The 57,671-nt window shown below is 53.8% G+C and carries 48 protein-coding genes and 1 pseudogene (1 of these 49 only partly in view); 43 read left to right on the forward strand and 6 right to left on the reverse strand.

The window, feature by feature from the left end; all coding sequences use genetic code 11:
- The 8 genes in view from AC0LWF_RS15960 to AC0LWF_RS15995 are tightly spaced (at most 33 nt apart) and all read left to right on the forward strand, a layout consistent with a single transcriptional unit that may run on beyond the window.
- Positions 1-383: the 3' portion of a transporter substrate-binding domain-containing protein gene (locus tag AC0LWF_RS15960; protein ID WP_474652522.1), read on the forward strand. It extends 496 nt beyond the left edge of the window; only the last 383 of its 879 coding nucleotides appear in the window; the start codon falls outside the window, past its left edge; the stop codon is at positions 381-383.
- 19 nt (positions 384-402) lie between these two features.
- Positions 403-1,191: an amino acid ABC transporter permease gene (locus AC0LWF_RS15965; RefSeq protein ID WP_474652523.1), complete on the forward strand. Its 789-nt coding sequence runs from the start codon at positions 403-405 to the stop codon at positions 1,189-1,191.
- Entirely contained in the window at positions 1,188-1,898 is a 711-nt protein-coding gene (locus tag AC0LWF_RS15970; protein WP_474652524.1) for an amino acid ABC transporter permease, read from the forward strand. Before AC0LWF_RS15965 ends, AC0LWF_RS15970 begins: the two co-directional genes overlap by 4 nt.
- Complete coding sequence (locus AC0LWF_RS15975; RefSeq protein ID WP_474652525.1) at positions 1,895-2,647, forward strand: amino acid ABC transporter ATP-binding protein; 753 nt, start codon at positions 1,895-1,897, stop codon at positions 2,645-2,647. The genes AC0LWF_RS15970 and AC0LWF_RS15975 overlap by 4 nt, the downstream gene beginning before the upstream one ends.
- Before the next feature lie 20 nt (positions 2,648-2,667).
- Positions 2,668-3,684: an LLM class flavin-dependent oxidoreductase gene (locus AC0LWF_RS15980; protein WP_474652526.1), complete on the forward strand. Its 1,017-nt coding sequence runs from the start codon at positions 2,668-2,670 to the stop codon at positions 3,682-3,684.
- Between the two features lie 16 nt (positions 3,685-3,700).
- Positions 3,701-4,852 (forward strand): amidohydrolase, encoded by a 1,152-nt coding sequence (locus AC0LWF_RS15985; protein WP_474652527.1) that lies wholly within the window; start codon positions 3,701-3,703, stop codon positions 4,850-4,852.
- Positions 4,853-4,875: 23 nt separating this feature from the next.
- Positions 4,876-5,355, forward strand: a complete 480-nt coding sequence (locus tag AC0LWF_RS15990; RefSeq protein ID WP_474652528.1) for a DinB family protein — start codon at positions 4,876-4,878, stop codon at positions 5,353-5,355.
- Positions 5,356-5,388: 33 nt separating this feature from the next.
- Positions 5,389-6,741, forward strand: coding sequence for an LLM class flavin-dependent oxidoreductase (locus tag AC0LWF_RS15995; RefSeq protein WP_474652529.1), 1,353 nt, complete (start codon positions 5,389-5,391; stop codon positions 6,739-6,741).
- Between the two features lie 85 nt (positions 6,742-6,826).
- Here AC0LWF_RS15995 and AC0LWF_RS16000 read toward each other — a convergent pair whose 3' ends face one another.
- The gene (locus AC0LWF_RS16000; protein ID WP_474652638.1) at positions 6,827-8,131 is read right to left on the reverse strand and encodes an aminotransferase class I/II-fold pyridoxal phosphate-dependent enzyme; all 1,305 of its coding nucleotides are present in this window, start codon (positions 8,129-8,131) and stop codon (positions 6,827-6,829) included.
- Positions 8,132-8,362: 231 nt separating this feature from the next.
- Between AC0LWF_RS16000 and AC0LWF_RS16005 the strand changes: the two genes are divergently transcribed.
- The gene (locus AC0LWF_RS16005) at positions 8,363-9,148 is read left to right on the forward strand and encodes a helix-turn-helix domain-containing protein (RefSeq protein WP_474652530.1); all 786 of its coding nucleotides are present in this window, start codon (positions 8,363-8,365) and stop codon (positions 9,146-9,148) included.
- A 63-nt stretch (positions 9,149-9,211) separates the two neighbouring features.
- Here AC0LWF_RS16005 and asd read toward each other — a convergent pair whose 3' ends face one another.
- Positions 9,212-9,997: an archaetidylserine decarboxylase gene (gene asd / locus AC0LWF_RS16010; protein ID WP_474652531.1), complete on the reverse strand. Its 786-nt coding sequence runs from the start codon at positions 9,995-9,997 to the stop codon at positions 9,212-9,214.
- Positions 9,998-10,150: 153 nt separating this feature from the next.
- Here asd and AC0LWF_RS16015 point away from each other — a divergent pair, with 153 nt between their 5' ends.
- The 15 genes from AC0LWF_RS16015 (at position 10,151) to AC0LWF_RS16085 (ending at position 33,833) form a co-directional block, all read left to right on the forward strand.
- Positions 10,151-10,444: a hypothetical protein gene (locus AC0LWF_RS16015; RefSeq protein ID WP_474652532.1), complete on the forward strand. Its 294-nt coding sequence runs from the start codon at positions 10,151-10,153 to the stop codon at positions 10,442-10,444.
- A 112-nt stretch (positions 10,445-10,556) separates the two neighbouring features.
- Positions 10,557-11,735 carry a glycosyltransferase family 4 protein gene (locus tag AC0LWF_RS16020; protein ID WP_474652533.1) on the forward strand — a complete coding sequence of 393 codons (1,179 nt, stop codon included), beginning with the start codon at positions 10,557-10,559 and terminating at the stop codon, positions 11,733-11,735.
- Between the two features lie 262 nt (positions 11,736-11,997).
- Positions 11,998-13,242, forward strand: coding sequence for an S-layer homology domain-containing protein (locus AC0LWF_RS16025; RefSeq protein WP_474652534.1), 1,245 nt, complete (start codon positions 11,998-12,000; stop codon positions 13,240-13,242).
- Positions 13,243-13,630: 388 nt separating this feature from the next.
- Positions 13,631-20,050: a glycoside hydrolase family 78 protein gene (locus tag AC0LWF_RS16030; RefSeq protein WP_474652535.1), complete on the forward strand. Its 6,420-nt coding sequence runs from the start codon at positions 13,631-13,633 to the stop codon at positions 20,048-20,050.
- 144 nt (positions 20,051-20,194) lie between these two features.
- On the forward strand, positions 20,195-25,939 hold the full coding sequence (locus AC0LWF_RS16035; protein WP_474652536.1) for a WIAG-tail domain: 5,745 nt from the start codon (positions 20,195-20,197) through the stop codon (positions 25,937-25,939).
- Positions 25,940-26,178: 239 nt separating this feature from the next.
- Positions 26,179-27,279, forward strand: coding sequence for a glycosyltransferase family 2 protein (locus AC0LWF_RS16040; protein WP_474652537.1), 1,101 nt, complete (start codon positions 26,179-26,181; stop codon positions 27,277-27,279).
- Positions 27,280-27,287: 8 nt separating this feature from the next.
- Positions 27,288-28,349 carry a hypothetical protein gene (locus tag AC0LWF_RS16045; RefSeq protein ID WP_474652538.1) on the forward strand — a complete coding sequence of 354 codons (1,062 nt, stop codon included), beginning with the start codon at positions 27,288-27,290 and terminating at the stop codon, positions 28,347-28,349.
- Complete coding sequence (locus tag AC0LWF_RS16050; protein ID WP_474652539.1) at positions 28,349-29,098, forward strand: glycosyltransferase family 2 protein; 750 nt, start codon at positions 28,349-28,351, stop codon at positions 29,096-29,098. The genes AC0LWF_RS16045 and AC0LWF_RS16050 overlap by 1 nt, the downstream gene beginning before the upstream one ends.
- 24 nt (positions 29,099-29,122) lie before the next feature.
- Positions 29,123-29,845, forward strand: coding sequence for a sugar phosphate nucleotidyltransferase (locus AC0LWF_RS16055; protein WP_474652540.1), 723 nt, complete (start codon positions 29,123-29,125; stop codon positions 29,843-29,845).
- Positions 29,842-31,020: a GT-D fold domain-containing protein gene (locus AC0LWF_RS16060; RefSeq protein WP_474652541.1), complete on the forward strand. Its 1,179-nt coding sequence runs from the start codon at positions 29,842-29,844 to the stop codon at positions 31,018-31,020. Before AC0LWF_RS16055 ends, AC0LWF_RS16060 begins: the two co-directional genes overlap by 4 nt.
- Positions 31,021-31,050: 30 nt before the next feature.
- A complete protein-coding gene (locus tag AC0LWF_RS16065; protein WP_474652542.1) occupies positions 31,051-32,412 on the forward strand; it encodes a glycosyltransferase family 2 protein in 1,362 nt (453 codons plus the stop codon).
- 112 nt (positions 32,413-32,524) lie between these two features.
- On the forward strand, positions 32,525-32,812 hold the full coding sequence (locus tag AC0LWF_RS16070; RefSeq protein ID WP_090575913.1) for a nucleoside-diphosphate sugar epimerase: 288 nt from the start codon (positions 32,525-32,527) through the stop codon (positions 32,810-32,812).
- 21 nt (positions 32,813-32,833) lie between these two features.
- Positions 32,834-33,181 (forward strand): alpha-helical endospore appendage domain-containing protein, encoded by a 348-nt coding sequence (locus AC0LWF_RS16075; protein WP_474652543.1) that lies wholly within the window; start codon positions 32,834-32,836, stop codon positions 33,179-33,181.
- On the forward strand, positions 33,178-33,525 hold the full coding sequence (locus AC0LWF_RS16080; protein WP_474652544.1) for a hypothetical protein: 348 nt from the start codon (positions 33,178-33,180) through the stop codon (positions 33,523-33,525). The genes AC0LWF_RS16075 and AC0LWF_RS16080 overlap by 4 nt, the downstream gene beginning before the upstream one ends.
- 2 nt (positions 33,526-33,527) lie before the next feature.
- The gene (locus tag AC0LWF_RS16085; protein WP_474652545.1) at positions 33,528-33,833 is read left to right on the forward strand and encodes a hypothetical protein; all 306 of its coding nucleotides are present in this window, start codon (positions 33,528-33,530) and stop codon (positions 33,831-33,833) included.
- A gap of 153 nt (positions 33,834-33,986) precedes the next feature.
- Here AC0LWF_RS16085 and AC0LWF_RS16090 read toward each other — a convergent pair.
- Positions 33,987-34,130 (reverse strand): annotated as a pseudogene (locus AC0LWF_RS16090) (EAL domain-containing protein); the annotation flags it as partial.
- 110 nt (positions 34,131-34,240) lie between these two features.
- A complete protein-coding gene (locus tag AC0LWF_RS16095; RefSeq protein WP_090576719.1) occupies positions 34,241-34,447 on the reverse strand; it encodes a cold-shock protein in 207 nt (68 codons plus the stop codon).
- A 239-nt stretch (positions 34,448-34,686) separates the two neighbouring features.
- On the opposite strand from AC0LWF_RS16095, the gene AC0LWF_RS16100 reads away from it, so the two are divergent.
- The 19 genes from AC0LWF_RS16100 (at position 34,687) to AC0LWF_RS16190 (ending at position 55,303) form a co-directional block, all read left to right on the forward strand.
- Entirely contained in the window at positions 34,687-35,778 is a 1,092-nt protein-coding gene (locus tag AC0LWF_RS16100; protein ID WP_474652546.1) for a CgeB family protein, read from the forward strand.
- 41 nt (positions 35,779-35,819) lie between these two features.
- A complete protein-coding gene (locus tag AC0LWF_RS16105; RefSeq protein ID WP_474652639.1) occupies positions 35,820-36,971 on the forward strand; it encodes a CgeB family protein in 1,152 nt (383 codons plus the stop codon).
- A 238-nt stretch (positions 36,972-37,209) separates the two neighbouring features.
- Positions 37,210-38,736, forward strand: coding sequence for a glycosyltransferase family 4 protein (locus AC0LWF_RS16110; RefSeq protein ID WP_474652547.1), 1,527 nt, complete (start codon positions 37,210-37,212; stop codon positions 38,734-38,736).
- 43 nt (positions 38,737-38,779) lie between these two features.
- Entirely contained in the window at positions 38,780-39,877 is a 1,098-nt protein-coding gene (gene wecB / locus AC0LWF_RS16115) for a non-hydrolyzing UDP-N-acetylglucosamine 2-epimerase (protein ID WP_474652640.1), read from the forward strand.
- Positions 39,867-40,850 carry a polysaccharide biosynthesis protein gene (locus tag AC0LWF_RS16120; RefSeq protein ID WP_474652548.1) on the forward strand — a complete coding sequence of 328 codons (984 nt, stop codon included), beginning with the start codon at positions 39,867-39,869 and terminating at the stop codon, positions 40,848-40,850. Before wecB ends, AC0LWF_RS16120 begins: the two co-directional genes overlap by 11 nt.
- The gene (locus tag AC0LWF_RS16125) at positions 40,847-41,707 is read left to right on the forward strand and encodes a dTDP-4-dehydrorhamnose reductase family protein (protein WP_474652549.1); all 861 of its coding nucleotides are present in this window, start codon (positions 40,847-40,849) and stop codon (positions 41,705-41,707) included. The genes AC0LWF_RS16120 and AC0LWF_RS16125 overlap by 4 nt, the downstream gene beginning before the upstream one ends.
- Before the next feature lie 17 nt (positions 41,708-41,724).
- Positions 41,725-42,744 carry an NAD-dependent epimerase/dehydratase family protein gene (locus AC0LWF_RS16130; RefSeq protein WP_474652641.1) on the forward strand — a complete coding sequence of 340 codons (1,020 nt, stop codon included), beginning with the start codon at positions 41,725-41,727 and terminating at the stop codon, positions 42,742-42,744.
- 39 nt (positions 42,745-42,783) lie between these two features.
- Positions 42,784-43,581, forward strand: coding sequence for a glycosyltransferase (locus AC0LWF_RS16135; protein WP_474652550.1), 798 nt, complete (start codon positions 42,784-42,786; stop codon positions 43,579-43,581).
- A 210-nt stretch (positions 43,582-43,791) separates the two neighbouring features.
- A complete protein-coding gene (locus AC0LWF_RS16140) occupies positions 43,792-44,385 on the forward strand; it encodes a methyl-accepting chemotaxis protein (RefSeq protein ID WP_474652551.1) in 594 nt (197 codons plus the stop codon).
- Positions 44,366-44,581 carry a hypothetical protein gene (locus AC0LWF_RS16145; RefSeq protein ID WP_474652552.1) on the forward strand — a complete coding sequence of 72 codons (216 nt, stop codon included), beginning with the start codon at positions 44,366-44,368 and terminating at the stop codon, positions 44,579-44,581. Before AC0LWF_RS16140 ends, AC0LWF_RS16145 begins: the two co-directional genes overlap by 20 nt.
- Before the next feature lie 204 nt (positions 44,582-44,785).
- Positions 44,786-46,651, forward strand: coding sequence for a 3D-(3,5/4)-trihydroxycyclohexane-1,2-dione acylhydrolase (decyclizing) (gene iolD / locus AC0LWF_RS16150; protein WP_474652553.1), 1,866 nt, complete (start codon positions 44,786-44,788; stop codon positions 46,649-46,651).
- 17 nt (positions 46,652-46,668) lie between these two features.
- Positions 46,669-47,574 carry a myo-inosose-2 dehydratase gene (gene iolE, locus AC0LWF_RS16155; protein ID WP_474652554.1) on the forward strand — a complete coding sequence of 302 codons (906 nt, stop codon included), beginning with the start codon at positions 46,669-46,671 and terminating at the stop codon, positions 47,572-47,574.
- Positions 47,575-47,577: 3 nt separating this feature from the next.
- A complete protein-coding gene (gene iolC / locus AC0LWF_RS16160; protein ID WP_474652555.1) occupies positions 47,578-48,591 on the forward strand; it encodes a 5-dehydro-2-deoxygluconokinase in 1,014 nt (337 codons plus the stop codon).
- A gap of 23 nt (positions 48,592-48,614) precedes the next feature.
- Positions 48,615-50,078 carry a CoA-acylating methylmalonate-semialdehyde dehydrogenase gene (locus AC0LWF_RS16165; RefSeq protein ID WP_474652556.1) on the forward strand — a complete coding sequence of 488 codons (1,464 nt, stop codon included), beginning with the start codon at positions 48,615-48,617 and terminating at the stop codon, positions 50,076-50,078.
- Positions 50,079-50,106: 28 nt separating this feature from the next.
- Positions 50,107-51,150 (forward strand): inositol 2-dehydrogenase, encoded by a 1,044-nt coding sequence (gene iolG, locus AC0LWF_RS16170; RefSeq protein WP_474652557.1) that lies wholly within the window; start codon positions 50,107-50,109, stop codon positions 51,148-51,150.
- Between the two features lie 24 nt (positions 51,151-51,174).
- Entirely contained in the window at positions 51,175-51,993 is an 819-nt protein-coding gene (iolB, locus tag AC0LWF_RS16175; RefSeq protein ID WP_474652558.1) for a 5-deoxy-glucuronate isomerase, read from the forward strand.
- A gap of 38 nt (positions 51,994-52,031) precedes the next feature.
- Positions 52,032-53,042 carry a LacI family DNA-binding transcriptional regulator gene (locus tag AC0LWF_RS16180; RefSeq protein WP_474652642.1) on the forward strand — a complete coding sequence of 337 codons (1,011 nt, stop codon included), beginning with the start codon at positions 52,032-52,034 and terminating at the stop codon, positions 53,040-53,042.
- Positions 53,043-53,091: 49 nt separating this feature from the next.
- On the forward strand, positions 53,092-53,811 hold the full coding sequence (locus AC0LWF_RS16185; protein WP_474652559.1) for a glycerophosphodiester phosphodiesterase: 720 nt from the start codon (positions 53,092-53,094) through the stop codon (positions 53,809-53,811).
- 37 nt (positions 53,812-53,848) lie between these two features.
- Positions 53,849-55,303 (forward strand): leucyl aminopeptidase family protein, encoded by a 1,455-nt coding sequence (locus AC0LWF_RS16190; RefSeq protein ID WP_474652560.1) that lies wholly within the window; start codon positions 53,849-53,851, stop codon positions 55,301-55,303.
- Positions 55,304-55,381: 78 nt separating this feature from the next.
- Here AC0LWF_RS16190 and AC0LWF_RS16195 read toward each other — a convergent pair whose 3' ends face one another.
- Together AC0LWF_RS16195 and AC0LWF_RS16200 are read right to left on the reverse strand one after the other, a co-directional pair.
- Positions 55,382-56,584: an outer membrane protein assembly factor BamB family protein gene (locus AC0LWF_RS16195; RefSeq protein WP_474652561.1), complete on the reverse strand. Its 1,203-nt coding sequence runs from the start codon at positions 56,582-56,584 to the stop codon at positions 55,382-55,384.
- 134 nt (positions 56,585-56,718) lie between these two features.
- Entirely contained in the window at positions 56,719-57,486 is a 768-nt protein-coding gene (locus AC0LWF_RS16200) for a stalk domain-containing protein (protein WP_474652562.1), read from the reverse strand.
- Positions 57,487-57,671: the final 185 nt, after the last annotated feature.

Below are 57,671 nucleotides of genomic sequence, written 5' to 3' on the forward strand. Positions count from 1 at the left end.
ATCTGAAGGGCAAGAAACTATTGACTACCGCTACTAGCGCGGAAGCGACGCTGGCAGAGAATTACAATAAAGAGCACGACAATGCGATTAATATTGTCTATACCAATGGTGCTGCGAACGATACGGTCAGCCAGCTGACGAGCGGCCGTGTGCAAGCGACGCTTGGCGCTGACTTCACGCTATCCCTCATTGATCCGAAGAGCGAGCTGAAGGCTGTCGGCGATGCGCTGGAAGAAGCGGATGTGCTGTTCGTCTTCCGCAAGGACGATCCGAAGGAGCAGAAGCTTGCTGACGCTGTCGATGGCGCACTGAACGAAATCAAGTCTGACGGCACGCTTAGCAAGCTGAGTACAACATGGCTGGGAGCCGACTATACGCAATAATTGAAAGGGCGGGAGAAGTATGGGCGCAACGTTTGATATCAGCTATGTGTTCCAGTTTATCCCGAAGCTGCTGCACACGCTTGGCACAACGCTCTTCATCGTATTCGGGGCGATGCTGCTAGGACTACTATTCGGATTTATCGCTGCATTGCCAAGGCTTTATAAGGTGCCGGTATTACAGCGGATATCACAGGTGTACGCGTCCTTCTTCCGAGGGACGCCAATCCTCATTCAGCTCTTCCTGTTCTATTACGGACTGCCTGAAGTGTTAAAGCTGATCGGTCTTGATCTTAGTAAAGCGCCGGTGCTCTTCTTCGTCATACTGACCTACGGGCTGCACATCGGCTCTTACGTCTCGGAGACGATTCGTTCGGCGGTCACTTCGGTGGACCGGGGGCAGGTTGAAGCTGCTTATGCAATCGGCATGACAGGTTATCAAGCCTTTACCCGTATCGTTATGCCGCAAGCGCTCGCGATTGCGGTGCCGGTGCTATCGAATGTGCTGATTGGGCTGCTTAAGGATACGTCGCTCGCATTTACGCTCGGCGTCATGGAGTTGACAGGGAAGTCGCAGACGCTCGCTTCTGTGACGAGGCATTTTATCGAGAGCTATATCGCACTCGCATTTGTTTATCTCATCATCAGCATTATTCTGGAGCGGCTGCTGCTTGTGGCAGAGCGCAGGCTGCTGCGGCATGAGAAACGGGAAGAAGCGGCTGATTATAGCGCGTTTCACCGTAAAATTCGGCTGCCGCTGCGCTTTCGGCTGCGCAGCATTCGTTTGAGAGAGGAGGCGCAGAAGCCATGAAGCTGGATCCTGCATTTATATGGACGGCGCTCGTTCAGCTGCTGTCCGCCATTCCTACGACATTGCTCATTACAGCCGTATCCGTGCTTTGCGGCTTTATCATCGGAACGGCAGTTGCGTTAATTCGCATCTATAAAGTGCCTGTGCTCTATCCGATCGCGGTCTCCTATGTAACATTCATTCGCGGCACACCGATGCTGACGCATCTGCTCATTATTTATTTCGGCCTTCCGATGATCGTTGATGGACTGTGTGAGCAGTTTGGGATTGGCTTTCGGTCTGCTTCGATTCCGATGATTGATTTTGTCTTCCTCTCCTTCTCGATTACCGCAGGCGCATATATGTCGGAAGTGGTTCGTTCCGGCCTGCTCGTGGTCAATCGCGGACAGATCGAGGCTGCTTATTCCATCGGGATGACGACACCGCAAGCACTGCGGCGCATTGTTTTCCCGCAAGCGCTGGCTGCTAGCGTGCCGAACCTCGCTAACTCCGTCATTGGCATGCTGCATGCGTCTACGCTTGCTTTTACCGTATCGGTCGTGGATATCAATGCCAAGGCGCAGATCGTCGCATCGACGAACTGGAAATTTTTCGAGGCTTACTTGGCCGCAGCGATATTGTTCTGGGGCATGACCGTACTGATCGAGCGGTTCGCCGCTATTCTTGAGAAACGCATCAATCTGTACAACCGAGGTGGGGTCGCATGATTAAGCTGACAGGTATAGCCAAGTCGTTTGGCAAGCAGCAGGTGCTGAAAGGCATCGACCTGCAAGTGAATAAGGGCGAGGTTGTCGTCATTCTCGGTCCAAGCGGCTCGGGCAAAACGACCTTGCTGCGATGCATCAATTATCTGGAGCGGCCCAATGATGGGCACATCGCCATTGGCGACTTTGCAGTCGATTGCAAGCATGCTCATAAGCGTGAAATATACGAATTGCGTCAGAAAAGCGCGATGGTATTCCAGCATTATAACTTGTTCCGTCATAAGACTGCGCTTGAGAACGTGATGGAAGGTCTTGTCATCCTCCAGAAGGTTCCGAAGGAAGAAGCGCGCCGCCGCAGCATCGAGGTGCTGGAGAAGGTGGGACTCGGGAACAAGCTGGATGCGTATCCGAGCCAGCTGTCCGGCGGGCAGCAGCAGCGTGTAGGCATCGCCCGTGCGCTGGCTTTGAATCCGGAAGTCATTCTGTTCGACGAACCGACGTCCGCGCTCGATCCCGAGCTAGTCGGCGAGGTGCTGGCGGTTATCCGCAAAATCGCGTCAGAAGGCATTACGATGATTGTTGTTACGCATGAGATGAGCTTTGCAAGAGATGTCGCCAGCCATGTTGTGTTTATGGATGAAGGCATCATTGTGGAAGAAGGCACGCCGAAAGAGATTTTCCGCTTGCCTAAAGAAGAGAGAACGAAACAATTTTTGAAACGGATTATGCCAGAGCCGGCTTATTCCATCTAAATGAGCAGGAGGAATTTACAATGGCAATTAAATTAAGCATTTTAGACCAAACGATCGTTTATCCGGGCGAGACCGCGACAGCCGCCTTTCAGCATACAATTGCGCTGGCACAGCGCGCCGAAGAGATTGGTTATCACCGCTTCTGGGTTTCGGAGCATCATGATTCGGGATTTGTCGGTGGATCATCACCAGAGGTATTGATCTCCCATTTGTTAGCCAAGACGTCGAGTATTCGCGTCGGTTCGGGCGGCGTCATGCTGCAGCATTACAGTCCTTATAAAGTAGCGGAGAACTTCAATGTACTCTCAGCGCTGGCACCGGGTCGTGTTGATCTTGGCATCGGCCGCGCGCCAGGCGGACTTCCGCGTTCGACACAGGCGCTGCAGCGTGGCGTGAAGGATGCACCATCGTTAACGGAGAAGATCGAGGAGCTTGACGCGTTCATTCATGGCACGTTAGCGGAAGACCATCCGCTCTACGGATTGACTGCTTCGCCGAAGCCGGAGCTGCCTGCTGATCTGTACGTGCTCGGCACGAGTGTCGGCAGCGCTGAAATTGCCGCGAGCTTAGGGTTACCCTATGTATTCTCGCAATTTATTAATAGCGACGAGAAGGTTGCGCTTGAGGCGTTCGCGACATACCGGCAGCAATTCGATTATTCCGGAGGACGGGAGCCGCTGCCGATCTTTGCACTAGCTGCCATTGTGGCGGAGACAGACGAGGAAGCTATTGCGCTTGCTGGCGACCACTCGCAGGTGAAAATTCATTTGGAGAGCGGAAGAACGCTCACTGTCGGTACCGTGGAGCAAGCAGAAGAATATGGACGCCAGTCGAATGAGAAGTACCGCATTGAAATCACGAAGCCCGAAGTGACGAAGGGAAGCAAAGAAACGGTGCGGAATCGGTTGCTTGAATTGCAGCAAAAGTTTGGCGTCGACGAATTCATTGTGACGGCGGCAGTGCCTGATATCCAGAAGCGCATCCGGTCGTTCGAACTATTGAAGGAAGCTTTCGCAGAAGTGTCCGTTGCTGGCTGATTGGGAGGGAAATGGCATGAGTCTTGTGGTTGAAAACACGGCTTTAGCAGAGAGGCTTACTGCGGTGCGACGTCACCTGCATGCGAATCCTGAGCTGTCTCATGAGGAATTCGAGACGACAGCAGCTATTCGCGGCTGGCTGGAGGAAGCGGGAATCTCAGTTGCCGAAGGTTATGCACTGCGGACCGGGCTGATCGCTGAGATTGGCGGGCGGCATCCCGGACCGGTGGTTGCCATTCGTGCAGATATTGATGCACTCCCGATCGAGGAGGAAACGGGCTTGCCGTTCGCCTCGCGCTATCCCGGCAGGATGCATGCTTGCGGGCATGATTTCCATACCGCTGCAGCCATCGGCGCTGCGCTGCTCTTGAAGGAACGCGAGGATGAGCTGCGCGGGACGGTTCGCCTCTTGTATCAGCCCGCCGAGGAGAAGGCGAAAGGCGCGCAGCAGCTTATTGCCGCAGGTGCGCTGGAAGGCGTCAGCGCCATATTCGGCATGCATAACAAGCCGGATCTGCCGGTCGGCACCGTTGGCATTAAAGACGGTGCGATGATGGCGGCAGCCGATGGCTTCGTGATCGAAGTCGAAGGGCGCGGCTCTCATGCCGCCGTTCCGGAGGCAGGGCTCGATCCGATCGTTACGGCTGCGCATATCATTACGGCGTTGCAAACGGTCGTGAGCCGCAACGTCGGTCCGCTCGAGAGCGCCGTCATCAGCGTGACGAAGCTGAACAGCGGAACAGCGTGGAATGTCATTCCGCAGCTGGCTGTGCTTGAAGGTACGGTACGCTCATTCGGTGCAGAGGTGCGCGAACGCGTGCTGGCGCGATTCAATGAAGTGGTTGCTGGAATTGCCGCAGCGCTTGGAGCGAAGGCGCAGGTGCGCTGGATTGAAGGCCCGCCGCCAGTCGTGAATGACGCGGCGCTTGCGGAGCTTGGCGTAAGGGCTGCGCGGGAGGCAGGGCTTGATCCGATTGTGCCGGTGCCATCGCCGGCAGGGGAAGACTTTGCCTTTTATCAGCAAGAGGTGCCTGGATTGTTCGTCTTCATGGGCGTTAGTGGCAGCCAGGAGTGGCACCATCCGAAGTTTGATGTGAATGAAGAAGCTTTGCTGCCAAGCGCTCGGTTTCTTGCGAGCTTGGCGGAGCTGGCTTTGAATGAGATATAGCATGGCAATAGGAGGAAATGACAATGACACAAAACCAAATTGATACGCTTCTTCTTGATTATGCTTCGCTGCGTGACCAACTGGAGCAGGCAATTGCAGGCTTGAATGAAGATCAACTGAATTGGCAGGCGGCGCCTGGGGTATGGAGTGCGACGGAGGTGCTCTCGCATTTGGCGGACCATCATATCGTGGTAGGCTTCCGCATTCGCGAGATTTTGGCAGGATCTACTGCTCAGCTTCCAGCGTTCAACCAGGATGAGTGGGTCTCCTCGTCGAGGGCAAATGAAGGTACGTCACAGGATATTTTGGCATTCTACGGGGCGTATGTGGCTTATAACCTGCTGCTGCTGAAGCGGCTTAGTCCTTCCGAATGGGAGCGGACAGGCGTTAATTTCAAAGGCGAAACGGTATCGGTTCGTAATGTGATCTGGGGATTCATTAAACACGTGCATCTTCATATTGGTCAAATCGAGCGGATCGCATCCGCCTATGTTGTTGTTTAATTCCATTCAAAGATAGGTAGAGGAGGAATAAGAATGAGTAACCATTCGAAACAACTTAAGCTTGGCGCACTGCTTCACGGTGTAGGCGGCAATCCTGCAATGTGGCGGCACCCGGATACTCAAGGGGATGCGAGCGTTAACTTTGAACTCTATAAGAGCTGGGTGCAGAAGGCTGAAGCAGGCAAGCTGGACTTGATCTTTATTGCCGATGGCTTGTATATCAATGAGAAATCCATTCCTCACTTCTTGAACCGGTTCGAGCCGATCTCGCTCCTAAGCGCGCTGGCTTCGATCAGCAAAAATATTGGTCTTGTCGGGACTTTGTCGACGTCATACAGTGAGCCATTCACCGTTGCGCGCCAATTCGGTTCGCTTGACGTGCTGAGCGGCGGGCGTGCGGGCTGGAATGTCGTCACTTCCCCGCTCGAAGGCTCGGCGCTGAATTACAGCAAGAAGGAGCATCCGGAGCATGATTTGCGCTATCGCATCGCGACTGAATATTTGGAAGTGACGCGCGGCTTGTGGGATTCGTGGGAGGATGACGCATTCGTACGGGATAAAGAGTCAGGCGTCTTCTTCGATCCGGAGAAGCTGCACACGCTGAATCATGAAGGGGAGTTCTTCTCTGTCAAAGGACCGCTCAATATTGCCCGTTCGCGGCAGGGTCGACCTGTAATCTTCCAAGCGGGCGCTTCGGAAGTCGGCAAAAACTATGCAGCGAAAGAAGCAGATGCGATCTTCACTGGGCATGAGACGGTTGAGGATGCCATCGCATTCTATCAAGATATTAAATCGCGTGCTGTAGGCTTCGGTCGTTCGGCGGATGATGTGCTCGTCTTCCCTGGCATCGGACCAATTATCGGTGCGACGGAAGAGGAGGCGGAACGCAAATATCAAGAGGTTGCGAGCCTCATAACGATCGAAAATGCGCTCAACTACTTGGGCCGTTTCTTCGAGCATCATGATTTCTCCCAGTATCCGCTGGATGAGCCGTTCCCAGAGCTCGGCGATCTCGGCAAGAACAGCTTCCAGAGCGGTACGGACAAAATCAAGAAGGATGCGAAAGAGCGCGGCCTTACGCTCCGCCAAGTTGCGCTGCAAGCAGCGACGCCGCGCGGTAAGTTCATCGGCACGCCAGAGCAGGTGGCTGATCGGATCGAGGAATGGTTCGTGCGCGGTGCGGCAGATGGGTTCATGCTCGCTGAAGCGGTTCCGAATGGTCTTGTCGACTTTGTCGACCATGTTGTGCCACTGTTGCAGCAGCGCGGTTTGTTCCGCACAGAGTATGAAGCGGATACGCTTCGAGGCAATTTGGGGCTGCAGATTCCGGCGAATCGGTATGCGAAAAAGCAGGAGCAAGGGCAAGAGCAGACGGCTCAGCTTTAAGGCTCCGGGATTTGCCTCGCAAAAATTAAAAGGGCAGTTATTCGATTGAGGTCTGATGACCTCTCCCGAATAACTGCCCTATTTATTATTTACTTGCTACCATAACATCCTGAACTGCTTTATAGATCGTGTCGAACAGCTCTTCCAGGTTCTCTTCTTCGATGCAAGAGAACGCGACGCGCAGGTCTGACTGACCAAGCGCGATTGTGCCGATCTGATATTCGTCAAGCAGACGTGTGCGTACCGTCTCCGCGTCGACCGAGTTCAGCTTGAGGCACATGAAGTAGCCGGAGTTGAACGGATAGTAGGACCATACATCGCCGAAGCGGCCGCTGTCGAGCAAGTCTTTCACGCGGTTAGCGCGTGCTTTCATGATAGCGAATTTCTCTTCCTTCTGCGCTTCGAATTCAGGCGCTTGCAGTGCTTTAAGCACGAAGGTTTGCGACGGATGCGGACCGCTGGAGATCGTCGCGCGGATAATGCCGAGCGTCTTCTGTTCCAGTGCGCTAAGCACTGCGTCCGAAGGATCTGCATACGTAATGAAGCCTACGCGGAAGCCCCATACGTACTCTTCCTTCGTTGCGCCGTCGACCTTGATCGGCAGCACGCGAGGGTGCAGACCGGCTAATTGACCGAACAGCGATTCATGCATCGACCCTTCGAAGAAGAGACCGAAGTATGCATCGTCAGTGACGGCAACGACATTGATGCCAGCTTCAGCCGCATCATTCAATGCGGCTACGATTTCCCGGCCTTCTTCAGCGCCTGGCGTGTAGCCAGTCGGATTGTTCGGGAAGTTCAGCACGACAATCGCTTTGCCCTTGTCCTTCTGCGCAAGCAGAGCTTCGCGAAGACCTTGAGCGTTAAAGCGGTTCTCGCTGTTATATAGCGGGTATTCTACCATAACTGCGCCGCGGCGGATGCCGAAGGTAAGCTCGTAGTTCTCCCAGTTTTTATTCGGAATAATGACGGCGTCACCAGCATCTGCGAATAGATCCGCTACGATGCTAAGACCGTGTGTAAGTGCATTCGTTACGACAGGATTGCCGTAATTTTTATTCGCTAGCGACGGGTTCTCTTTCAGCATCTTGCTGCGCCATGCAGTCCGCAGCTCAGGCTTGCCTGCAGGCGGTGCATATTCATAGAGATCCTTCGGATTATAAGCGGAGAGTGTGTCTTGGATGACCTTCAAATGCATCGGCTGGCCATTCTCAATTGCGATTCCGATCGTTGCATTGTACTTCTTTGCCTTTGCTTTTGCTTCGGCCGATTGACTCAAAATGCCTACTTTCGGAAAATAGATCGCTTTACCGAGTGAGGACAACATGGCGAAAACATGGCTGTTCTCGCGCTCAATCGTAGCGTTCAATGCTTCAGCAAGTGGGTTCATGGACTTCAATTCATCCTTCCGACGATTCATTCTCATTACCTGGGTCCCATTGGAAACCGTTAGCTGATATTATAACACTTATTCGGAGTGGAAGACCATGTTATCTCATTATTTTTTACACTTTTTTCGGGAGTGTATGCATGGATGGTTTGGTACCAATATTGGCAAAGGAATCGCAGTATTGTATGATGACATCGACGAAGTTGTACAATGCAAGAGGAGGAAGCTGTAATGCTGCACAGTTCGCCGACATCCTTTATTTTGAAGCCCGCCTTAGCCAAAATCGTCTGCGAGCCCGGATGGAAGTGGCAGAAGCGTGAGAAGCCGCTGGCTAATTACGATCTGTTCTACGTATGGAGCGGCAGCGGCGAAGTCATATTAAACGGTACGCCTTACCAGGTCAGTAAAGGCAGCTGTTTCTTGTTCAGGCCTGGAGATCATACGAGCGCAACCCATAATCCGCAAAAGCCGCTTGTTCTAACCTATATTCATTTTGACGTAGGCGAGCAGGTGGAAATTGTACCCCAGTCGTATCGGATGTTGAACGAAACGGTAGATTTCGAGCATTTGCTCTCTCGTTATGTACGGCTGTTCCTCGTGAAGACGTATGCGGCCGAAGAGGAAGCGCAGTTGATTTTGAAGCAGCTCATGATCTACTTGCTGCGTGAGGATATGGAAAGTCCGATTGAGCGCAAAGGAAGCAACCAGCTGACCGAAGCGATTCATGAGGTGGCCAACTATATACGGCAAAATCCCGGCATTGTGCATCGCGTCGAGGATTTGGCGCTGCGGGCGCAGCTGTCGCCGAGGTATTTTTCCATCAAGTTTAAGGAAATGATCGGCACGTCCGTGCAAACGTATATGATTCGGACACGCATCGAACGGGCGCAGCATCTGCTTATGCATGCGGGAATGAATGTGACGGAGGTCGCCGACGCGCTTGGCTATCGGGATATTTTCTTCTTCAGCCGGCAGTTCAAGCAGTATACGGGCAAGAGTCCGTCGGAAATTCGATAGGCTATTGGAAAATAAAAAAAGCGGCAGGATCATGTAGAGATCCTGTCGCTTTGCTGCGTTTACTCAAGAAATTAGCATGCCCAGACGTTCGCCCATGCGAACCTTGAGACCTGTCCTCAAGTCCGGACGCGGGAGGAAGCTGTCGTCTTCGGTCAAGAGCACAACTGTGGAACCGAACTCGAAGTATGCGAGATCGTCGCCCTTTTCCATTTTTTCGCGGAGCGGGAGTACGTACTTGATGCTGCTGACGTTCATCGCGCCTACTTTGACAATCGCTGTCTCTGCATTCGAATGCCTCATATAAGTAATCAATCGCTCATTGCGGCTCAGCACCCGGCGCATATGCCGAAGGCCGAAATCGTTAACGGGATATACTTTCCCAAGCACATGCTCACGTTCAACGACCGTACCTGCAATTGGCGTATGTATACGATGGTAATCTGTCGGGCTCAAGTAGAGCACCATGTAGTAGCCGTTCTTGTAATTCTCCATGCGAGGCGAGCGGTTGAGCAGCTCCTCAATCGTGTAATCCTGGCCTTTTACATTAAGAATTGTGCCTTGCTCGATCGGTCCGCAGCCGGTAATGAGGGCATCAACCGGGCTTACGAGTGCAGCAGCGTCCTGATCTATCGTTCGTGCGCCAGGCTTCAGCCGACGCGTGAAAAACTCGTTTAAATTGCCATATTCATGCAGCTGCTTCTCGGCTTCCTCTATAGCAATCCCGTACATACGGGCAAATTTCGGGATGAAGCGCCGGCTAGCGGGCGACTGGGCAAATCGACCGGTTATTCGCGAAATCCATTTTCGAGAGCTAAGCTCGGTCATTGATCGGAGCAGCCATTTGGTCATGCCGGTAATTCACGTCCTCTCTAGGTTTACGGTGGAGCCTTGCGTCGTTGTCTGTGAACTAGTGTGACATATCGCGACTTAATTAGCAATAGAGTTCATTTCCAGTATGTTTATATGCACCCTGCTTGCGCGAATACTGACAATGAGGTGAAGATGATGGCGGGATTTGTACTTGTAGGTGCGTTGCTAGGGGCTGCGCTGCTCATATGGCTGAGAGGAAAGTCGGATGGAATCAAAATGCTGCTCGATGGCCTGGCGGTGCTGGCTTATCTGGGTTTCTTCGTTGTAGCTGCTACTAGTGTTGCGAGGACGATTTGGGATGATACGGTGTTTATGACGCAGGTACATGAGGTGCTGCAGAGTCCGATTTTTCTCGCGAGCGGGGCTTATTTAGGACCGTATGGCTTGGCCTTGCTGGTGCGGCAGCTGATGGACAGGAGAGGCTAGAACAGAAGGGGCAGTGGTGCAAGAAATACGGGCATTTCGCGCGGGTCCAAGCTCATCCTCTTAACGTATGCTACTTTAACAAGCTTAATCGGATGAGAGGCGGGCTTTATGGATGGCTAGACCGAGAATCGCTTTTGTAACGCCGGGCACGTTCCCGCTCCCTTCGCAGAACAGCAGCTCCGTAGAAAGAGTGGTGGAGAAGCTGGTTCCGCTGCTCGTTCCTCGCATCGAACCGTGCATTTATGGCAGAAGCAGCCGAGCGCTAGGGCGTAAGGGTAATCTGAGCGGTTCGGCGGTGGAGCGGTTTCCGGCTGCGAGTAAACGGCTTTATTTGAAGCGGGTCGGCCGCGCGCTGCTTCGGTTTCAGCCTGATCTGACGCAGGTGGAGAATCGGCCGCGTTATGTGTTGAAGCTTCGGCGGCTTGCGCCATCGGGGAAAATATGGCTCAATCTGCACTCTTCTACGTTTATACGTAAAGGGGTTATTAGTGAAGATGAGCTTGAGCGGAGCTTTCGCGCTGCAGATCGCGTTATCGTGAACAGCGAATACTTGCGTGAAGATGCGGCTGCGCGCGTACCGGCTTGCGCGCACAAGCTTCGGGTCGTGTATCCCGGTGTAGACACAGAGCGTTTCGTCTCGCAGCATACGCTGGAAGGTGCTCGGAGACGAATGCAGCTGCGTTCGGAGCGGGGCTGGGCTGGCCGCAGCGTTGTGCTTTTTATGGGCAGGTTGTTGTCGATCAAAGGGGTGCACCATCTGTTACAGCTTATGCCGCGGCTTATTGAGGAGCATCCATCAGTTCTTCTTGTTATTGTAGGCGGGGCTTTCTATGGGTCTCGTCGGACGACGGCTTATGTGAACGAGCTGCATCGGCTTGGCAGGAAGATGAAGGGATATGTGCAGTTCGTGCCTTATGTGCCTTATGGCGAGGTGCCGGGCTGGTTTCTCGGAGCAGATGTTGCTGTCGTGCCTTCCGGGAAGCGGGAGGCGTTCGGTCTCGTAAACGTGGAGGCGATGGCCTGCGGCTTGCCGGTCGTTGCCACACGAGCTGGCGGGATGAAGGAGATCATCGAGGACGGCGTGACCGGGTATCTCGTGGATCCCGATCAGGTTGTGCCGGAGATGAGAGCGCGTCTGCTGGAGCTGCTGCGGAGCGACAGGCTGCGGCATGAGATGGGGGTGCGCAGCCGAGAGCGGGTGGAGCAGCATTTTACGTGGCAGCATTCCGCAGCGCGGTGGCTGGAGCTGTTCGATGAGGCGCAGCTTGATGTGGGGATGAGAGAGAAGTAACGATAGCAAAATGAGCAAAGCGTTCGAAAACAGAAAAAAGTTACGGGGTAAATTGAGAATAAAGAAAAATTTGGTTGAAATTTGTCGCTGTACTAGGTAATATGGGAATTAATAGAAATGTATGTTTTTGAGATGGACGAAGCGGGAAGCACCTGCTTGCGGGCTGATTATTTGGCTTGCAGGCGGTGCTTTTTTGTTTGATTTTAGGAGATTTGGTGTGAAATTAACGTAATTTATATGCTACTTAGAGGAGACATGATGGATGAAACCTGTAAAAAATTTGATTATTGGATTTGCTTGTGTAGCAGTAATAAGCATGCCAGTTGCGGCTGAGGTTCAGCCTGCCGAAGTTGTCGCTGCAGGGAACGCAGGAATAACGGCTGCCACGTTCAACGATGTACCAAGCAATCACTGGGCGAAGGATGCGATTAAATACGTAGCTGAGAAGGGCTACATGGCAGGCTATGCTGGCCATGTGTTCCGTCCTTCCGGAACTATAACACGAGCTGAATTTGCGGCTGTCATTGTTCGTATATCGGGATTGAAGGCTGCGAAGTCCACCATGTTCGGTGATATCTCGAAACATTGGGCTTCTGGTGCGATCCAGAGTGCAGCTGCCGCAGGCATGTTGACTAATGGGGAGTATGGTTCGGCATTTCATCCGAACCAGGCCATTACTCGTTTGGAAATGGCACGGATGATCGCGAAGGCAGTAGCGAAGGTGCCTGCCTATGGGACGTATCTTAAAGCATTCAGCGGGTTGTACAACGCGGATCTGCCGCTGGTGGACTATCGCGAGATGAAGAAGGCGGACGTGCCTTATCTCGCAATGGCTTTCGGTAGCAGAATTATGACCGGCTATGCGGATGCTTCGTTTGGGTTAAACAAGAAAGCGACTCGCGCAGAAGCAGCTGCGATGTTCCAGACGTTAAGCAGCGTGAGAGAGAAGAAGCCGGAGAGCTATCAATATTTGAGAGAGCTGAAGGAAGTTGCAGAGACGGGGATGAATGCGGAGGCGGTGTCGAAGCTGATTCCTCAAGTGAACATCGTGAAGGACAAGCCAATCGTGATCGAGCATGCGAACTTTACGGCTAAGTTGAAGCGAGTGTACGTGGTTCCGATCAAGGGATCAACCAAGAGCATGTATGAGAGGAAGTATATTTGGGATCGGGCTATTTATCCGAAAGGGTATCTGGAGCAGGCTTCTGGATTTGCAGTTGCTGTTGCTGATGTTACTTTTAAGAAATCAGGGGATAGAACCTTGTACTCCCAAAATCTCTTCATGACACCGGCAGCAGCAATTTATTACCAGGAGCCGCATGAGCATTTCGGATTTGTCTTTCCTTACATGAAACCACTCTATGAGGTTGAGAAGGGAAAGACTGATGAAATTACATTGTATGGTTGTTACGGATCTGATGCGAGGTTCCATTTAGTCGCGTTTAATGCACACAATGCGATCTCTGGTGGTTGGCATGATGTATTGCAAGAACCTGTGGGAAAGTAGGTCGGTACATGTGAGAAAATTAAAGCATATTATTATTTCCTTGTTATTAACTTTTTCTATACTGATATCTTACTTTTCGTTTCCATATTTCAGTGAAACTGCTGAAGCATCAACTAGAAAAGTTACAACGACTTACGACTATCAACCAGGTTACTATTGGTGCCAACATTTAGATGGTCACTGGAGTACAGATAGTACAATTGATGGTGTACAGACTTCTCCAGACGATGGAGGCGAGCCTGCTAAGAAATATGTACATACTTCGGCAGGTATAGCGGTTCCAACAAATACGAAATGGGAAGATGTAAACGGCAATTTGTACAAATATAGCCAAGTGAATAACCCCATTCCAATTTCTGTATCTATGGGGGGCTTTGCTGATCCTGCTATGAAAGGTGCTCCCAAAATTGAGAACAATGAAGTTACGATTTCGGGTTTCTCAGGTAGAGGAGTATATGGTGTTGCCTCTAATAAATGCGGAGCAAGTCCATCGATAATTTACCCTGTACCTGTAACGGTCACGTTCCAAGCAACCATTGAAATCCAACCAGCCTATGAAGTCCACAACTTCACAACCGATGGCAAATCGATCGATGACATCATTCCAAGCAAGTCAGGCGCGATGACGGTAGGCTCCACCTATCCGCCAGCGCCTGGAACGAACCCGAACTACGTCTACGCAGGAAAATATAAAAAGACGACCAACGGAACGGACCCAACATCTACCGCTTATCAGACCGGAACGCCGAGTATGACCTATGATGGCTCGTTCGATACATACCGCGTGAACTACTACTATGCGCGAGTAGGCAAGATCGTCATCAAGCACTACGATGATGAGGGTAAATCGCTGAATAAAGTAGCCGGTTTGCTCGATCGTGAACAGGTGCTCACAGACGGTCAATCGTATCCTACTTTTACACACGATGAGCCAGCCGCGGGATCGAACTACACTTACTCCGGATACAAGAAGGCATCGGTTGGGGGAGATCCGACCGCCAACTCGAAGGTTTCCCCTCCTGCAGAATACAATCTTGGTACGTATAATGCAGAGACCTATGGAAATACCGTCTCTCTGAACTTTTACTATACGCTTGGTAAGAAGGGCGAAGTTCATATTAGGCATATGGTAAGGGATGGACCGACCGGTACGTACTCACAGGCTAATGAAGAACGGATACCAATCGCTACTTTACCTTATACAAATCCAACACCGTATCAGGCTGACGGCCAGTACGGGAAAATTAATGGCAGCAACCTGTCGTACATTACTTATATCAACTATGAAAGTCCTGGAGATGCGCAGACTGTCAGCCTCTCGAACTCCCAAACAGATGCATATATCACCTTCTACTATGAGAAGAATGTAGCCGGTCAGGTGCAGATCCGTCATATGGTGAGGGAAGGACCGTCCGGTGAATATAAGCAAGTGAAACTCACTGAAGAGGATGTTAGCGCGCTGCCGTTTAGTAAGCGATACGATTATGACAGTCAATATGGATCGTTTACTGGGAGTAACGTATCTTACATAAACTTCTCCAATATACAAACAAACAATCAAAGCCAGACCGTCTATTTGGATCCTGTCAATAACAACAAGGGTTTCGTTTCATTCTTCTACGAGACTCCAGCAAAGTTCACAGGCGATTTCGACGTTGTTCCGCCGAGTATTGCTTACAGGGAACCGTTTGCACTGCATCCAAAAAATTTTCAGCTGAACGGGTGTATTTATAAGTATCATTACTTCAAAATCGAACGTGACGGTATGACATGGCAGAGCGGCGCCATCTATAACCAGTACGTCGATTCAAATTATTCGTATAGCAGCAGCTATCCATGGAATATCGGGATCGGAAGCCATGACGTCTCTATGAAAATCGTAACGGACTGCGGGACATCAGACTGGATTGGACCGAAGACGCTTAATGTGACCGGCCCGCCTGACAACAATCCGCCTGAGTTCCAAATCGGATTCGTCTATTCTTATGATAAAACGCAACCGTTATCTGAGGTTATTGTGAATACGCAGCTCGATCTAGTTTACATTGACAATCCAGCTATTCCAACGCCTTATGATGAGGATGGCGATCCGACGATCTTCATGGGCTTTGACTTTTTGAATGGCGACGAGTTTGTAGAGTCCATTCCTTCAAAGAGCGCGGCGTACGTCGATGGCCAGCATGGCTTAACGATGGACACGCTTGGCTATCACAACGTATGCGGGATGATGCGCGATGCATTCGGAGCTACCTCGACCGCCTGTACGCTCATTAATGTCGTGCCGCAGAACCCAATTCCGGTTGCAGGATGTCCTGCAGAAGTAATCGCAAATCATCCGGTCGATATGACGAAGTTTGATGCGAATCGAAGCCGCAGTCTGATATCGGGTCGTACAATCAATCACAGCAAAGACGAGTGGACCAATAAGCTAGCATCCTACGAGAATTTGACGAATGCCAATACGAAAGCAATTGTCGGGCTAGATGTCTATGATAATACCGGCTTGAAATCTCTTAAGCCTGGGGAGTGTACCATTGTCGTGAAGCCGGACCTACCGCCAATTGCGAAGCTGATGGTCCCAAGTGTAAGTCTTCGAGGCGAAACGGTGACGATTCCGAATCTATCCATGAGTCCAGATGGAGATAAAATCGTCAAAGCTGAGTATAAGTACAAGTACGATGCGAACCATAATGGCTTTTATGATAACGATTGGCAGGATCTTACCGGAACGCTTGATGATGTGACGTTCATCCCGAATAAAGTCGGCAAATATCTCTTCTACGTGAAGGTGACAGAAGAATACGGAATGACCGGTGATACATCCGGATGGACGGCGCTATCCTATACGCTGAACGTTTCGAATCTTGCACCGGAGGTTTCGTTCGACGTGGATGGGAAGAATCCACAACCGGACTTGAATTTGCCGAAGAGCTATTCTGCCCAGGACATTCTCGATACGTGGGATCTGTTCGATATGAATTCAAAGAACCGTATTTGGAATCCACAGGTAAACTGGACCATTCGAAACGGGACGCTTGAAGGCGGTTTAGGAAAACAATCGGAGCACCAGTATGCGCACTATTACAACGAAACCTATTATAACGTGACGACCAAGCAAGTCACGGCTGAACCAGGTTTTGATTTTGGCTTTGGTGCGAATGGATTATCCCCTTATCGCTCAGGAAAAGGTCAGCTTTTATCTCAACCTGTCTTTGATTCAACCATGAAGATTATAACAACGGGATCACAGTATCTTCCCGTCATGCGAACAAATGCAACCTATTTCTATTTTAAGACTGGCTCCAATATTTATTGGATGAATAAATCGAAAATCTCTAAAGCTACCTCTTCCACCTCTTCTGGATCTATGAAATGGACCTATACGGACGGGGGATCTCCGTACGACTTCATTTTGAGTTACCCAGGAAAATCAGTCAGTATGGAGCTCGGGGATCGGACGCTTTATGTTTTCGTAGACAATGATGTCTATACGTACGATGCCTTTAGCGGTGAGCTAATTAATCAAGCTTCTCTTCGTGGATGGGATAAGAAAACCGTTTTAACAGCGTCTGGACGGAGTGCGACCTACTACGCTTCTTTTAAAAAGAATGATCATGTAGTGGTCTTTACGAAAGGAAAAGCGTTTGAGTTTAATCGGAATGCGGAACTCGTACAGAGCAAGCCGATTGCCGCTAGGCCGAACTATCCGACTTGTACGCTCGATGCTTCCACCATTTATTCGGACGGGCAAGGGAGCTTCTATGGCTATGAAGCATGCAGCACTGGAACCGAAAATACGGCCATTCTGAAGTTTGACTCCAATATGGATTTTGTTTGGAGAGCCATGCTTAGCGGTAGACAGCCAATCGGAACCTTTTGTGATCCTCTCGCACCAAAAGCTGATGCATTTCCTTTGCTCATTATTAATACGACTACCGGCGAATTGATTGCTAGAAGTTTCGCAACGGGATCATCTTTATGCAAAGAGTATAACGAGACGGTAAAACTAGATTCTGGAAACGTCCTTAATGTTGCAGGGCAATATAAGTATAATTCGACATATGCGGACTTCTCTTTTCTTCCGGATGGAACCAAGGTGGCCCGTAAGACGGCAAAGAAATCAGAAGTAATCACGATCGACGGTTATCGCGCTTCACTTCAAAATGGAAGCAATCCGGATTTGTACACGCACGTATATCCTTATTTGTCGAGCACTGCCAATAAATTCGATGAAACAATCACCTATGCATCTGACTCGTCATATAGCTCGCGCACAGTCGGAGCCGAATATCTGATGTATATTGGCGACGGACTCTACGTCACGCTCTCCCACTATATTAGCGGTCAGGAGTCTGTAGAGAATAACTTTGTCATGTGGCTCGTGAAGATGGCAAATCCTTCGACAGAAACGATACCGGAGCGATTTCGATTAGGTCATTTCGTTTCCAAGGATGAGTACGCGGATGCCGAACTTAATTTCTCGATGAAGATGGCGTCAACGACCTATGACAATCAAGACTATGGTTTCTCATTCCGCATGCAGGATCTGGACAATCGGTACGCAGTAGAAGGTTCGGCCATCGATGTTAAACTCGTGAAATACGAGGGCGGCACTCGAACCGTACTCGGCAGCGCGGCATATCCGTTCAAAGCAGACACTAACGCGGTCTTTAAGATCAAGAGCATTGGGAAAGAGCTGACGGTATTCCTCAATAAAGTACCGATCATAGAGGTTCAGGACAGTACATTTGCTTCCGGACGTTTCGGACCGTATTCCGATAAAGCCAACGTGAATTTCTGGGGCATCTCTGCGAAACAGACGAGTGAAATGAATATCTGGTCGGATCAATACGCGATCTTGGATGAATCAGGAGCCGATGCTTCAGCAGAGGTAGAATACAACAATATCTTGTTTAACGATCCGGAAGGTGATCCGCCAACTGAGGGGAAATACACCTGGAGTGTCAGTCATACGCCGCGATTTATTCATAACCAAGGTGTGTCCGACCTGAATGGAAAGACGTTCAGCAACGCGCAGCTGAAGTTTGATAAAGTCGGGGATTACGTCGTGGGGCTGCGGGCGAAAGACGATCCGAACCCGGACTATTTATCGCCAGTTGACACGTTTGATGATTACCGCAAATTATCCAATATGTTTACGAAGAAAATCACCGTCCATCGCAGGCCGATTTCGGATTTTGACCTGGCTTTATCAGCGGAAAATACTGTTATTTGGACGGATCGCAGTCATGACCCAGACCGCTATGAGAGTCAGTCCGACTACTCGACGGAGGATACGGGGATTAATTACAAGGCTACGAAAGGAATCATGGAGAAGATGTTCTACTTCATCACCCCTAGCGGTGACTACGTAGATAAGAAACTCGTGAGTCCGACGGAAGTGGGTACGTATGAAGTAGGTATGGCAGTCAGGGACGAGTACGGAGCATGGTCGGCATACACGGTTGAGAACCTGACAATCACGGCGCTGCCAGCTGCGAGCACACCGCCAGTACCAGGATTTACGACGAGCGTGGAGAGTGCGTACCGTGGCCAAGCTATTACTATTGATTCAGAGGCTTACGATAAAGAAGACGGCGATCGCACGAACCTGGCGCACGAGTACTACATTAAGAACGAGACGACAGGCAGCGCCGAAGTGTTTGCTAGCAATTCGCGTACAAGTTGGAATAAGACCTTTAGCATGATGGGTCTGTTTACGATTCGGCAAATCGTTGAAGATTCTGCAGGCGCTACCGCCCAGTACAGTCAGCAAGTGAGCATCGTGAACCAGATCCCTAGCGCGGATAGCTACATTCCAGACAGCACCGGTCAAGACAATCCAACGAAGATGACTGTGCTTCGGCCAACGTTTAAATGGAACTATTCCGATGGCGATGGGGATATGCAAACCCAGTACGAGATGAAGATTTATCGTTACGGCGGAGTACTGGAGTATCAGTCCGGCACCAAATACTTGGACGATCAGTTCTGGACGCCGGGTGCTGATCTGCCGGAGAAGGTCAATATGTATGTCATTGTCCGCGTGTTCGACGGCTACGACTGGAGCGAGTATAGCGATCCGAAGTTTTTCTATATCGAGACGAATCGGCCTCCGACAGCCGAACTCGATTGGAAGCCGAAGCCAATCTATGAAGGCGACAATATAACTTTGCTACCGTCGATTGATGATCCTGAACAAGATCCACTGACCATCGCCTACCTGGTCACGGACCCATCTGGGGTGAAGCAAAGCTTTGCGTTTGCAGACAGTTATCCATATGCAGCAACGGGTCCAACCTTCAAAGGGCAACTGGCGGGCTCGTATACCGTTCAGATGACCGTCTCTGATGGGAAAGCGCCGCCAGTTAACGTGAGTAAGCTCCCTATTGTGCTTCCTCTTACCGTTAGCGGGCAAGTCAAGCACACGGATCAATGGGATCAGCGCCGCCAAGAGAGCAACAAGAAAGCTTCCGGAGATGTGAACGATCCACGAGCTTATCAGGTATTCTGGGCGGGAGAGCGGTTCTTGCTGAGCGCCAGCACAGTGGACACGGGCACGGCTACAGTTGCCGATGAATTGAAAGTAACAATGAATGGCCTAACGGTAAGTCTCGCTGCGGCGAACTCTGCGCATACGAGCTGGAGCGGGGAGATGTGGGAAGCAGATTTTGAGAAGCTGCCTGAAGGTCCGCTAACTTTCATGTTCAAAGCCATCTACAGCAACGGTACGGTAAAGGTAACGCCGGTGACGATTGTCATCGCTGGAAATATCCAGCAGACGGTCGGTGTTCACCGCAGGCAATAAAAAACGGTTATATATTCGTAAACTGCCTCCCCTTGGGGGCAGTTTTTCTGTTTGCGGACATATTTTGACATAACGGTTGTGTGACCTGCCCATGGGTGAATGCATATGATGTCTATGACATTGAGGTGGAAGAAGGAGAGGGCTATGGCGAAGAGCAGCAAAGGAAAAGGCCCCAAAGGGCGTAAGCCGTTATTTTACGTGGATAATCCGAACGCATCGGAGTTAAAATGGCTCGAGGAATTGAAGAAGAAGAAACCAGCAACAACGGCGAAAACTGGCACAGCTGACAAGAAGCCGGTGCAAGTGAATGGGGCAGCTTCGACATTGGAGCAAGAAGCGTCTGTAGAAGAACAGCACAATCAAGAAACAGAAGTTGTGCAGCAGCCGGTAGCTGAAGTGGCGACAGTCTCTTTTGAGGCAGTTAGCACGTCAGCGGTAGAAGCAGTGGAAGCGAAATCGGAGCCAGTTGTTGAAGCTGCGGCGCAACAAGTGCCACAGCAAGCGCCAAAGCAAGCGGAAGCGACTCAAGCAGCTCAAACAACTCAAACAACTCAAGCAGCTCAAGAAATTCCAACAGATAAGGCGGTACTTGAAGCCAATAAGCAGGAAGAAGAGCTCCACGCGGTATACATGGAAGAGCTGCTTCAGCAGGAGCTCATTAAGAAAGAAGTCATGCTCGAAGAGAAGCGCATGCCGGATTCACCACTGCCGTTCATACACACCGATGATATCGCGGATGATGCGATTACGACGGAGAAGCTGGCTCATAGCGCCGTAGATTCTTCGCGTATTAAGCCTAGCGCTGTAATCACACAGACGATTGCTGATTTTGCCGTCGAAAGCATTAAAATTGCGGATGGAGCAATCACCTCGTCCAAACTCGCTTCGGAATCGGTAACGAGCGATCATCTCGTGAAGAACGCGATTTCTGGCGCGAAGATTCGCGACCGCTCCATTACCAGCGAGAAGCTGCGCGATAACAGCATTACTTCCGAGAAGCTGGCAGACCGCACCATCAGCGCGGATAAGCTTGCCGAGGGTTCGATTGAAACGAAGCACCTCAAGCCGATGATCGTGACGACGGAATTGCTCGACGATCAATCCATTACGTCAGGTAAACTGAGAAGCGCTGCAATTCGTACGGAGAACATCGCGAATGAAGCCGTTTCGACTTCGAAGCTTGCCGAAGGCTCCGTAACACGTTCCAAGCTGAGAGATGGCTCCATAACAAGCGAGAAAATTAGCAGTGGCGCGATTGAATCCGGCCATCTGCAGCCAGGGCTGCTGCTCGCAGAGCATGTATCTCCTGGCGTGCTGCGGGGAAAGCATCTGGCACTCGGCGAAATAACAGCAGAGCATTTAGTCGAGGGCGCGGTAGGAACGAGGGAGCTGCAGGCCGGGAGCGTAACGACAGAAATTCTCGCGCAAGGAGTGGTCGGATCGGCGGAAATAAAGGCCGGAGCCGTTAAATCGCAGCATGTTACAGACGGCGAAATCGTTACGACGCATTTGCGTGACCAGGCGATTACGACGCCGAAGCTTTCCGACTTCTCGATCTCGACAATTAAGCTCATCGACCAGGCGGTAACGTCCTCCAAGATAGCAGATCAAAGCATTACATCAAGCAAGCTGACTGATGATGCGGTTCATGGCAAACATCTCAGCAGGCTGACAATTAGCGGCGACAAAATCATAAGCGATATGATTGAAGAGCGCCACATGAAAGAGAATTCGGTCGGCTCCAAACAGCTGATTGCAGATAGCATTGAAGTCGCCCATCTTGCAGCGAATGCCGTCACGGACCAGAAGATTGCTCCGCAAGCCGTAAAGCAAGTTCATATTAGCGGCGCTGCGGTAGGGCAAGCGCAGCTGGCTGACGCAGCAGTAATTGAGCGTAAGCTCGCCGATGGAAGTGTAAGCAGCGCGAAGATTGGCGAGCTGGCGATCCAGACGAAGCATATCGCTGACGAGTCCATTACGTTTGACAAAATCTCGCCTGAAGCGATTCGTGCCTTCCACTTATCGCCAGGAACGGTGACCGAGGAAGCAATTTCGCCGGAAGCAGTAGGGGCTATTCATTTGCAGCCGGGCCTTATCGACGCTTCGCACTTGAGTGAAGGGGCTATTGAAACGAGTGCGCTGCAAGACGGTGCGGTTAAATCCATCAAGCTCGCGAGCGGCTCAGTCACGGAGCGGCATTTGGCAGCAGGTGCGATCTATTCCCACCACTTGGCAGACCATATTGTCAACTCGGTGAAGCTGTCTCCTGAGAGCGTGTCGACGGATAAGCTGACCGATTGTGCCGTTACCTCGAGCAAGCTGGCTGACAGCAGCGTAACAACGGCGAAGCTCGTGAACGGTTCAGTAACTAGCGATCAGCTGGCGCCTGGCACGATTACGCGCAAGCACCTGACGAAAGGCGTTGTGGATGGCGATCATATCGCGAGCGGCGCTATAGGCGAGCGGCATCTGGCTGGCAGCATTATCGGCAGCAATTCGCTTGGCTCCGGCTCTGTGACGAGCGAGAAGCTAGCAGCAGGCTCGGTGAACGGCAGTCATTTGGCGAACGAAGCGGTTGGCAGCCAGCATTTGGCAGAGCAGTCGATCTACGGCGTCCATTTAGCGCCGGTTAGCGTGCATGAGGTGCATCTTGGCAATGATTCGGTGACCTCCTCGAAGCTGGCGGAAGGCAGTGTAGCAAGCTATCATTTGCAAAATGAATCCGTTGGTTCACGCGTCATTGAGCCATCTGCGATTCGCGGCCAGCATGTAGCGGCAGCTTCGATCGACACCAATCATTTGGCTGAATCTTCAGTGGGCAGCAATCATTTGAAAGTCGACAGCGTGATGCAGATTCATTTGACCGACGAATCGGTTGGAACCGATCAGCTGACCAATGAAGCGGTAACGAGCGGCAAGCTGGCGCAGCTGGCGATCAATGGCGACCATATTCAGCTCGAAACCATTGCGGGCAAACATATGAAGGCAGAGTCGATCCAAGGCTACCACATCCGCAAGGGCTCCATTACGCAGGCGCATCTGGCATCGGAGTTCTATACGTTTGAGAAAGCGCCGGATAGCATCATTCATGGCAGCAAAATCAAACGGGGCACTGTGGGCACCGACTTGCTGAGTGATGGCGGGGTTAGCAGCGCGAAGCTGGCGAGCGGTGCAGTCGGATCGGAAGCGCTTGGCACAGGCGCAGTCGGCGAGAAGCATCTGCAGAACGGTGCGGTCACGCTTGGCAAAATCGCATCGAAGTCCATTACGGCAGCGCATCTGACTTCCAGTTCCGTTGGCAGCGAAGCGATTGCAGATGGAGCGGTAACGAGCAGCAAGCTCGCAAACGGAGCCGTTGGCGTTGAAGCGCTTGGCGATGGCGTTGTCGTCAGCTCGAAGCTGGCGGCAGGAGCAGTCGGCGCAGAAGCGCTCGGTGAAGGTGTTGTTGGCGGAGCGAAGCTGGCAAGCGGAGCCGTTGGTGCAGAAGCGCTCGGCGACGGCGCGGTAGTTAGCGCGAAGCTGGCGGCAGGCGCGGTTGGCGCGGAAGCGCTGCGCGACGGCGCGGTAGTCAGTGCGAAGCTGGCAAGCGGAGCCGTTGGGGCAGAAGCGCTGCGTGATGGCTCAGTCGTCAGCGCGAAGCTGGCGGATGGAGCGGTGGGCAAGGAAGCGCTGCGCGATGGCGCGGTCATTGGCGCGAAGCTGGCAAGCGGAGCAGTCGGAACCGATGCGCTGCGCGGTGGCGCGGTGGACAGCTCGAAGCTGGCAGCTGGTGCGGTGGGCAAGGAAGCGCTGCGCGATGGTTCGGTTGTGAGCTCGAAGCTGGCAGCTGGCGCTGTAGGCGCAGAAGCATTGCGCGATGGCGTCGTTGACGGTGCGAAGCTGGCAGGCGGAGCAGTTGGCGAGCAGCATCTGCAAGATGGCGCAGTGACAGCTGCGAAATTAGCCCCAAGAGCGATCGGGGCGGGGCATATCCTTCCGGGCTCGGTAGGCAGTGAAGCAATCGGCGATGGCGCGATTGTAACGAATAAGCTGAGCGACGGCGTTATTACGGGCACGAAACTGGCACCTGGAGCCGTAGGCGAGAACAGCTTGCAGAACGGAGCGGTCACGCTTAGCAAGATCGCTGCTCGTTCGTTGACGACGGCACATTTTATACCGGGGTCGATCGAAAGCATCGTATTGTGTAACGGTGCAATAACCGGTGAGAAGCTGGCGATTGGCGCGGTAGGAACGGAAGCTTTGGCAGACGGAGCCATTACAGCAGATAAGCTGGCACCGGGACTGCTCGAGCAAGAGCAGCTAGATCTGATCGATGGCAGCGTAACGGAGAGTAAGCTGGCAAACGGCGCGGTACAGGCGAGCAAGCTCGCGGAAAGCGCAGTGCAGTCCAGCAAAATCGCGGACGGCGCTGTCGGGGCAAGCAAGCTGGCAGATGGTTCTGTCGACAGTGCGAAGCTGGTCGACGGTTCAATTGGCAGCGAGAAATTGGTCGACGGATCGGTGACAGCGAGCAAGCTCGGTGAAGGCGTAGTGGGAGCAAGCAAGCTGGCGGACGGATCGGTCGGCAGTGCGAAGCTGATCGATGGATCGGTAACCGCGAGCAAGCTCGGTGACGGAGTAGTAGGAGCAAGCAAGCTGGCGGATGGATCGGTTGGAAGCGAGAAGCTGATCGACGGATCGGTGACCGCGAGCAAGCTCGGCGACGGAGTAGTAGATGCAAGCAAGCTAGCGGACGGCTCGGTGAGCAGCGAGAAGCTGCTCGACGGATCAGTGACCGCGAGCAAGCTCGGCAGCGAAGTAGTGGATGCAAGCAAGCTAGCGGATGGCTCGGTGAGCAGCGAGAAGCTGCTCGACGGATCAGTGACCGCGAGCAAGCTCGGCAGCGGAGTAGTGGATGCAAGCAAGCTAGCGGATGGCTCGGTGAGCAGCGAGAAACTGCTCGACGGATCAGTAATCGCGAGCAAGCTCGGCAGCGGAGTAGTGGATGCAAGCAAGCTAGCGGATGGCTCGGTGAGCAGCGAGAAACTGCTTGACGGATCAGTAACCGCGAGCAAGCTTGGCAGCGGAGTAGTAGATGCAAGCAAGCTAGCGGATGGCTCGGTGAGCAGCGAGAAACTGCTCGACGGATCGGTGACAGCGAGCAAGCTCGGCAGCGGAGTAGTAGATGCAAGTAAGCTGGCAGCCGGTTCGGTTGGCAGCGAAAAGCTAATCGACGGATCGGTGGCAGCGAGCAAGCTCAGCGACGGAGCGGTAGTAGCAAGCAAGCTGGCGGATGGTTCAGTCGGCAGCAAGAAGCTGGTCGACGGCTGCGTAACGGCAAGCAAGCTCGGCGATGGCGAAGTAATCGGAAGCAAGCTGGCATATGGTTCGGTCGGCAAGGATAAGCTGCTCGACGGTTCCGTCAACACAGAGAAGCTAGCCGACAACTCAGTAACCGCAGTTAAGCTTGCTAATGAAGCAGTCACTGGAGATAAGATTGCGCTAGGCTCCATTACAGCAGCACATCTGGCGTCGAATGCAATTCCTGCCCCGGTTGCTCCCGTAAGCACTGCAATCGACACCTCGGCTTTGAAGGATGGCAGCATCGGAGCAGAGAAGCTCGGCTTTACGCCGGTAACGACTGTGAAGCGCCAAGCGCCGGTCATCCAGCAGTTTGGCCTTGCACCGTACAATTTCCAAGGCAGCATGGGCGAGCTGCTCGATATTACGATCGGCTTCGACCAGCCGTTCAGCAGCCCTTCCTATGTGTTCGTCGCTACGACGGATCAGCCTTCCTGCTTCGCGGTCATTAAGACCAAAACAGCCGCAGCCGTACAAATAACCATTGTGCGTACGCGGATTACACCGGAACCAATCGGTCTCGTGAACTGGATTGCTATCGGCCACTAGATAACTGGATACCGCATAATTAACAAGCCGGAGAGCTCTCAAAAAGAGCTGCTCCGGCTTTTTGATTTTCGCGCAATGCTACCTGCCATTAATAGAATATTAGCTAGATTCCATGCAGATTTATATGAACAAACAAGGAGCGAGGCGTACGCCTTGACGTACAACAGCCGTTCCTCTTACTCTCAACTAGCCATACACTATGTGGTAAAAAGACAGTTTAACAAGAGGTGAAGGTGTCCATGAAGCCCATCGTAAAAGCCGGCTTGCACACTCATAAAGGGATGTTCCTCTCGCCAAAGCGGCCACTTCCGATTGGCATTGATCCAGCTAACCTGACGGGAAGCCGGAAAGCTTCATCGCCATCATCACCTGCACAAGCTGCCAGCAAAGCGAGCGCGAAGAGCAAGCAGCGAAAAACCGCTCATCGCCGCACGAGCAGTAAGACCGTTCGGACCGCTGCCAAATCCATACCAGCGCTAGCATCAAAAACTAGCTCGAAAAAACGGTCGATTAAGTCGCAAGTTAAAGACACGATGCGAGCGGCATTCAATGCGCCGCCAACGATGGAAATGCCCGTCGTGCCGCCAATCGAAGCTCGAACTGCTGATCCACCTGTCGTATCGGTTATCATCCCTGTCATGAACGAGCGCCGCACCATTAGCCGCGTAATCGAACAAGCAAAGCTAGTTCATCCGAGCAGCGAAGTCATTGTGGTCATTAATGGATCTACTGACGGGTCGGCTGCGGTTGCCAAACGCAAAGGAGCCCGGGTCATCCAGTTCGAGAACGCTCTCGGCCACGATGTGGGACGAAGTGTAGGCGCAGCGGCAGCAAGAGGTCAGGTGCTGCTGTTTATTGACGGCGACATGGTCATCCGCGCATCGGAGCTCCGGCCTTATATGAATGCGATTTTGCGGGATGGGGTCGATGTGGCGCTCAACAACTATTCAGGTCCGACGAACAAGGCGAACGTACACAGCGTTGTGCTCGCCAAACATGCCTTGAACGCGATGCTTGGCAGGCCCGACCTGAAGGGAACGTCCATGACGGCTGTGCCCCATGCGCTGAGTCGCCGCGCGCTTGCCGCTATCGGAACGGACGCGCTGGCAATTCCGCCGCTTGCCCATACGAAAGCGGTGCAGCAGGGGCTTGCGGTGACGCCGGTCAAACGAATCAACGTAGGGAAGCTGAACCTGCCGCGGGCGAAACGGGAACGGTTGAATCCGCTGGAGTTTCTCATCGTTGGCGATCATCTGGAGGCCATAGATTGGCTCGCGAAGCAAACGGATGAGCGCGGCGGCTATGTGGATGCAATGCGAAAACGTGAACTGGCGAGGTGATGGCATTGATGCGATCTGGTAAGAGCAAACGCGCGATTAGCAGCGGAAGAGGGAGACGACCAGGCAAGTCTTCGGGCGGCTCGCATCATGCTGCGTACCATGCCGGTTATGGCGAAGGCATAGCGCTGAAGCAAAGCGGAGGCGGGCGTCTAAGCAGTCATGAAGCGAAGCTGCGCATGAACGAGCGGTGGACGAGAAGATGCATGGCGAAGGAGCTTACAGCTGCAGCGGCGGGCAAAAGAATGCAGGAGGGCCGTGCGTTTGCGAGCGGATTCGCCGCCGCACTGGGTCTGCCGGTCGGCACGTGGCAGCCGGTACCGCTGACGAGAAGCGCTGCGGCAGTCGTCCACGCAGGTACGGATGCAAGTCCGGCCAGCATTAAGCAGCTGCTGCAGCTGCCGCTGGAGGAGATCATAGTCGTGCAGGAAGGCGCGAGCGAGACGCAGTTTGCGGAACTCAGGGCGCTTCCGGAGATAAAGATTTTGAATCCCGGGGAAGCGCTTGGAGCTGATGTTTGGCGCGCTGTTGGAGCAAGAATGACTCGAGCGGATATCGTGCTGTTCGCCGATGCCGCGCAGCTTATTGAAGCAGAGAAGCTGGCACAGCTGCTGGCGGCTGCCCAGGCAGGGGCGGATGTCGCGCTGGTCAGCTACGCATCTCGGCTTGGCCCGTTCCGGGAGTGGGATGATCTCATGCGCGTTAGAGCTTTCGTCAATTGGTCACTGGGCCGTCAGGAGCTGGGTGTTAGCTCCGTGGGGCTGCTGCCGCACGCATGGTCGAGAGCCGCGATAGAGTCGGTCGGCGTGAAAACACTCGCCGTCCCGCCGCTTGCCCATGTCATCGCCCTTCAGCAGAGACTTCGGGTTCAAGCTTGCTCCATTATGAAGCGCACAAACGGCAAGAGCTCGCCAGCATGGTCGACATTGATCCGCAGCCATGCACAGGAGTCGAAACAGGTCGTCTTCGGCGACCACATTGAAGCACTGCGAGCTGCAATGAAGCTGAAAGGCGCGAGGCTTACGATGCCGGATCATTCCAGATGCCGCAGCGCGGCAGGAGGCGCTCAGTGATGAATGGAACAACGAGCATCATCATTCCTACCTTCAACGGCCTCGCGCTGCTGAAGGATGCGATCTACGCCATTCGGCAGTATACCGACCGAACGCTCACGCCTTATGAAGTGATCGTGGTCGATAACGGATCAAATGACGGCACTTGCAGCTGGTGCATGGAGGTAGGTGTTCCCTGCCTGTCATTGCCCCGGAATATCGGCTTTCCGGCTGCATGCAATATGGGGCTGCGGACCGCGAGCGGCGAGTTCCTCATGCTGCTCAACAACGATGTCACCGTATCGGCGGGCTGGCTGACGGCTTTGCTGCGGACGCTGAACGCGCGCGAAGATATCGGTATAGTCGGCCCTGTGACGAATTACGTGAGCGGCAGGCAGCAGGTCGATTATCCGTTCACGACAATGGAGGAGTTCCACCTTGCAGCTGCGGAGGCGCTAGTCAGGGAAGCGGGGATGACGGATCCGATGTACCGGCTTGTCGGCTTCTGTCTGCTGTTCAAACGCAGCCTGTACGAGCGGATTGGCGAGCTGGACGAACGGTTCTCGCCAGGCCACTATGAGGACGACGACTACAGCTTGCGCGCTCGGATGCACGGCTACAATCTGCTCATGTGCAAGGATGTGTTCGTTCATCACAAGGGAAGCGTCAGCTTCAAGCGGAAGGATCCATCGGCGCTGCAGCAGCTCGTCGAGCGTAACCGGAGCCTGTTTATTGCAAAATGGCAGGTGGACCCTGCGACGTTCTTGTAACAGTTACTTAAGGAGGTCATGGATTTGAAAGCTGTCATCTTGGCCGGCGGAACGGGAACCAGATTGTTGCCGCTGACGAGGCTGCTCAACAAACATTTGCTTCCGGTCGGGAAGCTTCCCATGATTTGTTACAGCATTAACAGCCTCAAGGAAGCAGGAATAACAGACATCATGCTCGTTACGAGCCGTCATGCAGCGGGGATGTTCACGGCTTTCCTCGGAAGCGGCCAGGAGTACGGCGTTTCCCTTACTTATCGCATTCAAGAAGAAGCGGGCGGAATCGCACAAGCGCTGACGCTGTCTCAGTCGTATATTGGGGATGACTCCAAATTCGTCGTGCTGCTCGGCGACAATTTGTATGAGGAATCGCTGCGGTCGCATTTGGAGGCGTTCGCGCAGCAGCAAGACGGCGCGATGGTGCTGCTCAAGCAGGTACCAGACCCGGAGCGCTATGGTGTTCCGGTGTTCGACGAGAGCGGGCGCATTACTTACATCGAAGAGAAGCCGCCAAGCCCGCAGACAAACAGCTGTGTGACAGGCATTTATATGTATGACAGCAGCGTGTTTGCCTTCATTGCGACACAGTCGCCCTCGCAGCGCGGAGAGCTGGAAATTACCGATGTGAACAATGTGTACGCCAGCAAAGGAAAGCTCGAATACCGCCATTTGACCGGCTGGTGGACAGATGCCGGCACATTCCAGTCGCTCCATGAAGCAGCGATAAAAATGATGGGTGATGAGCCATGAGCAGAGGCGCACAATTAGGCTCCAGCATGACGATAAGTGCGAACCGCGTGCTGCTGAACAAGGTCAGGCAGCCGTCTGTTACGACAAGCAAAGTCCAATCTCAAACGACAGATGCACCGATAAAATCCACCTCGGGGGCAGGAGCAGGAGCCGTGCAGAAACCGGTATTCAAACGAAAGCCCGCAGCAGGCGGGGCCGATTCATCCGCAGCTCGCCCGATTACAAGGCCGCGCCTGCAAGGTGGGAAGCGAAGAATAGGCGGCAGGAAGCGCCCCCTTGGCGGGAGGCAGAACAGGCGTAGACGGAAGACGCCAACGATTGCGCATCCGCCTGCTGAACATCGGCAATTTCACGACAATGCGTTCTCGGCTGGCTATGAGCTTGGCAAGTATGAAGGCGGCGAGCAGATGCTCGAGCAAGCGCTGCCCCTTCAGTTGCTGCTGCCCGAAGTCAGCCTGCAGGAAGTCATCGCGCTAGGTGCCTCTCAGCTTGTTCCGAGGTGCTTGCCGCTGCTCGGCGTGCATGAAGTGTACGGGGAGATGGAGCAGGCGATCCATGAGCGCAGGCCATGCTCGATCGTTCGGCTTGGCGATGGAGAGCTGCTCACGCTGGCGCAGGACGTTATTTACGATGCCGGCACGATTAGCCGCGAAGGTACCTTTCTGCCTTACGCAGGCGTCGTTCCACCAGATCTTGAGGCGCGCGAACAGCTCGTGCAAGCGATTCGAGGAGCCGGAATCGTCGGTGTGCCGCAGTCGCGGCGGAAGCACTTTCACCCGCTGCTGCATGCTGTGTTGCGCGCGAACCATATCGACCTTGGCCAGCTCAGGCTGACGAGCTCGACCGTGAACTATGCGCTGCAGCAATCCGGTCTGCTTAGCCGTCTGCTCGCAGGCAAGAATCTGCTCGTTATCGGCAACACCGCGCCGGCGCTTGTGCATGTGCTGGCTCAGCACGGGTGCACCATCTCCGGCATGATTACGCCGGTGCGAGGCGTCAAAGATGTGGATCGCGTCGTGCAAGAGGCACACGGTGTACACTTCGACCTTGCACTCGTATCTGCAGGCATTCCGGCGGTCATCATATGCACGCGTATTGCGAACGAGCTCGGAAGGGTCGCGCTTGATTTTGGCCATATGGCGGACGCGATCGTGAAAGGACAGCTGACCTTGTAACCGGCGAAAGAACAGGAGCGTGATGAACCGATGAAGAAGCAAGCGGAATCGCGCCGTCCGAAACGCCTCCCCAAGCAGCGGCAGAGGCGGGGGCGGGTGGCGGTTCCTACCTGGTCCGGCCGGTATCGGACCGGAATGGATTTTGGCTATCAGGAAGGGCTGCGAACGGGACAAAGCAGCTTCGGCACGTATTTTGAAGGCACGAGCATTATTATTCCGAACTACAATCAAGTCGAATACTTAAAGCTGTGCATAACAAGCATCAGCAAATTTACGCAGCCGCCTTACGAAATCATCGTCGTCGATAATGCATCCACCGATGGCGCGGCAGCCTATCTGGCAACGCTCGGAAGCGCGGTTCGCTACCGCGTGCTGGAGACGAACCGCGGCTTCGCAGGGGCAATCAATGTCGGCATGATGATGGCGAGAGGCTCCTATTTGCTGCTGCTTAATAACGACACGATTGTCGCGGAGAATTGGCTGAGCAATATGCTCGCATGCTTGAACAGCTCTCCTGCAATCGGCATGGTCGGCCCTGTCACCAACTACATCAGCGGCGACCAACGTATTGATGTCCCTTATAAGACGGTGAAAGGGATGCCGAACTTCGCGAGGCAGCACAATGCGCCGAATCCGGCGAGATGGCAGCGAACCGACCGGCTGACAGGCTTCTGTTTGCTTATGCGCCGCGAGGTATGGGAGAAAACGGGCTTTATGGACGAAGGGTTCACCGTCGGCAATTATGAGGACGACGATTACAACATTCGTGTTCGGTTGCAGGGTTATTCGCTTATCATTGCGCGCGATACGTTTATCCATCATTTTGGCAGCGTGAGCATGAAGGCGCTTGGTGAGCGGCTACCTGTCGTCAACGATCACAATATGCACTTGTATATGGAAAAATGGGGCAATCCCCATGATCTCGTTCATGTCGTAAAAGGGATGGGGCATGAGTCATCGGCTGCAGGCGAGACAGCCTTCTTCCCGCAGCATGTCATCGTTCGAGGCGGACACGAGACATTCTATTGGATTGAAGACGGCATCAGACGTCCGATTGCCGGTCCCGTTGCAGTACCGGCAACACGGCTGTCGCGTATCGAGCTGCGGCGCTGGCCGATTGGCGAGCCTATCTCCTCTGAGGAAGCGGTGGCGAAGTGGCATGGCGTCACGGTGGAAGGCTTGCCATGGTCAGAGGGGCTGATGGGAAGAGGGACGGACGGTATTTTGTATATGGTGGAAAATGGATTAAGGCGCAGAGTAGTTAGTGCAAAAGCGGCGGAAGGCTGGCATTTGGTCTGGAAGCCGAACAGTCCGTTGTTAGCGGAGCAGGTCGCTGCGCTTCCTGAAGGGCTGCCGATTATCGCGCCAATTAGAACGGCCGAGCACTTGTAATCTGGAGCGGCATAACAAAAGGCGTGTGCCATGCGGCAGACGCCGCGCATATGCTAGTGTAGAGATTTAAACCGCCTGAGATGTGAACGTACAGAGAAGGGAGCTTCTCCTGATGCAGCATATTGTAACTGAAATCATTGAGCATATGTCCCATTCTCACGAACAGCTGGCGCGCGTGCTGGAGGCCGAGCGCCATGTTGCTGTGCGCATGTCGCAGCTCGTGCATGGGCTGCCGGATCAGCATCCGAATTTTGGCGGCTTCGGCGGTTTAATGGATAATTCGCAGGCGGTGACGAAGAACGTCGTCGCCTATTTGAACAGCATTGCCGAGCTCCAGGAATCGCTGGCACTCACCATTACAGCGGTCATGAAAGAGCTCATAATCGAGGACGAGGAATAGCGGCAAGGAGCGTGTGCGGGAATGAGCCGGGAGACATCATATGCAAGAATGCTGGACGCTTCCGCCAAGGTGCAATGGAATGTCGCCATGATCCTTGAAGCGAAAGCAGTCGAAGCCGAGAAGGTGCGCGCGTGGCTGTGCAATCATGTGACTGCCGATGCGTTCGTAGAAGAGCAGGACCGTTTCAAATCGTCGCAGAACGTACACGAGCAGCTCGTTGAGGTCATTTATGGTCTCGCGAGGCTGAATCAAGGCATGACCAGCGTGCTGAAGGCTGCACTTCGCCATGTAGACGAAATGAATATGGGAAATGGGACGGGGGGCATGACGGGCGGCGGCACCTTCGACCTGGGAGAGAAATTCGAATGAATTGGAATGAGAAGGAGCGGCAGATTCGGCTCGAGCTGATCGCTTCGTTAACCCGCAGCCAGCAGGCGGTTGCCCGTATTTTGGAATCGATCGCGGATTCGGCGCAGCATTCGCCTGGCCTAGCGGAAGTGATATCCAGCAATATGAAATCGCTCGCCGCACTGCAACAGACATTCAGGGCGATGTCGCAGGTGGCGGCAGAACCGGATCGCGCTCCTCGTGCATCCAAACGCGGGCCGGCTCGCAATCGAGTTCCTGCGGGACCGTGGTTCAGCAGCGAGTGGGATGAGCAGCGGAAGGCAAGCAGGCACCAATCCCCGCCTAGACGGAAGAGGAGGAATTAAGTGTGACGCCAGCAGCTGCAGGCAATGGAAGTATGAAGATTAGCAAAGCGGCAGGAGCACGCAGGCAGAGTATAAGTCCAGCTGTTAAAGCCACGGGAAAGCAGCGCAAACAAACGGTGAAGACTGGAAGCGGCAGCAAGAGCGGCGCGACAAGGCAGCGCAGGCTGCAGCGTGGCCGCAAGCGCCGGTATCGGGGGCAAAGCGGCTATAATCGCGCTTTCGATCAAGCGTATAACCAAGGCTACAACCTCGGCTTCGCAAAAGGGTTCGAGGATGGGCATCAGTTAGCATACGAGCAGCAGCCTTGATGAAGAGGGAGCGGAAGCGGCAGTCCGTGCTCGCTCAGGCGACGGAAAGCCGAAAACACACATAAAGCCAAGAGTCAGCCCAGGCGACTCTTGGCTTTATTGTTGTAGCAGCTGTTTGTGTTGTTATTGATGCTGCTGTCTAGACTAAGTCGTCGCCATGCTGATGATGGCGGTGACAATCGCCAGATTGTCCGGGCTAGTCTCCATTCCTCGTATGAACGACTTGTCTACCTTGAGCGTATCGACAGGCAGCTTCTGCAAATAACTGAGCGAGGAATAGCCGGTGCCGAAGTCGTCAAAATCTGTCGTTTCCATGTCGGATTAGCTCCAATAACCTCAATAAAGCCTCTCCTGCGCGCGGCATGGAGAGGCTTTATTTGTCGTTTTCGTGGCAAGTCACGTGTTGTTTACTGGAAGCTCCGTTTCGTGCCGTTCGTCAGCACGGGCAAGCTCTTCGTATCGCTTGTCATGCTGGAATGGCAAATCGGACAGCTTGGAAATTCTCCGAATGAAAAATCGTTTCTCATCCAGCAGGAGCAATCTTCATTACTGCATGTCCAAATGGCTGTCTGTTCTTCCGGAATCGGTTCAACGTGCTTCTTTGAGAAATGAATAATCAAGACCCCCTCGTATTTCACGCAAAATCGGCCTCGCCCGCAAGAAGGGCGACACCGTCTTACGCTTGCTTAACCTCTTTTAATATGTGTCTGTACTCCCATAATTATACTACTTTTTTTTGATACTGCAGAGGGTCAAACGCCAATTTTAGCTGCTTACGCGGACAAGTGACCAAGAGCCTTGCCTGTCACTCGCATATATATGTTGCAGAACATGATGGGGCAGGTGTGCGTGAGTGCGTATTAAGCGAAAAGGATTTGCTGCAGCGGCAAGGGCAGGGTTCGCGACGGGGTATGCGAGCGGCCAAAGGGATGGCGCCTGCGATTCGATTAGCCAGCACATCCTTCTTCCAACGCCGAAGAAGCTGAATGTGTGCATTCTATACATCCCGCAAGGCTTTGAGGCGATTGATACAGGCATTGTTGAAGCGCTTCGCCAGACGGTGCGCGAGGTGCATGTGGCCGATCCTTCGATTATGGCGGAGCAGGCTTCCTTCATACGACCGGACTGGATGCTCGTGCTGAACGGGCTGCATGTATTTCCGAGCAATCATTTAGAACAGGTCGACGCTGTGCGTGCGCTAGGGATACGGACGGCAATTTGGTTTGCAGACGATCCGTATGTGACGGCAGATACGGTACACATTGCTCCCCGCTATGATGTCGTGCTGACCCACGAGCTGAGCACGGTTGAGCTATACCGGGAGCTTGGCTGCCAGGAGGTTATTTATATGCCTCTCGCCGTTCATCCGCAGCTGTTCAAGCCGATGAAGGTGGAGGCCAAATACCGCAGCGATATTTGTTTTATCGGGCAAGCATTCTGGAATCGGGTTGAGCTCTTCGATGCAATCGCCCCGTACTTGCAAGGACGCAAAGTATTTATCGCCGGTGGACTATGGGATCGGCTGCGCAGCTACAAACAGCTGAAGCCATTCATTCGCCACGGCTGGCTGCCGGTTGAAGAATCTATCCGCTACTACAATGGAGCGAAGATTGTAATCAATATGCACCGCACGACCGAAGCGGGCAAGGACAACAAGAACAGTCTTAATTTGCCAGGCCGCTCCATTAATCCGCGCACGTTTGAAATCGCCGCTTGCGGCACGCTTCAACTGACGGATGAGCGTGAAGATTTGACGAATTATTTTCGGCCGGGTATCGAGCTTGAAACCTTTACTTCGCCGAGTGAGCTGGTTGCGAAGCTGAATTATTACTTAACTCACGAAGACCAGCGCCGCCAAATCGCGCTGAGCGGCTTGAAGCGCGCACTTGCCGATCACTCCTTCGTACAGCGGCTTCATACGGTAGCCGAGGTGCTGAAATGGTAGTGCAGGCGAGGCTTCACGCAAGCGCGAGAAGCAAGAGAGGAGTGGTTGCATTGAGAAGAAAATCGCTGCGCAGACGGCACGGTCGAGGTGGCCGCAAGCTAGTTAAGTTTCCGGGTATAGCCAGAGGAAGAGCGGATGGGCACCGGCTCGGCTGGCAGCACGGTCACTGGTTCGGACAATGCGAGTCGGTGCTGCAGCGTACGATTCGCCCTTTCGGCATAAGACAAGCGCATGTCATGTTCGTGGCGACGGGCAAAGGATTTCCTTATTCTCCGATTGACGAGTCTGTCGCGAATGCGCTGCGCGGACAAGTGACCCAGCTGACGATTACCGATTCGCAGCAGCCAGTCGCCGATATTGCTCTGCGGATCAGGCCAGACATCGTTATCGTCTTGGACGGCTTGCAGTTCAACGTCATCCATGCAGCGCGGATGCGTGAAGCCGGCATTCGGACGGCGATCTGGTTCACCGATGACCCCTACTATACGGACATTACGAAGGGGATTGCGCCTTTCTTCGACGATGTCTTCACGCTGGAGCTCACATGTGTCGACTACTACCGTCAGCTCGGCTGTCCGGCCGTCCATTATTTGCCGCTCGGCGCGGATCCGGTTTACTTCAGGCCGCGCAATCCGCTTCGCTCGCAGCGCCATGACATCTGCTTCATCGGATCTGCCTATTGGAAGCGAGTCGAGTTCTTTAATCAGGTGACGCGTTACTTAGCGACGAAGGACACGCATATTTCTGGCATCTGGTGGGAGCGACTGCGCGACTTCAAGCAAATGTCGGGCAAGATCGGTCTTGGCCGCTGGATGGGACCGGAAGAGACGGCGAACATGTACAACGGAGCCAGAATCGCCATTAACATGCATCGCGCCCATGATGATGAGACGTTCAACAACAACAGCGCAGGTATTCCAGCTGTATCGCCGAATCCGCGCACGTTTGAAATTTCCGCCTGCGCCACGCTGCAGCTGACAGATGTACGCAGCGATCTGGTCTCCTTTTATACTCCTGGCGTTGATATTGTCACATATGCTTCGCCGGAAGAGATGGTAGAAAAGATCCAATATTATCTCGTGCATGAAGATGAGCGAAGAGCGATTGCCATGAAAGGCATGCACCGGACGTTGACGGAGCATACGTACAACAATCGCATCGAAGCGATGCTAGCGATTCTTTTTCCAGGTTGAGAGGCTTGAACAGACTTGTGCGTTTGTCCATCCATGCAGAAGGCGGAGCGCGAGAAGCGGCATTTTGTACGTTTGATTAGGGTTCAAGTGTCGTGCCAATTAGAAGGCCTGCTCAATATATTATACAACTGGGAGATTTTGAGTTTATAAGTAGCCAGTAGGAAGCTGCAAAGTTAACGGGCGGAGGTGAGCGCCTGCTCGTTTCGAACAAACGGGTAAGGCAGGCCGATTGAAGCGTGTGAGTGTGAAACCGAAAATGCTGGTCTTCTCGCATATTTGCAGTCCGCAGTATGTGACCGGCGCAGAGAAGCTTTTACTGTTTATGGTGCGAGAGCTGCTACCTTCCTTCCAATGCACGCTCGTCGTGCCGAACGAAGGCGTCATTGCCGCGAATGCGAGGAAGCTCGGCATTACGGTTATTGTGCACTATATTCCGCTTGTCGTCCCTCTCTATCTTGCATTGCCGCATATGCAAGATGAGATTGCCGCCAGCGAAAGAGAACCGGCATGGCGCGACCTTGTGAAGCTCGTTGACGGAGAACGGCCGAATATCATCATCGCGAATACCTGCGTCCATCCGCTGCCTGCTATCGTCGGCAAGGCGCTTGGCATTCCGGTCATCTGGTCGGTGATGGAGACGCTCCGCGATACGGCTCACACCGGCATGGCCGCCTCGATTATCGAGCAGTATTCCGACTATGTCATCGGCATCTCCGAATCGACGCTCGCCCCGCTCAGCACGCCGGGATTAAGTGAGAAATCGACGCTCATATTGCCTTCCTGGGATCAGGAGGAGCTCTCGCCGGGCAGCTGGAGCACGCATAGGGCGAACCGCCGAAGGCAGCTTGGCATCGCGGATCACCATCGCTTCGTTGGCTACATCTCTTCTTCGATCTTCGAAGCGAAGGGGCTAGAACACTTCATGCAGATGGCGGTAAATACGGCGGTGCAGTATCCGCATGCGATGTATCTCATCGTCGGCAACCCCGTCGATGCCGGCTACTTCAACCGCTGCCTTGATATTGCGCGGGAACGGGGGCTGATGGAGCGATTCCGGTGGATTCGCTTCGAGGAGCAGGTGGAGAGTGTGTACCCCGCAATGGATCTGCTAGTAGTACCTAGTCTAACGATCGAGGGCTTCGGCATGACGGCGCTCGAAGGCATGGTATTCGGCAAGGCGGTCGCCCTATATGGCTCCGGTGGACTCTCTGAAATAGGCCGAGCTACAGGCAACGAGGTCTTCACGGTGCCGACCGGGGATACGGCGATGCTGACTGGTGCGGTCTCCTCGCTGCTCGCCGACGATGCCGCGCTGCAAGCGGTCGGCGTGCGCAATGCGCAGGCCGCGCACGCCGTATACGGCATCGCCGCTTACCGCGAGCGGCTGCGCAGGTTCGCGGAGCAGCTTAGCGTTCGCGGCTACATTCCGCTGACGCTAGCGCGAGGCACGGGATCGCCATCGGTTTACTTGTACGAGGACGGCGTGCTTCGCCTGTTCCGGTCGCTGAAGCCTCTGCTTCGCATGGGGTACAGCATGGAAGAGGCGCGTGTCCTCCCGGACGCCGTCATTGCCGCATGGCCGAAAGGCGCGCCGATTGGCACGGCTCTAAGAAGAAGACGCCGGCGGGCTGGCGGCTCGCTCGGCAGCAGACGCCGCCGCAAGTCCGGCGGATCTGCAAGGAGAAGGCTGCGGGGCGGCAGACAGCGGAGCCGCCGGAGAACTGCGGCTGGAGGCGCAGGGCGGCGGAAGCGTTCGCGCCGTTAGCCGCGGGAACATTTTGAACAGATGAGGGGAGGGAATGGATGGAATGCGAGTTGTAACGATACTGGGCACGCGTCCGGAAATTATTCGGCTCAGTCTCATCATTCGGAAGCTGGATGCGCTGGCCGACAAACATGTGCTCGTGCATACCGGGCAGAACTTCACCCGGACTCTCAGCGATGTGTTCTTCGAGGACCTCGGATTACGCCCGCCGGATTATTTGTTCGAAGGTGCGCGGCAGACGCTTGGCGGCCAGTTATCGGTCATGTTTGCGGAGATAGAGCGGATCTTGACGACGCATAAGCCGGATGTCGTCCTACTGCTGGGCGACACGAACAGTGCGCTGTGCGCCATTATCTCAGAGCGGATGGGCATCCCGGTCGTGCATATGGAAGCGGGCAACCGCTGCTACGACCTGTCGGTGCCTGAAGAGAAGAACAGGCGGATTATCGACGCCGTATCGTCCATCAATATGCCGTATACGTCCTACAGCAAAGGCAATTTGCTGCGCGAAGGCTTCCCGAGCAATCGGATCGTGCTGACCGGCAATCCAATCTATGAAGTGATTCAGCATTACACGCCGCAAATTGATGCGAGCGACGTGCTCGCAAGAATGGGGTTGCAGCCAGGCGGCTACGTGCTTGTCACGGCGCACCGCGCGGAGAATGTGGATGTGCCGGAGCGTCTTGGCGGCATTCTTGAGGGACTGAATCGTGTCGCAGCGCGGTTCGACAAACGGATCATTTGCAGTGTTCATCCCCGTACGCGATCGCGGATTGATAGCGGCTCCGTGCAGGTGACGATGGATCCGAGGGTCGAGTTCTACGAGCCGATGGGTTTCTTCGATTTCGTGAAGCTGGAGCAGAGCGCGTATCTCGCGATTACGGACAGCGGTACGGTGCAGGAGGAATGCTGCCTGTTCCATGTGCCGACCGTGACGATTCGGATGACGACGGAGCGGCCGGAGACGATTGATTGCGGCAGCAACGTCGTATGCGGCTTGAATGCGGCACGTATTGAGGAAGCGGCGGTCGTTATGACGAAGCTGCCTCCGGTATGGCAATGTCCGGACGGGTATTTGGCAGAGGATGTGTCGGATAAAGTGGTTAAATTTGTCCTTGGAGGGAAATGGAATGTTTACTAATCAGCGCATACTGGTCACCGGGGGAACCGGGTCCTGGGGCTACGAATTGATTCGCCAGCTGCTGCCTCAGCAGCCCGAGCAAATTATTGTGTTTTCCCGTAACGAGTCCAGCCAGGTGGCGATGAGCCGCACGTTCGAGGATCCGCGCCTTACCTTCTGCATCGGCGATATTCGCGATAAGGAAGCTTTGATGCGCGCGTGCGAGCGGGTCGATTATGTCTTTCATTTGGCAGCGCTGAAGCATGTTCCCGTATGTGAAGACCAGCCTTATGAAGCGTTAAAGTCGAATGTCATCGGCACGCAAAATGTCATCGAAGCCGCAATCGCAAACCGCGTCAAGCGCGTCATCTATATCTCAACCGACAAGGCGGCGAATCCGTCGAACTTCTACGGCATGACGAAGGCGATTGGCGAGAAGTTGATCGTCTACGCGAACCTGCTTAACTCCGATACGACGTTCGTCTGCGTACGCGGCGGCAATGTGCTAGGCACGAACGGCAGCGTTGTTCATCTGTTTACGAATCAGATCAAGACGAAGGGGCAAGTTCGCATTACCGATTATAGGATGACGCGCTTCTTCCTGACCTTGCAGGATGCGATTAAGCTGCTCTTCAAAGCGTCAGAGGAAAGCATCGGCGGCGAAATCTTCGTTATGACGATGCCGACATGCCGGATTGTGGAGCTTGCGGAAGTGCTCATCGAGTCGATCGGAATGCCTGCGAAGATGATTGAAACGGGAATAAGACCTGGTGAGAAAATACATGAGATTCTGCTGACCGACCATGAGAGCATGACGACTGTGGTGTATGACCAGGAATATCTGGTTATCCTGCCGACGATCGAGATTCCGGGACTTCGCCAGCATTACAGCAGATATCCGAAGGTCGATTTCGACAGCTACAGCTCGAGCCAATCGCTGCTCACAAAGGATGAAATTCGATCCATGCTGGTCCGCGGCGGTTTTCTGTCATGAAGCTGCTGATCATCGGTGGCAATGGCATGGCGGGTCACCTATTCGTTCGTTATTTTCAGCAGGCGGCTGGAACGGACGGTATGGAGGTCGTCTATACGACGCGGACTGGTGATGCAGCGGGACGGAGTTTGCAGCTCGATGCGACCGATGCTTCGGCTGTTGCAGCGGTGGTACGGCGGGTAAAGCCGGATGTTATTCTGAATGCGGTCGGCGTCCTCAATCAGGATGCCGAGTCGCATCCGCTGACGGCGTACCAGGTGAACGGTCTGCTGCCGCACTGGCTGCGCCATGTCGCGGATACGATTGGCGCACGCGTCATCCATATCAGCTCGGACTGTGTGTTCAGCGGTCTGCGGGGCAAGTATACGGAGGACGACTTACCGGATGGCACGAGCGTGTATGCGAAGACGAAGGCGCTTGGCGAGCACCGGGGCGATGGAAGTGTTGGCGGCGGCGGACATTTGACGATTCGCACATCGATCATTGGACCGGAAATTCGGCAGGGCGGTATCGGGTTGTTAAAATGGTTCCTCGAGCAGCAAGGCACTGTGAGCGGGTATGCAAGGGTGTACTGGAATGGCGTGACGACGTTGGAGCTTGCGAAGGCAGCTGCTTATGCCATGTCGCATCCGGAGATTGGTGGTCTGGTCAACTTGACCGCCGCAGAGACGGTGAGCAAGCTGGAGCTGCTGCGGCTGTTCCAGGACGCGTTCGAAGTGAAGGGAGTGTCGATCGTATCCGATGATCGCATCTTCCTGGATCGGACACTCGTGACGACCCGCAGCGATTGGGGCTATCAGTCGCAAGGTTACGTCCCGATGCTGGCGGAGCTCGCAGCGTGGATGAAGCAAGGGTGAGCCGCCCGCGCCTGCTTGTGACGGGGGCGGGAGGCTTCTGCGGCGAGCATGCTTGCCGCTATTTCAGCGAGCAGGGCTGGGCGGTAACCGGCGTCGTCCGCCGGCTGCCGGAAGCCGGCGCTCCAGAGTGGGCGTGGCTTGGCCTGATTGATGCTGTCGCGGCATGCGACCTTGGCTCGCGCGCCGAGGTAGCGGCTCTGGTGGAGCGTGCAGCACCGGACTATGTGCTGCATCTGGCCGGCGCCAATGCCGTCGGCACGTCATGGCGCGATCCTTCCGCGGTGCTGCAAAGCAACGTGATGGGGACCGTGCATGTGCTGGAAGCGGTGCGGCGGCTTGGCGGTGGTGTTGGTGGCGAGGCAGTGGCCACACCAGCTACCTCGCCGCCTCCCTCGCTGCAACCAGCCAGTGCCGAGGGGGCACCGAGTACCGCTGCCAAGTGTCGCGTCGTTGTGGCAGGGTCAATGCTGCGCTTTCCGCTGGTCTCGTTAGGTGAAGGGGAGTATCGTCCCGCACCGCCGCATCCGTACAGCTTAAGCAAAACGATGCAGGTGCTCGTCGCGCAGAGCTGGACGTCGCTCTATGGCATGAACGTCATCGTAGCGGAGCCGTCCAACCTCATTGGACCGGGCCGATCCGGCGGACTATGCGCTCTGCTCGCGAGGTACGCCGCGCAGGTGGAGCGTGCAGGGATGCTTGGCGAGCCAGTGCCAGCGCCGTTTCGGCTCTCCTCGCGCACCGAGCTGCGCGATTTGCTAGACGTGCGCGATGCGATTCGCGCATACGAGCTGCTGCTGCGCGGCGGAGAGAGCGGTCGCGTCTATCCGGTCGCGTCCGGGCTGATGCGCTCGCTTGGCGAGATTGCGGACGCGTTCAGCGCATTGGCGGCGCAGCCGCTGCACTGGGAGGTCGGCGATTCCAATGCGCCATCGCCGGCGCCTGTGAGCTGCGAGGGGCTGGCCTCGCTCGGCTGGAGCGCACGTATTTCGCTGATGGAGTCGCTTCGGGATACGCTCGCAGCGGCTCGGCAGCAGTGAAGCGATATTTTGGGCTGATGAAGAGAGGAAGCGTGAACGATGGAAGGGAACAATGAGTCCGCGAAGCCGAAAGTGTCGATCATTATTCCTTTTTACAATGACCCTTATGTGACGGAAGCGGTGGAGAGCGCCCTTGCCCAAACCTACGAAAATATTGAAATTCTCGTCATCGACGACGGCTCTACGATGCATGCCGACAAGCTTCGTCCATACGAGGGCCGCATCCACTATGTGGGTAAGGAGAACGGCGGTACGGCTAGCGCGCTCAACTACGGCTTTCGGCTGGCGAGCGGCAAGTATATCGCATGGTTGAGCTCCGACGACCGATTCTACCCGGACAAAATCAAACGTCAAGTCGAGGCGATGGAGCGCCAGCAAGCGCAGATCAGCCACAGCGGCTTTGACATCATCGACGGTACGGGCCGGATGAAGGAGCTCGATCTAATCCCTCCAGGCAAGCAAGTAGGGGAGTTCTACAGAGCTTTTCTAACCAGTAATCCGGTTAACGGCTGCACAGTCATGATGACAAAACAGCTGTACCGCAGAACGGGACCGTTCCACGAGGGACGCAGGTATACGCATGACCTCGACTACTGGTTCCGGGTTCTACTCGCAGGGACGCCGTTCCTGCTCATTCCTGAGCCGCTCTGCGCATACCGCAAGCACGACGCGATGGGTACGATTCGCCACCAAGGCGCCATCGCGCAGGAAGTGAAAGAGACGTTCGCGCTCTATGAGAAGCGCTGGCACGCTTACGTGCGCGAGCTCGGTTTTCTGCCGCGCAGCAAGCAGTCGGGCCGCGCAGCGCAAAGGCCTCGCAAGTCGGTGCGAGGCTGATATGGAACAGGCAAAGAAGCCGCTCGTGTGCTTGTGCGGCTTCTTTGCCGTGTTTTTGGTTGTGGCGGTTGCTGAGAGCACGCATATGCTCTCTCACCGGAAAAATAGGCAGATTTGCTAGCTGAAAGAACGCATATGCTCTCTCGGCGACTATCCACATGGTAAACCCCGCATTTCGTCACTTGAGAGCACAAATACATCAGCCAGATCATGCTCAATTCCGAGCAAGTAGCAGCAGCGGCGGAAGAAATTTCGGCAAGCACGGAAGAGATGGCGCAAGGAAGCACGCAGCAAGCGGAATCGTCGCAGATAATGTTTGAGCTGTTCTCAACATTCCTGGAAGCCATTCAGCTGTCCTCGGAGCGGGCGAAGGAAGCGGCGGAGCTGTCCAGACAAGCGGAAGGCATCGCTCAAGACGGCGGCAAAGTCATGCACAGTTCGATTGAGAGCATGAATGAGGTTAACGACCAAATGGCGCTGCTCGTGAGCGATTCGAGACAAATTGGCGAGATCATTGCGGTCATCGAAGAGATTTCTGAACAGACGAACCTGCTTGCGCTGAATGCTGCGATCGAAGCGGCTCGCGCCGGCGATCAAGGCCGCGGCTTCGGCGTCGTAGCGGAAGAGGTCCCAAGCTGGCTGAACGAAGCGGCGAAGCGACTAAGCAAATTGCCGGCATCATCCGGGGCATTCAGACGAACACCGAGAAGACGGTGCGCGTTGTCGAGGAAGGGTAAGTCAGTCGCAGCGCACGCGCAAGGCGTTCGAGGACATCGAACTGAAGGTGGGCGAAACCTCGCATAAAGTGTATGAAATTGCGGAAGCGAGCATATCGCAGCAATCCGGCGCATCGGAATTCAAGCTGATGATAGAGTCGATAGCAGCCTCTAGTGAAGAAGGCGCGGCATCGGCGATAGAAGCGGCGAGTGCGACACATTCGCTGGCGCAGACAGCGGAGACGATGAACGAGTCCATCTCTGCTTTTAAAGTGAAAAGGTAACCGGAGAGACTGTCCCGATCATTCAACTTAGATGATTGGGAACGGTCTTTTATTTTTTTTACAGAAGGTACTTGAGTACAGCTGATAAAATAAGTATGATGAGATTAAGCGCTTAATCTGCAACTCGAAATTGTGATTGGCGCTCTTATTTTAGAATTAGGTATAGCGCTTAACCTAATAAATAATAGGAGGAACAGAGCATTCATGAGTACGATTCGATTAACGATGGCGCAGGCACTTTTAAAGTTTCTAGATCAGCAGTACATATCGGTGGACGGTGAAGAAATTAAGTTTGTGAAAGGTGTCATGGGCATCTTCGGACATGGCAACGTGACTGGACTCGGCGAAGCGCTGGAAAATGCAGCGGGCGAGCTCGTCTATGTACAAGGCAAGAACGAGCAGGGGATGGTTCATGCCGCAGCTGCTTTTGCCAAGCAGAAGAATCGCAAGCAGATCTATGCATGCACCTCCTCGATTGGTCCCGGGGCACTGAACATGATTACAGCAGCTGCTACTGCAACTGTGAATCGGATTCCAGTGCTGTTGCTTCCAGGAGACAATTTCGCAAGCAGACAGCCAGATCCAGTGCTTCAACAGCTTGAAGTTGTAAGCGATTACACCATCTCGGCGAATGAGCCGTTCAAGGCGATCAGCAAATACTGGGATCGAATCGTAAGACCGGAGCAGCTCATGACAGCGGCGGTTCAAGCGATGCGGGTGCTTACAGATCCGGCTGAGACGGGTGCCGTTACGCTTGCGCTTCCTCAAGATGTACAAGCGGAAGCCTACGATTATCCGCTCTCCTTCTTCGAGCGCAAAGTTCACTATATCGACCGCCGTCCGGCAGCGCCGGATGCGATCAAACGCGCAGCAGCTCTAATGGCGCAGAAGAAGAAGCCTCTAATCGTTGCAGGCGGTGGCGTGCTATATGCCGAGGCGACGCGCGAGCTGGCTGCTTTTGCAGAAGCCTATCACATACCGGTGGCTGAGACGCAAGCAGGCAAAAGCGTACTGCCTTGGAATCATCAGCTGAATGTCGGCGGAGTCGGGGTAACAGGAACGCTCGCAGCCAACAAGCTGGCGCAGGAAGCGGATCTCATTATCGGCATTGGAACGAGATACTCGGACTTCACAACAGCTTCCAAATCGGCCTTCACGAATCCAGATGTGCAGTTCATTAATATAAACGTTAGTAGCTTTGACTCTTCCAAGCTGAACGGCGTCGCAATTACCGCCGATGCGAAGGAAGGGCTTCTCGCCCTTCATACAGCACTTGAAAGCTCCAACTATGCAAGCAGCTACAGCGAAGAAGCGATATCCGCGCTGAAACGGGAGTGGGATGGCGAAGTCGACCGCTTGTTCGCAATTGAACACGAACTGGGACTTGCTCAGACCCGCGCTCTCGGCGTCATTCAAGAAACGATTGACCCAAGCTCGGTGATCGTATGTGCGGCAGGCAGCATGCCAGGCGATTTGCACCGGGTATGGAGACCGGTTGAGCCGAAGACCTACCACATGGAGTACGGCTTCTCCTGCATGGGATACGAGATCGCAGGCGCGTTCGGCGTCGCACTCGCGGAGCCGGATCGGGAAGTATACGCGCTTGTTGGCGACGGCGGCTATCTGATGCTGCATTCGGAGCTTGTTACAAGCTTGCAGGAAGGTCGCAAAATTACGGTATTGCTGCTCGATAACCACGGCTTCCAATGTATTCACGGCTTGCAGAAGAGCCAAGGCAGCGCAGGCTTCGGCAACGAGTTCCGCTACCGTTCTGAAGAGACAGGCAGACTAACCGGCGAGTATTTGCAGATTGATTTTGCCGCGCATGCTAGAGCACTTGGAGCTAAATCTTTCAAAGCTAATAATGCTGAGGAATTGAGAGAAGCGCTCCAGCTAGCCAAGCAGGAGAAGATATCGACGCTGATTGAGATTCCAGTCGTGCCAGGCACAGGTACCGGCGGCTATGAGTCATGGTGGAATGTCGGAGTACCGGAAGTATCGGCTAGCGACAATGTCATTAAAGCAGGTCAAGCGATGAACGAGAAGATACGATCCATTACTCTATTGTAGACGAGGAGGCATTCACGATGAAGAACATACCATTTCGACTCGGCATTCATCCAATTAACTGGGTGGGCGAGGATGTGAAAGAACACGGCGACGAGACCACGTTCGAACAAATCGTTGACGAAATTCAAAAGCTCGGCCTGACAGGTACGGAGATGGGACGCAAATTCCCAACAGATCAGCAAGTATTGAAGCAAGAGCTTGAGCGTCGCGGCATCAGCCTGACGTCACAGTGGAAGTCCGTGCTATTCTCTGATCCGGCCTATCATGAGGCGGAGCTTGAAGCTTACAGAGCGCATGCCAAGTTTCTCAAGGAAATGGGCAGCACTGTAATCAGCACTTGCGAGGCAGGAGGCTCGCTGCACTTCGATCCGCGGCAATCGCCAAGCGAAGTACAGCGTCTGAATGAGGAGCAGTGGGAAGCGCTGGCGAAAGGGCTAAATGCTGCAGGCGCAATCGCACAGGAATACGGGCTGAAGCTTACGTATCATCATCACGGCGGAACGGTCGTCGAGCGGCCAGAGGAGATCGACAAGCTGATGGAGCTGACTGATCCGAACCTCGTATACTTGCTGTTTGATACAGGCCACGCTTACTATGGCGGCGCGAACCCGCTGACCGTTCTACAGAAGCACTTCGACCGTATTGCCTACGTGCATTTGAAGGATATTCGCCCCGAGGTGCTGGCAGAGGCTCGCGCCGAGAATGCCGACTTCATCACTTGTATCCGCAAAGGCGTATTTACGGTGCCGGGCGACGGCTGCATCGATTTTGCTCCAATCATCAATGAACTGGCAGGTCGTAAATATGCAGGATGGGCGCTGCTCGAAGGTGAGCAGGATCCAGCGCTTCACCCAGCCTATGAATATGCAGCCCGAGCGCTCCGTTACCTCGATTCCCTCGTTGCAGAGGAAGGAGAGCAGTAAACGATGGCGACATATGTAACCTTTGATCAGCAGAAATCGGTTGACTTTACCGCGATTGGACGGCTCTGCATCGATCTCAATGCCAATGAGATCAATCGTCCGATGGAAGAGACGATGACGTTCACGAAATACGTAGGCGGATCGCCAGCCAATATTACGATTGGCATGTCGCGGCTCTCTCGCAAGACGGCCTTTATCGGCAAAATAGCGAATGATCAGATGGGCCGCTTCATTCATAGCTATTTGGAACGCAACGACATTGAGACGTCGAACGTTGTGACAGATCACAGCGGCGCGGTTACGGGGCTTGCTTTTACCGAAATCAAGAGTCCGTCGGACTGCAGCATTCTGATGTATCGGGATAATGTCGCTGACCTGCTGCTTACAGCTAGTGAAGTTAGCGAGGAACTTATTGCAAAGTCGAAGATGCTGCTCATCTCAGGAACGGCGCTTGCGCAGAGCCCTTCGAGAGAAGCGGTATTCCAGGCGCTGGAGTACGCGAAGAAGCATGGCACCGTGATTGCATTTGACCTGGACTATCGTCCTTATACATGGACATCTAAGGAAGAAACAGCTATTTATTATAACTTGGCTGCTTCTAGTTGCGATATTATCCTCGGCACGAGAGAAGAGTTCGACATGATGGAAGTGTTCGAACAGAATCCAGAGCACAGCGACCAAGTGACCGCTGCAAAATGGTTCCATCATGCTGCCAAGATCGTCATCATCAAGCATGGCAAGGACGGCTCCATCGCTTACACGGCGGATAATAAGAGCCATCGCGCGAAGAGCTTCCCGGCAAAAGTCATTAAGACGTTCGGCGCAGGCGATTCCTACGCGGCAGGCTTCCTGCATGGCATTATGCACGGCTGGACGCTCGAGCAATGCATGGAGTTTGGCAGCGCGGCGGCTTGTATCGTCATTTCGAGCCATAGCTGCTCGGATGCGATGCCTTCGGAAAACCAAGTCCTGCAATATATCGAGGATTGCAACAACGGACTCATTACAGCGAACTAACGATTAGGAAGGGGCTATGAAGCATGACACTATCACATTCAGAACCACAAGTGCTGCAGAACTGGATCGGCGGACAATGGATCGCTTCCGCTGCGACGAGCTACGAGAACGTTTATAATCCTGCAACCGAGGAGGTAATCGCGCAGGTTCCGCTCTCCACGCGAGAAGATGTAGACGCTGCCGTTCGTTCAGCGAAGGAGGCAGCGGCAAGCTGGAGCCGCACGCCGGTTCCGCGCCGCGCACGCGTGCTGTTCAAATACCAGCAGCTGCTAATCGACAATTGGGAGTCGCTCGCTCGCCTTGTGACGCTTGAAAATGGCAAGAGCTACACCGAAGCTTACGGTGAAGTGCAGCGCGGCATTGAATGCGTCGAGTTCGCTGCAGGAGCGCCAACGCTCATGATGGGCAAGCAGCTGCCGGATATTGCCTCGAATCTAGAGTCGGGCATGTACCGTTATCCGGTCGGTGTCGTCGCAGGCATTACGCCGTTTAATTTCCCGATGATGGTGCCATGCTGGATGTTCCCGCTTGCCATTGCGTGCGGCAACTCTTTTGTAATGAAGCCATCCGAGCGTACGCCGCTTCTTGCTAATCGTCTGGCAGAGCTGTTCCACGAAGCTGGCTTGCCAAGCGGCGTGCTCAATATCGTGCACGGCGCGCATGATGTCGTGAATGGAATATTGGAGCACCCGGGTATCGGAGCGGTATCCTTCGTCGGCTCGCAGCCGGTAGCAGAATACGTGTACAAAACCGCATCCGCGAATGGCAAGCGCGTTCAAGCGCTGGCAGGTGCGAAGAATCACTCCATCGTCATGCCGGACGCAGATTTGGATCTGACGGTCAAGGAAATTATTAGCGCTGCTTTCGGCTCGGCTGGCGAGCGCTGCATGGCCTGCTCCGTCGTTGTCGCTGTCGGGGAAGTCGGCGATGCGCTTGTGAACAGACTGGTCGAAGCGGCTAACCGCCTGACGATCGGCAACGGCATGGAGGAAGGCATATTCCTTGGACCCGTTATTCGCGGACCGCATAAGGAACGGACGCTCAAGTACATCGAAATCGGCGAGAACGAAGGAGCTCTGCTCGTTCGTGACGGACGTAAAGATGCTGCTTGCGCAGGCGAAGGTTATTTTGTAGGACCGACGATCTTTGACGAAGTACAAGGCGGCATGAAAATTTGGGAGGACGAAATCTTCGCTCCCGTGCTGTCCATCGTTCGTGTGGCAACGCTTGAGGAAGCGATTGAGCTGTCTAACCGTTCGGACTTCGCTAATGGCGCATGCTTGTTTACGCAGAACGGTTCGAATGTGCGCCAATTCAGAGAGACGATCGACGCGGGTATGCTTGGCGTTAATCTTGGCGTTCCGGCTCCAATGGCGTTCTTCCCGTTCTCGGGCTGGAAGAAGTCGTTCTACGGCGATCTGCATGCCAATGGCAGCGACGGCGTAGAGTTCTACACTCGCAAAAAAATGGTGACGGCACGCTGGTAGAGAGACACATAGAGGAGGCATTTTACACATGAACAAGGTTAGAGTTGGCATTATCGGTGCGGGCCGCATCGGCAAAATCCATGTGGACAATCTGCTCCGCCTGCCGCAGGTCGAAGTATCGGCGGTTAGTGACTTATTCGCTGGACCGGAGCTCGAAGCATGGGCGGCTGAGCGAGGAATCGCTTCCGTAACAAAGGATAGCAGCGCTATACTAACGAACCCGGACATTGACGCAATCTTCATCTGCTCTTCCACGGATACGCATGTACCGCTTATTCAGCAAGCGGCGGCGGCGGGTAAGCATATCTTCTGCGAGAAGCCTGTCAGTATGGACATCAAGCAGACGTTAGAAGCGACACAAGCAGTAGAAGAAGCGGGGGTTAAGCTGCAAATCGGGTTTAACCGCCGTTTTGACCATAATTTCAAACGGATTGCTGAGCATGTTCAAGGAGGGACAATTGGATCCACGCATATTGTGAAGATCACTTCGCGCGATCCGAATCCGCCGCATAAAGACTATATCCGCGTGTCCGGCGGCATGTTCATGGACATGATGATTCACGATTTCGATATGGCTCGCTTCGTTTCGGGCAGCGAGATCGTTGAGGTCTATGCGCAAGGCGCGGTTCTAATTGATCCGGCATTCTCCGAATACGGCGATGTCGATACGGCGGTCGTTTCGCTGAAATTCGCGAACGGCGCGATTGGCGTCATTGATAACAGCCGCCAAGCCGTGTACGGCTACGATCAGCGGGTAGAGGTGTTCGGCTCCAAAGGCTCGGTTGCGGTCACGAACGATTACCCGAATACCGCAGAGATCAGCACGGCTGAAGCGGTGTATCGCGATAAGCCGCTTCACTTCTTCCTGGAACGCTACCAAGCAGCCTATGTAGAAGAGACGCGTATGTTTATCGACTGCATCGTATATGACAAGCCAGTTCCGGTTAACGGTAATGACGCACTCGGAGCGGAGCGGGCAGCGCTTGCGGCGAAGCTGTCGCTGCAGCTGGGGCGGCCAGTTAGAACGGATGAAGCGGTTCAGCTTGCAGAACAGCATTTGCATTTCGCATAATAGGGAAAGGGTGCATGAGCGGATATGTCAAAATTGATCGTTAGGCCGGCGGAGCAGCCGGATGAGCACGGACGCTTGCTCGCTATAACGCCAGAGTCGGCGGGATGGCAGTATGTAGGCTTTGAGGTTGTTCGCCTTGAGGCTGGGCAGTCGCTACGGCGCGCTACCGGAGACCTTGAAGCATGCATTGTATTGTTAAGCGGCAAAGCGGATGTGAAGACGAAAGCGAAGGAATGGCGCGACATCGGCAGCCGAATGAGCGTATTCGAGCGCACGCCGCCCTACTCGGTGTACGTTCCGAATGAGGATGAGTTCGAGCTCGTGGCGTTAACCGTGCTTGAAGCTGCGATTTGCACAGCGCCGGGCAGCGGGAGTTATGAAGCGCGGCTCATCGGGCCGGAAGACGTAGGCCGCGAAACGCGCGGATACGGCAATATTGAGCGCCAGATTCATAATATTTTGCCTGAACAGCGCTCAGCCGATAGCCTTCTTGTCGTAGAGGTGTTCACGCCTAATGGGCACTGGTCGAGTTATCCGCCGCATAAGCATGATCGCAATGCGCTGCCGGATGAATCGCTGCTGGAAGAAACGTATTATTTCAAAATCGCACAAGACAATGGCTTTGCCATTCAGCGTGTATATACCGACGACAGGTCTCTTGATGAGACGCTCGTCGTGAAAGACGGTCAGGCCGTCCTCGTACCCGAGGGCTATCATCCGGTGTGCGCGCCGCCAGGATATGATTGTTATTATTTGAATGTAATGGCCGGTCCGGTTCGTACGTGGAAGTTTCATAACGACCCGGATCATGCATGGATCATGGTCAATCCGAGCGTCAAGTAGCAGGCTCTTTGGTAGATCGGCCTAGGAAGGAATGGATGATGAAAGCGACGATATACGACGTAGCTCGTGAAGCCGGTGTATCCATAGCAGCAGTATCTCAAGTGATCAACGGCAAAGGTAAAATAAGTGAGGAGCGTCGCGCCGCCATTATCAGCGTAATGGAGAAGCTGAGCTACAAACCGAGCGTTATCGCAGCCGCATTAACCGGCAAAAAGACGTATACACTCGGACTGCTCGTTCCAGACATTTCCAATCCTTTCTTCGCCGAGATTGCTCGCGCCGTGGAGGATCAGGGCAACGTTCACGGCTATAGCATTGTGACCTGCAGTACGGATAACCGTGATGAACGCGGCGAGAACTACTTGTCGCTGCTTGCGCAGAAGCACGTGGACGGCATCATTATTGGAACCGGTATGGGCGGCAAGGAAATGCTTGAGAAGCTGCTCGCCAAATCAGTGCCGATTGCCGCAATTGCCCGTGAGATGCCCGGCTACGATGTCGATACGGTTGTCATTGACGATTACGAAGGCGGACGGCTGGCGGCCAGGCATCTCACCCAGCTTGGGCACACGCGAATGGCGGTTCTCTCGGAGAGCGCGAAGATCCCAAGCTCGCAGGAGCGGATTCGCGGCTTCCGCGATGAACTGGCAGAAGCGGGACTAGAGCTGCCTCAGGCGTCCGTGAAGGCGAGTGAACGCGATTTGGTGAAGGACGGCAAACGCAATGCATTCGCGCTGCTGGAAGCCGAGGAGCGTCCAACTGCCTTGTTCTGCTGCAATGACTTGCTCGCCATCGGCGCGCTGCAAGCGGCGAAGGAGCTGGGGCTTCGCGTACCAGATGAAGTTTCGATCATCGGCTTTGACAATACGATTCTTGCTACGGTAACCGATCCAGCGCTGACGACGATTGCCCAGCCAACCGACAAGCTGGGTCAGCTTGCTGTCGATCTAATCATCGGCAAGCGCGAGCCCGAGCAGCCGAGAGCATTGAAGCGGATCGTGCTGGAGCCGGAGCTTATCGTCAGACAATCAACAGGGCGGCCGTTCTAACTAAGGTTAGACGGCCGAATCCTTTTTCCCGCGAAAAGAGGCGTTTCTCATGTGTAGAACATTGACAGCAGCCCATACAGGCTGCGGCGTTCATCCTGATAATACAATGGCTTCCTTCTACGAAGCGATGGCAGGCGGCGCACATATTGCCGAGGTGGACGTGCATGCGGCAATGGACGGTACCGCGATTCTACTTCACGATGACTCGCCTTTCTTGCGAGAATTCGGTTATGAACAGCTGAAGGAACCGGAAATGAGAGTGCTGCTGGACCCGATCTATGCCGACTTTGAGCTGGCTACCCTTGAACAGGTGCTTCGTGCATCGGACAATGAACGTCTAATGCTTAACCTGGACATCAAGTCAGAAGAGGCGATCGAGCCTACAGTAAGACTCGTGCACGAATGGCAAGCGCAAAGCCGGGTATTTATTACAGGACACGACTTGCTCGCAGAGCATTTTCCGACTATAAGAGTGATGCTGAATACGCCCACCCATCTGACTGAGGCAGAATCAGAGCAGTATGACGAATTCGCTGAGCGAATATGCCAGCAAGCGCTTCAAGGCGGCTACGTAGGATTGAACATGCATTTCTCGACGTGCAGGCAGCAGGTTGTAGACCTCGCTCATGCATCTGGGCTGCTCGTATGGGCGTATACGGTGAATGAGCTTGAAGCGATGGAAGCGCTGATTCGTATGGATGTGGACGCGATTACAACTCGGAGGCCTGAGCGTCTTCTTAATCTTTGTAAAGATCTATTAGAGCTCTAGTGAAAGCTCAAAAGAGTTGTTATGGAGGGATCGTGCGATGAAATTCGAGGTTAGCCGCAGCGCGGCAGTTCAGACTATTATTGTGCCCTGCTTCTCGCAAAGCTTGCCGGAGCTGGCGCAAACGATCGAGGTGCTGCGGCATGCAACGCTTCAACCCTATATGGGGCAAAGCGGAGCGGTAACGTGGTTTTACAGTACGAATGGTCAGCCAGATCTGATGCTTGTCGGGCTTGGCAGCGCAGAGCAGTTCCAACAAGCGAGCTTGCGGGACGGTGCCGGGAATGCCGGACGCGCGCTGCTTAAGGACAAGCGGATGACGGCTCTTGTATCGTTCGAAGCGCTTCAATGCCCGCCTTCCGGTGAATTGCCTGCCTTGCTCCCTGATATGCTCGCAGCTTGGGTCGAAGGCTCGCTTCTGGGTACATACACTTTCGAGCACTATAAGTCCGTAAAATCGGAACAACTAGATCTCGACATCTACTTCGATTGCGATAGCTCAAATGAGCTCGAGGATGCGATTAAGCTTGGACAGATTCGCGCGGAAAGCACGATGTGGGCACGCGACTTGACGAATGAACCGCCCAACTATTTACGTCCTCGAGATTTAGCGGAAAGAACGGTGCAGCGCTTTGCCGGCACAGCCGTTCAAGTATCGGTATACGAAGGCGAGGAGCTTAGGAAGAGAGGCTTCACTGGCGTTGCGGCGGTCGGCAAAGGAAGCATTCATCCGCCGGTCTTCATGGAGCTTCGGTATTGCACGGATGCGTCGAAGCCGCTAGTTGCGCTGATTGGCAAAGGCATCACGTTTGATACGGGCGGCATCAGCTTGAAGCGCGACAACGATATTAGCGACATGCGCATGGATATGGCTGGCGCTGCTGGCGTGCTCGGAGCGCTTGATGTGCTTGTTCGCAGCTCCGCTGCAGCGAATGTGGTCGTGCTCGTCCCGTCGGCGGAGAATAATCCATCCGACCGGTCGATGCTTCCGGGCGAAGTGATCCGTTATGCGAATGGCGTTACGATCCAGGTTGGCAATACCGACTCGGAGGGCAGGCTTATATTGGCGGACGCTCTAATCTATGCGCATAGTTTAGGGGCAAAGAAAGTAGTCGATATGGCGACACTCACCTATTCGGTCGTCGGCGCGCTTGGAACTAGCGTTGCGGGAATCTTCGGCCATGATTCGTTCGTGAAGGCACTTACGACCGCGGGCGAGCCGTTCGGCGAGAAGGTGTGGCAGCTGCCTCTGGTCGATGAGTATGAGCGTTATCTCTCAAGCGATTATGCGGATGCATCCAACATCAGCAGCGGCAATGGCGGTGGAGCGATTATGGCGGCGCTGTTTCTGCGCAAATTCGTCCATCCGTCGCTCGAATGGGCGCATATCGATATGAACGGACCGAAGGATTGTTCCTCGGCGAAGGGGCAGTTGACCGCCGGAGCTACCGGCTGGGGTGTCCGGCTATTAGCGGAATATTTGACGACGCATTAAGCGACGATAAAGCATACAAAGAAGTCCCCCGAGAGCCATTGATCCCGCGGGGACTTCTTTAATTTAATAGGCAGGTAACTAGATAGATCCGGGAGCCCTTACGGCATACAGCTTGCCGTCGTCCGATACGATATAAACCGGCTGCCGATCAACGGGTCGCACCGGATCGATTAGCGGAGTATGAAGGATCGCGCCGCCTGTCTTGTATTTCCAGAGCACAGTTCCATCTGTATAAAGAGCATACAGGTAGTTGTCATTCGAACCAAAGAAGACCTTGCCCATCGCGTCAAGTGTCGCTGAAGTCGTAACGGTTCCGTGCGTTTGATAGGACCATTTGACCGTCCCGTTCGGATTAAGCGCATAAAAGCGGTCTGAGGCGGCTGCATAGATCGTATGATCGGCTCCAATGACCGGCGCATTGGCGAACATACCATTCGCAGTGATCAACACGGTCGCCGCCTTGGTAGAAGGGTTTATTTTATAGAGATGATGATCGTTTGAAACGGCGTAGAGATTCCCGTCCGGATCGAATGCTAGGCTCGCATAGCTGCCCTCGAGAATTGTCTTCCACTTTAGATGCGGGATCGGCGTAAGCCTTGTTATGATTTTTGCAGGAAGATGCCCGATTGACGGAGCCGTGATGGTAACGGTGGTTTGAGGTGACACGGCGTACAGCGTACCATGATTCCCGCCGAGATAGATTGTGCCGTCCGTTCCGATTGCGCCTCCTACTGTAGAACTCGCCTGATCCAGGTCCAAATGCCCTTTGATTGTCCCCGAAGGAGAAACTGCTTGCAGCGTTGATCGCTCTCCCATATTCGTAACGACGTAAATCGTGCCGTCTCTGCCCAGCAGAGGTGGCGTCGAGTAAGGGAGCGAGATGCTCCACTTTAGCTTGCTGGCCGGCGTATAGGCGTACAGCTTATAGTCGTCAGTCACGTACACCGTGCCATCATCAGGTTGAACCGTGATGGACGTAATATATGAAAAACCGCTTTGCGTCCATTTGACCGTACCATCCGGGTTATAGGCGACAAGGAAGCCTAGAACGACATGCATATAGACAGTACCGTCCGGTCCAATGGCAGGCGCCGTCTCATTCCCTTGGCCAATCTGTTTGGACCAGATTCGTTTACCGATTGGTATGAGTTGAATCGGTTTAACTGGGATGCCAGGTTTAATCTTAATAGGCGTGAATGCATCTGCGGTCATCGGCATCCAAATAAGCGCGCAAATGCAGAGCGACCACAAGAGCAGCCACCTTCTACGTTTCGGAATCACATAGCTCCTCCTTTCATAACTTGCCTGTGCTCCATATATATTGGAAGATGCTGCGAAATAGTGCATAAAGAAACACCTTCAAGAAGAAGTCCCCCTTGTCATAAGCGGGCAGCGACTCTTGAAGGTGTTCGTAATTAATGGATTGTTGAGCCGATATCATCAGGTGGCTGCAGGCCAGGACCAGGAATGGGCTCATTCGTTACGTAGCTGTCTTTCAAAATATTAAGGAAGACATCCTTGCCATAGTCAACGTCATAGCCGTAGATCATCGCGGATTGGCTTCCCTGCAAATCGACGTCGACCTCTTTCACTTCGCCTTTGTAGAGTGAGATGACATCGGAGAGCTGCTGTTTGTCACCGTTATACACTTTCATCTTCATATCGACCTCAGGGACGACCACAAGGTGAAGCGTGTTATACTTCGCACCGAAATCAAAGGACAAATAATAATCTTCCGTATGGGCTACCGCGAAGGAGTACGCACCGTTATACTGCTTGCCATCAAACACGAGCTGCGCTTTGTTGATCACATCGTAATATTTGACGGTATAGTCTTTGACCATCCTAATATGCTTGTCATAGAAGGTGACGCGTTTATTCGTCGCTGTCGTGCCCGATTCGCCGAGACTGACGGTCTTCGTTGAAGCATCATACTTCAGAGGTACGCCGAGCGCGTCTGCAGTCGAACGCAGCGGCAGATAGGTAGTGCCTTTGTACGTGATTGGGAGCTTCTTATTGCCATTCGCATCGGTAGGCTGCCAGTCTTTGCCGTCTTTCTTGAAGTGAAGCGTCCCGTCGAGCACAGCCTTAATCGTCGTTGACGTCGTGGCTGCGAACGCTCCCGTAGTCATCGAAAGCAGCGCTGTGGCAGATAACAAGGCAATCATGCTTTTTTTCTTCATTACTAGAAGCCTCCCAAAAAAATTTATAGGTTCCACAATAAATGCAGCAAATTAGGCCAACAGGCTCACTTACAGATATTTCAAAAATAGCATGGCGGCTGTAAAATAAACATTATCCGAAAGTTGTAAAAAAGGAGTACCTCGAGCGGTATTCACGGAACCTGATGCTGAGATAAGAGGGGCGT

Source organism: Paenibacillus sp. sgz302114 (assembly GCF_056120345.1).

What these genes read in the sequence shown, in the direction of transcription:
- AC0LWF_RS15965 (WP_474652523.1), top strand. Translation starts at nt 403, where the DNA reads ATGGGCGCAACGTTTGATATCAGCTATGTGTTCCAGTTTATCCCGAAG.
- AC0LWF_RS15970 (WP_474652524.1), top strand. Translation starts at nt 1,188, where the DNA reads ATGAAGCTGGATCCTGCATTTATATGGACGGCGCTCGTTCAGCTGCTG.
- AC0LWF_RS15975 (WP_474652525.1), top strand. Translation starts at nt 1,895, where the DNA reads ATGATTAAGCTGACAGGTATAGCCAAGTCGTTTGGCAAGCAGCAGGTG.
- AC0LWF_RS15980 (WP_474652526.1), top strand. Translation starts at nt 2,668, where the DNA reads ATGGCAATTAAATTAAGCATTTTAGACCAAACGATCGTTTATCCGGGC.
- AC0LWF_RS15985 (WP_474652527.1), top strand. Translation starts at nt 3,701, where the DNA reads ATGAGTCTTGTGGTTGAAAACACGGCTTTAGCAGAGAGGCTTACTGCG.
- AC0LWF_RS15990 (WP_474652528.1), top strand. Translation starts at nt 4,876, where the DNA reads ATGACACAAAACCAAATTGATACGCTTCTTCTTGATTATGCTTCGCTG.
- AC0LWF_RS15995 (WP_474652529.1), top strand. Translation starts at nt 5,389, where the DNA reads ATGAGTAACCATTCGAAACAACTTAAGCTTGGCGCACTGCTTCACGGT.
- AC0LWF_RS16000 (WP_474652638.1), bottom strand. Translation starts at nt 8,131, where the DNA reads ATGAACCCACTTGCTGAAGCATTGAACGCTACGATTGAGCGCGAGAAC.
- AC0LWF_RS16005 (WP_474652530.1), top strand. Translation starts at nt 8,363, where the DNA reads ATGCTGCACAGTTCGCCGACATCCTTTATTTTGAAGCCCGCCTTAGCC.
- asd (WP_474652531.1), bottom strand. Translation starts at nt 9,997, where the DNA reads ATGACCAAATGGCTGCTCCGATCAATGACCGAGCTTAGCTCTCGAAAA.
- AC0LWF_RS16015 (WP_474652532.1), top strand. Translation starts at nt 10,151, where the DNA reads ATGATGGCGGGATTTGTACTTGTAGGTGCGTTGCTAGGGGCTGCGCTG.
- AC0LWF_RS16020 (WP_474652533.1), top strand. Translation starts at nt 10,557, where the DNA reads ATGGCTAGACCGAGAATCGCTTTTGTAACGCCGGGCACGTTCCCGCTC.
- AC0LWF_RS16025 (WP_474652534.1), top strand. Translation starts at nt 11,998, where the DNA reads ATGAAACCTGTAAAAAATTTGATTATTGGATTTGCTTGTGTAGCAGTA.
- AC0LWF_RS16030 (WP_474652535.1), top strand. Translation starts at nt 13,631, where the DNA reads ATGAAAGGTGCTCCCAAAATTGAGAACAATGAAGTTACGATTTCGGGT.
- AC0LWF_RS16035 (WP_474652536.1), top strand. Translation starts at nt 20,195, where the DNA reads ATGGCGAAGAGCAGCAAAGGAAAAGGCCCCAAAGGGCGTAAGCCGTTA.
- AC0LWF_RS16040 (WP_474652537.1), top strand. Translation starts at nt 26,179, where the DNA reads ATGAAGCCCATCGTAAAAGCCGGCTTGCACACTCATAAAGGGATGTTC.
- AC0LWF_RS16045 (WP_474652538.1), top strand. Translation starts at nt 27,288, where the DNA reads ATGCGATCTGGTAAGAGCAAACGCGCGATTAGCAGCGGAAGAGGGAGA.
- AC0LWF_RS16050 (WP_474652539.1), top strand. Translation starts at nt 28,349, where the DNA reads ATGAATGGAACAACGAGCATCATCATTCCTACCTTCAACGGCCTCGCG.
- AC0LWF_RS16060 (WP_474652541.1), top strand. Translation starts at nt 29,842, where the DNA reads ATGAGCAGAGGCGCACAATTAGGCTCCAGCATGACGATAAGTGCGAAC.
- AC0LWF_RS16065 (WP_474652542.1), top strand. Translation starts at nt 31,051, where the DNA reads ATGAAGAAGCAAGCGGAATCGCGCCGTCCGAAACGCCTCCCCAAGCAG.
- AC0LWF_RS16070 (WP_090575913.1), top strand. Translation starts at nt 32,525, where the DNA reads ATGCAGCATATTGTAACTGAAATCATTGAGCATATGTCCCATTCTCAC.
- AC0LWF_RS16075 (WP_474652543.1), top strand. Translation starts at nt 32,834, where the DNA reads ATGAGCCGGGAGACATCATATGCAAGAATGCTGGACGCTTCCGCCAAG.
- AC0LWF_RS16080 (WP_474652544.1), top strand. Translation starts at nt 33,178, where the DNA reads ATGAATTGGAATGAGAAGGAGCGGCAGATTCGGCTCGAGCTGATCGCT.
- wecB (WP_474652640.1), top strand. Translation starts at nt 38,780, where the DNA reads ATGCGAGTTGTAACGATACTGGGCACGCGTCCGGAAATTATTCGGCTC.
- AC0LWF_RS16120 (WP_474652548.1), top strand. Translation starts at nt 39,867, where the DNA reads ATGTTTACTAATCAGCGCATACTGGTCACCGGGGGAACCGGGTCCTGG.
- AC0LWF_RS16125 (WP_474652549.1), top strand. Translation starts at nt 40,847, where the DNA reads ATGAAGCTGCTGATCATCGGTGGCAATGGCATGGCGGGTCACCTATTC.
- AC0LWF_RS16135 (WP_474652550.1), top strand. Translation starts at nt 42,784, where the DNA reads ATGGAAGGGAACAATGAGTCCGCGAAGCCGAAAGTGTCGATCATTATT.
- AC0LWF_RS16140 (WP_474652551.1), top strand. Translation starts at nt 43,792, where the DNA reads ATGCTCAATTCCGAGCAAGTAGCAGCAGCGGCGGAAGAAATTTCGGCA.
- iolD (WP_474652553.1), top strand. Translation starts at nt 44,786, where the DNA reads ATGAGTACGATTCGATTAACGATGGCGCAGGCACTTTTAAAGTTTCTA.
- iolE (WP_474652554.1), top strand. Translation starts at nt 46,669, where the DNA reads ATGAAGAACATACCATTTCGACTCGGCATTCATCCAATTAACTGGGTG.
- iolC (WP_474652555.1), top strand. Translation starts at nt 47,578, where the DNA reads ATGGCGACATATGTAACCTTTGATCAGCAGAAATCGGTTGACTTTACC.
- AC0LWF_RS16165 (WP_474652556.1), top strand. Translation starts at nt 48,615, where the DNA reads ATGACACTATCACATTCAGAACCACAAGTGCTGCAGAACTGGATCGGC.
- iolG (WP_474652557.1), top strand. Translation starts at nt 50,107, where the DNA reads ATGAACAAGGTTAGAGTTGGCATTATCGGTGCGGGCCGCATCGGCAAA.
- iolB (WP_474652558.1), top strand. Translation starts at nt 51,175, where the DNA reads ATGTCAAAATTGATCGTTAGGCCGGCGGAGCAGCCGGATGAGCACGGA.
- AC0LWF_RS16180 (WP_474652642.1), top strand. Translation starts at nt 52,032, where the DNA reads ATGAAAGCGACGATATACGACGTAGCTCGTGAAGCCGGTGTATCCATA.
- AC0LWF_RS16185 (WP_474652559.1), top strand. Translation starts at nt 53,092, where the DNA reads ATGTGTAGAACATTGACAGCAGCCCATACAGGCTGCGGCGTTCATCCT.
- AC0LWF_RS16190 (WP_474652560.1), top strand. Translation starts at nt 53,849, where the DNA reads ATGAAATTCGAGGTTAGCCGCAGCGCGGCAGTTCAGACTATTATTGTG.
- AC0LWF_RS16200 (WP_474652562.1), bottom strand. Translation starts at nt 57,486, where the DNA reads ATGAAGAAAAAAAGCATGATTGCCTTGTTATCTGCCACAGCGCTGCTT.